The organism is Paraburkholderia sp. SECH2 (genome assembly GCF_030464795.1).
Taxonomy (GTDB): Bacteria; Pseudomonadota; Gammaproteobacteria; order Burkholderiales; family Burkholderiaceae; genus Paraburkholderia; species Paraburkholderia aspalathi.
The window spans coordinates 286,757-343,878 of record NZ_JALPRH010000003.1 but is presented as its reverse complement, the minus strand read 5'-3'; the positions used below and the strand labels follow the sequence as shown (position 1 = coordinate 343,878).

The window sequence follows — 57,122 nt, the reverse complement described above, 5'->3', positions numbered from 1 at the left end:
GTGGCCAATGCAGTTAACGTAGACGTCAATATCGGCACGCCTGCCCCCGTAGTGGTCGCCCAGGCACCAGTTGTCATTGGCTGGCATGGGGACAGATACTACGACGGTCATCGCTACTGGGAACGCCAGGAATGGGAGGAACATCACCACCACCATGGTGATCATGGCCACTGCCCTCCCGGACACGCTAAAAAGGGCGAGTGCTAACAGCATCGCATAGCAACCGAACTGTTGTTACGGGCCTCGCGGCCCGTTTTTTTTTGCGAAAACAGAAGGCAGCAGCAGATTGCCATCAGAAACGTGAGCGGTCGATTCAGTCCGCAATCTCCCGTTCAAAGCAATATCACGAAAGCCGGTCTATCCCGGGCGAATATTGCCAACGCCAGCCTGGCACGTAGAATGTGCATTGCCGTGTCCGTCGCCTGACCGCGATCCTTGCACGGTGCGCAACCGCGCGTCCCGACGGCAATCAAGTGAATGGTCTTATGAATCGTAGGCAAGCGTTGCTCACCTGCGCGTATGCCGGCCTGACCGGTGTGTCCGGCCGCGTTTTCGCCACAAAGCGCGCGCCGCGTGTGGTGTTCCTCAACCCCGGCGAGGCTGTGCAACGCGGTACGGGACAGCATTGGCAACTGGTCTCCCGATTCATGACAATGGCGGCGCACACCTTAGATATGCAACTGGAGGTGCTGTACGCGGAACGTGACCATCTACTGATGCAGCGCCAGGCAGAAGACGTTGCGCGACGCGCCGACGCACCGGACTACGTCGTCATCGTCAACGAAAAGATGGCCGCACAGCAGATGCTCAAAACACTGGCGCGCTCGCCGGCCAAGGTGCTGCTCATCCACAACGACCTGACGTCTGAGCAGCGCCACGCGGTCGGCAATGAACGGGAACTGATCCCGAACTGGATCGGCACGGTGACGGCAAACGCCGAGCGCGCCGGGTACCGGCTGATGCAATTTCTGTATCAACAACTGGGCCAGCACGGGGCGCAGGTGATCGGTATTACGGGAGACCCGAGCACGCCGGTCTCGCTGGAGCGCGCCGCCGGTGTTGACGACTTCCTGTTTCACGCTTCGAATGCGCACACCTGCCAACTGGTCTTCAGCGACTGGAGCTATGCCGACAGCGATCAGAAGGCACGCGTGCTTCTCGCCCGGTATCCGGATGCCAATGTGATCTGGGCCGCCAACGACGCGATGACGCTCGGGGCACTGGACGCCGTCAAAGCGCGCAATGCGCGCGTTCTGGTAGGCGGCATAGGTGCGTTGCAGGAGGCACTGGCCAGGGTGGCTGACGGCAGCCTCGCTGCCATGATGGCAGGCGACTACTTCCTCGGCGCCTGGGCGATGGTTCTGTTGCACGATCACAATCAGGGCAACGACTTTGCCACGAACGGAGGTCTGCGCCAGAAGCTCGACTTTCTGACCGTGATCCATCGCGAGAACGCCCCCCGCTATGCCGACCTTGTTTTCCGGAGCGGAGCGATACTCGACTTTGGCCAGTACTCGAAAACCCGGTCCCCGCGTCCAGGCCCCTACGATTTCAATCTCCAATATCTTCTGGACACGGCGTCCAGGGCTTCATGATGCGTCTGTCCCCACGGCTCACGCTACCCTCGCCCAGTTTGCACACCAAGCTGATGCTGGCGCTCGTCATACTTGTCGCGATCGTGGCCGGCACGTCGGCGTATGCGCTGGTCGCGCACGAACGGCAGCGCCGGCTCACTGCGCTGGAGGAGCGTGCCACCCGGATTGCCGACCTGTTCAGCCAATCGCTCGCGCAACCTTTGTGGAACATCGATCTGGGCGCGATCAACGGCCAGCTTGCCGCACTCGCTCCGAATCCCGAAGTGGCCCAATTCACCGTCACTGCAGTGGGCTACGGTACGGTGTCCACCGCGGGGAAAGCCGTTCAGCCGAAACCTGCCGACAGCGTGGTGCGTGTCAGGGCGATTGAATACACTCCACCCGGCAATGCGCCAAGGGAAAAGATCGGCGAGGTTCGTGTCGTCCTGACGAAGGCAGTGGCAGAACAGGCGATCAGCGACGCCCGCCGGGCGATTCTCGCCATGATCACGGCCGTCGTTGCCGTGCTCTACGCCGCGACCTTCCTGCTCCTCAAGCGCATGGTGCGCAGCCCGATCAATCGTCTTGAGGAAATGGTCGACCGTATCGCGAGCGGCGACCTTCGTGCGCGCTGCACAGTTGAGTCGGGCGATGAGTTAGGCCGGCTCGCCTTGCGCGTCAATGTCATGGCTGACCGCCTTCAGGAATCGACGGTAAGTCTGCGCGCCAGTGAACGGAAATACCGCAGCATCGTTGAGAATGCCCTCGAGGGTATCTTCCTGCTCGATCGAAACGGGCAACTGGATGAAGCCAATCCGGCAATGGCACAACTGCTCGGCTATCGTGACGTGCCCGACCTGATCGAGGCCGCCGCGAGCGCCGCCCACAAACAGCCGTTCTCGCCGGAGCAGATTGCAACCCTGTTCGAAATTCTGCGCACGCAGGGTGAGATCGTGGGGCTCGAACTGCAGTTACAGCGTCTCGACGGCACGCCCATCTGGGTTCAGCTAAACGCACGAGGCGCGACAGGCGACGACGGCAGCCTGAGGGGACTTGAAGGCCTGCTGACCGACATGACGGCCCGCAAGCATGCAGTGGAAAGCCTGCGACGCCATCGCGACCAGCTCGAACTCGAAGTCGTGGTGCGCAAGCGGACCGAGCTGGAACTGCTGGCGTCGCGCGAACAGCTGCAGCAGTTGTCCGCGCATCTGGAAGCCATTCGCGAGGAGGAAAGGAAGCACATCGCGATGGAAGTTCACGACGAACTCGGCCAGTTGCTGACCGCGTTGAAAATGGACCTGTCGTTGCTGAGGATGCAACTGACAACGGGTTCCGCCGCCATGCAAAAAGCCGAACAGATGCGCGATCTGGTTGAACAAACCATCAAGATCGTGCGCAATGTGGCCAGTCACCTTCGGCCGGTCGCACTGAATTTCGGCCTCGCCTCCGCGCTGGAATGGCTCGCGGAGGATTTCACCCGCCATACTCACATTCCCTGTCACTTCAACGTCACGGGTTCCGAACCGACTTTCTCGGATTTCCGCGCCACAGCGCTATTCCGTATCGTGCAGGAGTCGCTGACCAACGTGGCCCGTCATGCCGGTGCGTCGCGTGTCGATGTGACCCTGGTCAACAGCGAAGCGGGTGTCGAAGTGACCATCTGCGATGACGGCCGAGGCTTCGATATGGTTACCGCACGGGCCGGCTACTCGTACGGACTGCAGGGCATGGCCGAGCGCGCCAGGCTGATCGACGCGAAGCTGTTCATCGAGAGCACGCCCGATTCCGGTTCTGTCGTGCGGCTATTCGTTCGGGATGATGCCGTGATTGTCACGTAATCCGGACCAGCACACCTGTGGCGTGAAATGTCACGGGCAGCCGGGCTCGCCGCAGGCTGCTATCGCAGAGTTTTCGCTTCCCCTATTAAAACATCGCATGCGATTAAATCTTTTGCGATTGACATCCTCAAACCTTTCCCTCATCATGCGACGCATGCGATTTAAATCAGCTTGACACCCTTATTCTCAAAGGAATCCATCATGACCAAGATCGACCAAGTCCTCCACTCAGGCAACAGCCACGCCACGATCAATCGCGACCCCAATGTCCAACGCGGCGAGCTCGGCGTCCTCGACCTCAAGCTGTCAGCGCCTGACGGTGAAAGCCGCGAGTTCATCGCCACCGAGCTGCATCCGCGAGCCGAACAGTTGTTTTCGGGCGCGTGGTCGGCCTGTTATATCAGCGCGTTCGAGATTGCGGCCTCGCTGAAGAAAGTCACGCTGCCGTCCGACTACTCCGTGGACATCCAGGTCAGCATCGGGTCGGTCGGCGCCGGTCATTGCCTCGGCGCCCAGTTCACTATCCGCGCGCCGGGTTTGGCGACGGAAGCCGTCGAGGCAGTCGCGCACCTGGCGCATCAGATCTGTCCGTACTCGAAGGCCGTGCACGGCAACATCGAGGTCGGCCTGAATGTCATCACGGCGTGACCGGACAAGGCACACGAACCCCACCAGTTCCCGCCTCATATTGATCGTATGCGATTATATCGCATACATATTAAATACGCTTAACACCCATATTCACCAAGGAATCCATCATGGAAAAGATCGAAAAAGTCCTCGCCTCAGGCAACAGCCACGCCACGGTCAATCGCGACCCCAATCTCCAGCGCGGCGAGTTTGGCGTGTTCGACCTCAAGCTGACGGCGCCCGGCCTTGAAAACCTCGAGTTCATCGCCACCGAGCCGCACCCGAGAGCCGAGCAGTTGTTTGCGGGCGCGTGGTCGGCCTGTTACACCACCGTGTTCGGCATTGCGGCCCAGTTGAAGAAGGTCACGCTGCCGTCCGACTATTCCGTGGACATCCAGGTAAACGTTGGGCAGACCGGTCCCGCATGGTTCCTCGGCGCCGAGTTCACAATCCGCGTGCCGGGTCTGGACAAGGAAGTCGTCGAGTCAGTCGCGCGCCTCGCCCATCACATCTGCCCGTATTCGAAGTCTGTGCACGGCAACATCGAAATCGTGACAAACATCGTCACCGCGTAATCCACCAAGGCACGTGCAATTCGCTCACGCACGTGCCTTCACTGAACATCTTGTTAGGGAATTCTCATCATGAAGACCAAGCTCATCGTTGCACTGCTCGTCGCCGTTTCGGCATTCGCCACCGCACCCGCGTTCGCCAGCGGCTATGGACCAGCCCCGTTCTACAAGCCCTCGGTTGGCGCACCGGCGTCGCAAAGCGGTCAGACCACGCGAACCGTCGCTACCGAACGCGACGACGTAACTGGCTCGCAAGAGGCATATGGCGGCGTAGTCGCCGGACTCTCGCAGGCGGGCAGCCATATCAGCGTGACGCCGCACGACAGCCTGTACGCGCATCGCTAGATCGCGTGCCCTCTCGCCGCAGGGCCGTCGCGCATTTCCGTTGCTCATGCGCGGCGACCACAGCGCCAGGGAGGGGGCCGCCGCAAGACCTCTACGATGCGAAATAGCGGGCCGGTGAAGTTGACCACCAGTTGCACGCTTTAAGGCAGCAGTCCGACTTTCACCACATAGCGATATAATCGCATACGATACATATCGCTTCGTACGTCTTGTGAAACATCAGGCTCCAGCCAAAGAGGATACAGATGAAATCCATCGATCAACCTGAACCCGCAAATCGAATGCTCTCCGACTATCTGTGCTTTGCGATCTACTCCGCGAACCTGGCGTTCGGCAAGGCGTACAAGCCGATACTCGAGGAACTCGGGCTCACTTACACGCAATACATCACGATCATTGCGCTGTGGGAGACAGACCATCAGACCGTCGGCGGACTGGGCGAGAAACTGTTTCTCGAATCCAACACGCTTACGCCGATCCTGAAGAAGCTTGAGGTAATGGGTTATCTGGAAAGGCTGCGCGATCCAGAAGACGAACGTCAGGTACGTGTCAGTCTGACGAAAAGCGGACGACGCTTGCGCGAAAAGGCCCTGAAAATGGACCTCGTCGAAGCAACGGGCCTCGCGCCCGACGAGTTCGAGAAGATGCAGAAGGCGATCGTTACCTTACGAAACAATCTGATCAAGTCAGTCCAGGACGACGAATGAGCGCTCGTGCGTGACTAGTTTGCGTGGGTCGTGGGATCTTCGAACGCGGAGACGATGCCGTCAATCATGGCTGCGATGCGCGCGGTATGCCGAAGGTCCTGATGCGTAACGAGCCAGGTTTCATAGACCGCCCCACGTGTGGGTTCCGGCCATAGCTGCACGAGGCCGTCGCGTTCAGCCAGATGGATCGGAAGCTCACCGATGCCGATGCCGGCCTTTACCGCGGTACGCAGCATAAGACTGGAATTGAAGGTCGATACGATGCGCCCAGCGTGAACCGGTTCGCCTGCAAGAGTTGGCGATCGATTACCGGTCCAGCTTCCCTGATAGACGACAAGATCGTGGCCCTCGAATGCGGAGCCTGGAACGGGCCTGCCGTGCTGCTCGAGATACGCGTTCGATGCAAAGAGCGCCATAGGCCAGCGCGCCAGGCGTCGCGCGACAAGATCGGGATTGTCGGGCCTGACTGACCGGACCGCGATATCCGCTTCACGCTTTGCCAGATTCAGCATGCGCGTCGACGTGTCCAGCAGGACCCGCACTTCGGGATGCGCAGCATGCAGGCGTTCGATGGCGGGCAGCAGAAAATCGAGCGCGATCGAGTCCGTGCTGGTGACTCTTACGTCCCCCGCAAGCCGTGTATCCGTGCCCTGAGTTCGTCTGACGAATTCGTGCGCGGAGTGTTCCATTTTCTCCGCTGATCTCAGCGCGGCCTCCCCTGCCGCAGTCAACGCGTAACCCTCAGAGGTGCGCAGGAAGAGCATTGCCCGCAGGGCGTGCTCCAGCGCCGCAATCCGCCTGCCGACCGTCGCCTGATCGAGATTGAGCGTTCTGGCCGCTCCGCGGAGCGTTTTTTCGCGCTCCACCGCGAGAAACACTCGCGCGTCGTCCCAGTTCATCGTGCCACCCTCCTGATGCAAATTTGCATCTCACTACATGAATAATGCTGCGTTTATTCATCAATGTCGATGCCTATACTGAACTCAAGAGTTCCTCGCCAAGTGATCCGACCGGATCAATCGAGCCTCATCAAACGAAGGAGTGGTATCCATGTCTGCTTCAACTTATCGTGTGCCGTCGACCATGACGGCGATTGAAATCAAACAGCCCGGCGGTCCTGAGGTCCTGGTGCCGACCACGCGCCCGGTGCCGGTGCCGGACGCCGATCAGGTTCTGATTCGCATCCACGCGGCTGCCGTGAATGGCCCAGACGTTTTCCAGCGCAAAGGGCTGTATGATCCGCCCCCCGGCGCGTCGGACATTCCGGGGCTGGAAGTGGCAGGTCAAGTGGTCGCCGTCGGCGCCGACGTGTCCCAATTCCAGATCGGCGACCTGGTGTGCGCATTGATCCCCGGCGGTGGCTACGCGGAATATGCCGTCGCGCACGCCTGCAACACGATGCATATCCCCAAAGGCCTGACGTTGGTGGAAGCGGGCGCCATGCCCGAAACGTTCATGACGGTATGGCTGAATCTGTTCCAGCGCGGCAAGCTGGTTGCCGGCGAATCGGTGTTGATCCACGGCGGCGCGTCAGGCATCGGTACCACGGCGACCATGCTGGCGAAGGCATTCGGTGCGGCAAAAATCATCACGACCGTGGGCTCGCAGGCACATCGGGAGGCCAGTCTGGCGCTCGGCGCAGACCTCGCGATCGAATACCGCGAGGAAGATTTCGTCGCCGAAACAAAGCGGTTTACCGATGAAAGAGGGGTCGACGTGATCCTCGACATCATTGCCGGCGACTACGTGGCGAGAAACTATGAGGCCGCAGCCATGGACGGACGGATCCTCCAGGTGGGCGTGATCAAGGGACCGGCGAAGGATCTTAACCTCGTGCCGATGCTGACGAAACGTCTGACGCATATGGGCTCGACATTGCGATCGCGCACCTCCGCGGACAAGGCGGCTATCGTCAATGAACTCGAGCAGCATGTCTGGCCGCACTTCGAGAGTGGCAAGATCAAACCGGTTGTCTACAAGACCTTCGCACTGGCCGACGCTCGCGGCGCTCACGAGCTGATCGACTCCGGCACCCACTTTGGAAAGATTGTCTTGACGACAGGTGCCGATCTTATTGGCTGAAGATTGCGTGGTGCAGTAAATGCCGGGCGCTTCCACGCACTGACAGGTGACTTTAAGCGCTCGGCAAAGCACAACCCGCAAATCCGCTTACTGCTCTACAACGCCGAGCAGCGCCTGCTTGCCTCCGACGTATTTGTAGAGCGAAATTACGCCGTGCTTCAGATCGCCCTTCGCATCGAACTGTGTTTCTCCGAGCACGCCCTGATGATCGGTCGCCGGCATGGCAGCAAGGATTTTTGCCGGCTCGGTTGATTGCGCGCGCTTCATCGCATCAATGATGACACCCACCGCGTCGTACGCAAACGGCGAGTTCAGAACCGGCGCGTAACCGAAGCGCTTCTTGTAGCGCTCGACGAACGCCGGCCCACCGCTCATCTTCAACAGCGGCGCGCCGGCGATCGAGCAAATTACGTTGTCGGCCGCATCGCCCGCAAGTTTCACGAGATCGTCGGCGCACAAGCCGTCGCCGGCCAGCACTTTCATCGTCATGCCCAACTGCTTCGCCTGTTTCGCGAACGGACCGCCCGTACCATCGAGGCCGCCATACATGATCGCGTCCGGCTTTTCGCCCTTGATCTTGGTGAGAATCGCGCGGAAATCGACAGCCTTGTCAGTGCTCGCGTCGTGCGACAGCACCGTAATGCCGTTGGCTTTCGCCTGCTTTTCGAATTCCACGGCTAGACCCTGGCCGTATGCGGTCGAGTCATCGACGATGGCGACCGTTTTGACTTTCAGCGTTTTCGCCGCATAGTCGGCGAGCGTTGGCCCTTGCTGGGCATCGGTCGCGACCACGCGATACGCCGTCTTGAAGCCCTGCTGCGTATAGGCGGGATTCGTCGCGGACGGCGACACCTGCGCGATGCCTGCATCGCTATAGATCTTCGAGGCCGGAATCGTCGAGCCGGACTGCATGTGGCCGACCACCGCGACGACCTTGTCGTCCACCAGCTTCTGTGCGACCTGGGTGGCCTGACGCGGGTCGCCCGCATCGTCCTGCGCATCGAACACCAGCGTCACCTTCTTTCCACCGATCACGAGGCCCGTCTGGTTGATCTCCTCGATCGCGAGCCGCGCGCCGTTCTCGGTGTCCTTGCCAAGATACGAGGCCGGCCCCGTCACGGGTGCGGCCTCGCCGATCTTCACCATCTCGTCGGCACGGGCGACGCCCACTGCAGCGGCCGCCGATACTCCCAGAATGCAGACGGTCGCCATACCGCGACCCAAGACTGTGCTTGTGCTCATGCTTCACCCGAAAAGAAGTTGTAATGGTCGGAACGGACGCTAACGGCCGCCCGCCGATCGGAAACACGCGGCCGTTTGTGCCAGCAATGCGGACGGTGTGCCTGCCTTCGCCGGATCGTTCGCACCCCACAGTGCGGCGTCGTTCGTTAGCGGGTTTGAATTTATGCAGCCACAATGCGCCCGGATTGCATTGATCTGCCGGAAAATAGAAGAATTGCGGCAAGGCCGCCTCGGACTGATTCGCCGGGCGTCGCCGTATAATTTGGGCGATCCGCCCTCGAGTTCGCGCATGACCACTGCCGACAATTCAAGTCAGGTAACCCAGACTGCTCACCAACTGGTCGAACAACTGGACGCGCTGCCGCGTACGCTTCAGGCGCGCCCGAGCCGTTCAGGCGCAGAACTGAGCGTCGGCATTTTGTTGTGGCCGCGCTTTCCGATGCTTTCGCTGGGCGGCCTGTGTGATGCGCTGCGTCACGCAGCGGACCGCGGCGACCAGAGCCGTCAGCTACGCTGCTTGTGGACCATCGTCGGCGCCCAAGGCGAATCGGTCGAAGCGAGTTGCGGCATTCCAGTGCAGGCGCAGTCCACGTTTCCAGACGTCACGCAATTCGACTATCTCGTCGTGATCGGCGGCCTGCTTCCCCATCTCGATCAAGTCGACCGGCGCTACTGGGACTATCTGAAACAGGCTGCCGAGGCGGGCATTCCGCTCATCGGCATGTGCACGGGCAGCTTCGTTCTGGCGCGTGCCGGCCTGATGGAAGACCATGTTGCCTGCGTGCACAGCTTTCACCTCGACGATTACCGGCGCATGTTCCCGGCGCTGCGCGTCGTGACCCACGCCGACTACCTGATCGACGGCACGCGCATCACCTGTGCGGGCGGCATTTCCGTGGTCGAGATGGCCGCGCGCCTGATCAGCCTGCACTGCGGACCGGACCGTGCGTCAAAAGTGATCCATCAGATGACGGTTAGCCGCCAGGGCGGCTCCTCGTTCGTCGAACGGCGCGCGGCGCTCGGCTACCTGTCGGTGGAAGATGCAACCGTGCGTCACGCGGTGCTGCTGATGGAAGAGAACCTCGAAGCACCGCTGAACATCGTGGTCATTGCGAAGATGATCGGCACCAGTGTGCGCAATCTCGAGCGCGCGTTTGCGACCGAGATGAACTCATCGCCAAACGAGTTTTACCGGCGGATGCGACTGCGTTACGCGCGCTGGATGCTGGTCAATACGGCGCGCAAGATCACCGATATCGCCTACGAATGCGGCTTCGCGGACTCTGCGCATTTCATCCGCGTGTTTCGCGAGGCGTATGGCGTGACACCTGGCAAGCTGCGCGCATCGCGTGGCGCGGCCGCCGCCTGATCCATCCCGCCGCCCTGCTACCCGCAAGCCTGTCGCGATTCTTCTACTTTCCGGCAGATCAATGCAATTCGGCGCATCGGTGGCGCCGTACAGTCCAGTCAAAGGGCTGACGACGCACCCGCGGCACATGGCCTCCCTGCAAACACACGAAAAAGCGAGTGCAGCTGTATGCGGATATTGATCCTCGGTGCGGGCGTCATTGGCTTGTCGAGTGCGTATTACCTGAGCCGCGCCGGCCACGACGTAACCGTCGCGGATCGGCATCCGGACGTAGCGAGCGAAACCAGTTCTGGCAACGGCGGCCAGTTGTCGTATAGCTATGTCGCGCCGCTCGCCGGCCCCGGTGTCGTCTCGAAGCTGCCACACTGGCTCACGCGCGGTAATTCACCGGTGCGTTTCCGCCCAAAGCTGAGCACCGAACAGTGGCGCTGGTGCTTCGAATTTCTGTCGGCATGCACGCGTGAACAAAGCGAATTCACGACACGCAAACTGCTGTCGCTGTCGTTCCTGAGCCGGACGCTGATCCACGAACTGATCGCCGCCGAACCGGCGCTCGACTTCGACTTCGTCCGTTCGGGCAAGCTCGTGCTGCATCGTGACTCGAGCGAGATGCAGAGCGCGATCAAGCTGCTTGAATTCCAGCGCACGCTCGGCTGCGAACAAAAGGCGCTGAGCGCCGACGCGTGCGTCGAACTCGAACCGACGCTCGCGCATCTGCGTCCATTTCTCGCGGGCGGCATCCATACGCCGAGCGAAGACACGGCTGATTGCGAACGCTTCTGCAAGAGCCTCGAAGCATTGCTGCGCGCTCGCGGCGTGCACTTCCTGATGAACACATCGATCGATTGTCTGAGGCTTACGGCAAGCGGTAGCGTTGAAGCCTGGAGCAACGGTGCGCCGCTCGCGGCCGACCATGTCGTCGTCGCATTAGGCTCGGCTGCGGCATGGCTACTGAAGCCGATCGGCATCCGTGTGCCGATCTATCCGCTCAAAGGCTACAGCCTGACGTTCGACCTGCAAGCACAGACGGCCGCGCCCCATGTGAGCATCACCGACTTTAGCCGCAAGGTGGTTTATGCCCGGCTCGGCGAGCGGCTACGCGTTGCGGGCATTGCCGATATCGACGGCTATTCGCTCGAACCTGATCGCTCACGTCTTGCAACGCTGCGAGCGGAGGCGGCTGCCATGTATCCCGACGTCGCCAGATCTTCCGCGGGTAGTGAATGGATCGGCTTGCGCCCCGCAACGCCACGCGGCACGCCGATCGTCGGGCCGACGCGCTATCGCAATCTGTGGCTCAACGTCGGCCATGGTGCGCTCGGTTTCACACTTGCGACGGGTTCGGCGGCGCTGCTGGCGCAGTGGCTGGCAGGCAGCAACGGCCAGGAACTGCGCAGCGCATTTGCCCTTTCGCATTGATGCCGCTCCCCCTTCAAAACATCATCGACTTCGCATGACAGAAAAGGCCAACATCGTCGTTATCGGTACAGGTGGCACCATTGCCGGCCAGGGCAAAGCCGCCATCAACACATCGGCCTACCTATGCTCAGTACTCGGTATCGATGAGATTCTCCGCACGATTCCGCATGCATCCGAGCTGGCGAATTTGCGCGCCGAGCAGTTGCTGCAAACCGGCTCCGAGAATTTCAACAACGAGCATCTGCTTGCAATCGGCAGGCGCGTTTCCAGTTTGCTCGCGCAGGACGACGTTGATGGCGTGGTGATCACGCACGGTACCGATACGATCGAGGAAACCGCGTACTTTCTCCATCTCACGCTCAAGAGTGCGAAGCCCGTAGTCGTGGTCGGCTCGATGCGGCCGCCGTCGGCAATGAGTTCCGACGCGGCGTTGAATCTCTACGATGCGATAGCGGTAGCTGCGCATCCATCCTCGCGCGGCATCGGCACACTAGTCGTCGCCAATGACGAGATCCACACTGCCCGGGACGTCGTAAAGAGCAACAGCATCAAGCTCGAGGCGTTTCGTTCACCTTACGGCGCGCTTGGCCATGTGATCGAAGGCCGGCCGCGCTACTATCGTCGCCCATGGCGTGCCCATACGCTCGACACGCCGTGGTCGATCGATACGCTTGGGGCATTGCCCAAAGTAGACATCGTCTATGCGTACGGCGCGCTCGCCCCCGACGCAGTGGAGGCAATCGCCGCGCACGCGCGAGGGCTGATCTATGTGGGCACCGGCAACGGCAACGTCGCGGAGCATCTCATCGAGCCGCTGCGCAACGCTGCCCGACACGGGGTTCACGTGGTGCGCGCATCGCGTACCGGCAATGGAATCGTGCTACGCAATGGCGCACAACCCGACGACGAATACGGCTGGCTCACCGTCGAAGATCAGATCCCTCCAAAAGCCCGCATCCTTCTGACGCTCGCACTCACCCAAACGGACGACATGCAAGCGTTGCAAGTCGCCTTCGAGCGCTACTGAAGCGCATCCTCCTGCTCTCCACTGCCTTCAGGCGAATGAGGGAATAACTGGCACACGCGTGCAGTCTTGCAAGGTGAGCACGCTCAAAGCGCGCGAGCTTCGAGCGCAGCGGAACGCATCTGCCACGGACAACACGGCTCAGTGAACGTCCGTCATTCTTTCGCCCGCAAGGCACAAGGAGTACCAACATGAAATCGGATTCGTCGAATCGGCGTACTGCCTCGCCATTACTCAGCTTCGTGATGGCAGGAGCCGTGCTGATGGCAAGTTCAGCGAGCGTCTTTGCGCAAGCCATGCCGGAGCCCGCACCCCATCAAGTCACGCGTGCGGAAGTTATGCATGAACTCGAAGAGCTGGAGGCCGCGGGTTACGACCCATCCCAGGGTGACGACGGTTCGTACCCTGCCGATATACAGGCTGCGCAAGAGAAGGTTGCCGCCAAACACCGGGCGGAAAGAGACGCGATGATGAACGCAGGCCAAAATGGGCAGGCAAAGCCCACGCCGTAAGGTGCGGGTGCTGTCTGCATATTTTCAAATTGACGTCAACGAAGTAGCACGTTGAAAGGACGACTATTTCCGAGCGAAAACTTTCCGCGCCTTACCGATAGCCGAGATGGCGGGTGAATCCACCCCTTACCAGGCATTTGGAAGTGTTGTCATCGCTTACTCTAAATGCTCAACTCGTAAGGAGGTCAAACATCATGAGCATACAAAGTGTAAGTGGTTCACAAACCGGCACGAGCCTGCTTTCTGTCGGCGCCACTCGTCGCTCGGCCGGCGGCGGCGGCTGCGAAACGGGGTCGTCCTCCTCGTCTTCATCGACCAGTTCGACGGACTCGAATCCGCTGTTGTCGGCACTCGAGGCGGCGTTGTCGGCGCTTGGCATTGGCAGCACGGGCAGCACGTCGTCGACCACGGCTACTTCGGGCACGTCGAGTACGACGGCTTCTTCGAACTCGTCCACCACCGCAGCCTCTTCCACCTCCTCGGCGAGCGATTCGTCGTCAACGAGCACAATTTCCGGCGCGCTGCAGGCCTTTCTCGGTGCGTTGTTTCAGGCACTAGGATCGCTTCAGCAAACGGGCAACGGTGATAGCTCCACGTCTGATAGCACGAGCGGCTCGACGAGTTCGATCGCGAGTTCTTCCTATGGGGATATTGGCGGCGCGCTGAATGCGCTCGCCCAGGAGCTCGGGTCCAGCAGTACGACGAGCTCAGGTACCGCGTCCAGTACTTCGGATGCAAGCAGCGATTCTTCTTCGTCTTCTTCGCAGGCGTCGACGCTACAGACGGATTTTCAGTCTCTGTTGAGCTCACTCGGCGATAGCAACTCGGGCACGTCGTTGCAGTCGTTTGTGCAGACGCTCGCGGATAACCTCAAGGGACATTCGCATATGCAAACGGTTGGGAGCCTGGTGTCGACTACGGCTTAGGGTAACGAAATGACGGGTGGTCTTTCGGGTCCGCCCAAGTCGAGACCCTTTGCGCATTAGAGGAACGGCGAAATGTTCTCCATCGCGCGCGTCACGTAGACCTCCTTCTCCCCCACCGGCGCCACATAGTGAATCGCGCTACGTGCAGCCTCGACACCTTCCAGACGCGCGATGAACCAGGCTGCCAGATACTGTGACGACAGACACCCGCCGGCTGTCGCGACGTTTCCCTTCGCCACGAACGGCTGATTGAGCACGGCCACACCCGCCTCCTCGACCCAAGGTTTGGTGGTCAGGTCCGTGCAGGCCGGAACGTCGTCCAGCAGGCCCAGCCTGGCAAGTATCAGCGTTCCCGAGCATTGCGCGCCCAGCAACTGGCGCGTCGGGTCGAACTTCAGTTGCGACATCAACGCGCCATCAGCGACGACATCCCGGGTCAGCCTCCCACTCCCCACCAGCACTGCGTCCGCGTCGCATGCGTCCTTCAGCGATGCTTGTGCCTCGATCACCACACCGTTCATCGAACGAACCTTGTCCGTCGGACTGGCGATCGAAACGCGCCAGCCCGGCCGCTTGACCCGGTTGAGAATGCCGAGCGCGATCAGCGAGTCGAGTTCGTTGAAACCTTCAAAGGTCAGGATAGCGATGTGCATGGGGGCCTCGTGCGAGTGGAGACGTTGTATTGCGCCATCGTAGAACCGATAATCAATACATTCAAATAATTGTCATGGATACGCTCAGGCATGCCTCAGCCCCGTTACAAGCAACTGGTTGACCGTCTCGCGGCCGATATCCGCGCGGGGCGGCTGCGTCCCGGCACGCGGCTGCCAACGCACCGCGATCTCGCGGCTCGAGAAGGACTGGCGCTGGTCACGGCCACGCGCGTCTACGCCGAGCTGCAAGCGATGGGCCTGGTAAGCGGCGAAACCGGTCGCGGCACGTTCGTCAAGGAGGCGCTCCCGCGCGGTCAAGGTATTGATCTGCAAGCCTGGAGCGCTGACACAGTGGATCTGAGTTTCAACAATCCCTCGTTGCCGGATCAGGGAGACCTTCTGCGCGCGGCGTTGCGCCAGCTCGCCGCTGCAGGCGACCTGGAGACGCTGCTTCGATACCAGCCTCATGGCGGGCGAGAGCACGAGCGGGCGACCGTGGCGCGCCACCTGACCAGCCGGGGACTGGCGGTACCGGCTGAAACCGTATTGCTCGTGAGCGGCGCACAGCACGGGCTGACAACAATCGCCATGGCCTTGCTCGAGCCCGGCGACGTGGTGGCCGTAGATGCTTTGACGTACCCGGGATTCAAGCTCGCCGCCGAGGTCAACCGGCTGGAACTCGCCCCCATTCCTGCCGCCGGGAACGGCCCGGATCTGGATGCATTGGCGGCACTATGCAAGCGGCGGCGAGTACGCGCCGTGTACGCGATGCCGACGCTCCATAACCCGCTCGGCTGGGTGATGAGCGCAACGCGGCGTCGCGAGCTGGTCACCATCGCCCGGCAGCATGGGCTGATGCTCATCGAGGACGCCGCCTACGCGTTCCTGGCGGAAGGCGCCCCGCCGCCTTTGGCAGCGCTTGCTCCGGAGACGACAGTCTATGTATCGAGCTTGTCGAAGAGTGTCGCGACCGGGCTGCGCGTCGGCTTCGTCTGTGCCCCGCGCGAATGGGTTCCCAGGCTCGAACGGGCCATCCGAGCGACGACCTGGAACACCCCCGCGACCATGACGGCTATCGCCTGCGGCTGGATCGAGGACGGCACCGTAGCCAGGCTTGAGGCCGACAAACGGCGGGATGCCGCACAGCGCCAAAGCATTGCCGCTGAAGTCCTGCGCGGGCTGAAACGGATCAGCCATCCCGCGTCGTACTTCGTCTGGCTTCCTCTGCCGCAGGAGGTTCGGGCAGACGCGATCGCAATGGCGTTGATGCGCGAACACATCTCCGTGTCGACGGCCCATCCGTTCGCGACGTCAGCGCATGTGCCTCATGCCATCCGGTTGGCTCTCGGCTCCGTCAGCCTGTCCACGTTAAAGCAGTCACTGGAGACGGTGGCTCGTGTCGTTGCCGACCAGACCTACTGATGCACGGATGCGGCGGTGCAATCCGACAGACAGGAGTCGCTGGTCAAAGGGCTCAATGATCGATATAAAGGAGAACGTGTAAATGGAGGCAGTCGCATTGAGAACGGCTAATAGGCGGCGTCAATCATGAATCCAGAAATCGTGCCGGCGCAAACCGCGCTTGTCGTCATGCATTATCAGACTGACATTCTCGGGCTCTTTCCATCGGTCGCGCCGGTCTTGCTCGCCAATACGCGCAAGCTATGCGACGCGGCGCGGGCCAAAGGCGTCAGTGTCTGTTTCGCCAATCTCCGCTTCAGTCAGGGCTATCCGGAGGTCAGCCCATTGAACAAGAATGGGCAGGGAATCAAGCAACTCGGCTTATTCGTCGACGACCGGCCTTCGCCGGAGTTAGGCCAGCAGGCCAGTGAACCCGTCATCATCGCGCATCGCGCCAGCGTGTTCTTCGGCACCGGTCTGCAGGCACGACTTCTCGCACAAGGTGTCGATACGCTGATTATGGTCGGCATTGCATCGACTGGTGTCGTGCTCTCGTCGGTCGCGTATGCGAGCGACGCGGACTTCCGCCTGTACACGGTCAAGGATTGCTGTTACGACCCGGATCAGGTGGTACATGAACACCTGTTCTCTACCGCATTCGATTCGCGCACCACGGTGCTGTCGCTTGCGGATGCGTTACTGCTGCTCGCCTAGACGTTCGACGTCCGCGCCGGCTTCAACCGTGCTCGATGCCAAGCAGCCGCGCGTCCAGCCGACGCGCTAGCGCCGCGCCGCCTTCGCGCATCACTGCATCGTGATTCCATTGGAAAACCGGTCGCAACAACGGTGCCAATGCGTTCATCCATGCGCGGGTGGTACGCACGCGCCAGTCATAGCGGACCACGGTCAGGTTGCGTCCGTCGGTTGAAAAGCTCCACCGGCCGGCGCCTTCGACGTCGCCGCTGGCCTCCCCCTCCAGCGCGACCAACGGGTCGACGCGCGTTACTCGCATGTCGAACACGAGGCGATAGGGCAGCCGGCCTTTCCACGTATAGCGTTGTACGACGCCCACGCCCTGATCTGAACCGGCCTCCAACTGATCCACGCGCTCAACGTTGTTCCACCACTCGGGCCAGCGCGCCGAATCCTGGATTGCCGCCCAAACTTCCTGCACTGGCGCATCGATGCGCCAAATGGTGGAAAAGCGGTATTCGGCCGTCCGCAAGTTATTGAAGACGCGGCAGGCGCACCGCGAACGCGGTTTCTGCCTCGTCGGAGCGTGCCTCGATCTCGCCGCCATGGGCCTTGGCAATCTCGCGCGCGATATACAGTCCGAGCCCCAGGTTGCCGTCGGCGTTATATGAGTCTTCGTGATGCAGGCCGCGCTGGAGCGGGTCGAAGATCCGATGCAGCGTCGTTTGATCGATGACAGGTCCCTGGTTCCTCACCTCGAAACGTACGTTCTGCTCTTCGCCGATCACGACCACTCGCACGGGCGCGTCCGACGCGCCGTATTTGATCGCATTCAACACCAGATTGCCGAGCAACTGCTGCAGACGGCGGCCGTCCCAAACACCCCGACAGTCCCCCTGCACTTCCAGATCGATCTGACGGTCCGGGTGCGCTGCCCGCAACGTGTCGAGTTCGTCGGCAAGCAGGTTCTCCAGATCGGCATCAGTCGGCGCGATATTGATCCCCAAACCCAGCCGGGTTCGATTGAAATCAAGCATATCGTTCAGAAGCGCCTGCATGCGGGCGCCGCTTCTGATCAAACGGGACGCCGCTACGGATACCTGCTCCCCGGCGTTCAGTGCCGCCAGATATTGGGCCGTCATCAGGATGGTCTGAAGTGGGCTGCGCATATCGTGCCCGAGCATGCCAAGCAAAAGATTGCGAGCCTGATCGACTTGGGCGCTGAAATACCCGACCGATTCGGCAAGCGCCTGATCGATGGCCTCGTTGAACCGGATCACATCATCCGGATGTGGCGCTTCGGGCTGGCATTCGTCCATCCAGAGGCGCAGGACGCTCGCGCGCAAGGCGCGATACTCAGCAGCCAACTGGTTAATGTCGAACCCGCCTCGCGCCCGCAGAAGGGCGTGCGTCTGCGCACCTGTCTCTGGCGCCCCGATCAGTATGGGGGCCCGCCCCATCGACTTTTCGGCTTGCGCTTCCCGGGTCTGGGCCGTCGACAGATCCTTCGCGACGGCTTGCAGAATCTGTTGCGCGTGGTCTCGCAGGGCGAGCGATTTCATGTCCACGGCTGCCGGCAACAGCGTGGCGGCGAACGTCTCCCACTGCACCAGAATCGTTTCCATGTCGCGCAGGATGAAGTCAGCCAATCGCATGTTTGCCCTCAAAGAAGCCGAAAGAGACAGTATGGCGCATCCGCTGAACTTATATTACGCACAAATAGCTGCTTTGACTCTATCAGGCCCCTAAACGCCCTGCAGACGGACGAGGAAGCCCTCAAGCGCCCGATTGAACGCGCCATTGTCCTCGACATGAGGTATATGCCCAATTCCCGGCAACACGTTCATGCGTGCGTCGGGCAACAGTCGCGACAGGCGCAATCCTTCGCTAACGGGCGTTACACCATCGGTCCTCCCCCAGATCACCTCGACCGGCATGCTCAGTGACGCGTAGTCCGGCGAGCGACTGCTTCTACTGAGCCCTGGATCATTGACGAATGCATCCAGCCAGTAGCCATACGCCTGCGTTGTTCCCACCACAGAAAGCGGTCGCTGATAGACGGCAATCCGGTCAGCCGTCAGCGCGTCATGACGTGAGGTGAATTTCCGCAGAAACCACCCGGTGAGCCACGGATTGGTCGCCGTCGCGGCAATCACGGGCCGCGCCACGGCCGGTACCTCAATCAGGCTGCCGAGCAAGCCACGTTCGGCTGGCGGCGGATCGATAGCGAGCGCAACGTCCACCAATACCGCCGCTTTAAATCGCTTGGGTTCGGCCATCAATGCTTCGACCGTAGCCCGTCCTCCGAACGAATGACCCACGAGAATTACCCGCGAAAGCTTCAGCGTGTCGAGCATCCCGAGAATACGCAAGGCCTGGTGGCCTGTGTCGTATGTGTTGTCCGCGGGCCGGCTGGTGTACCCAAACGGCGGCAGATCCACCGCGATGCAGTGATAGCCGGCTTGAGCGAGATAATCCATGGTCGGAAGCCATGTCGAGCTCCAGGCGCCCACGCCTGAAATGAAAACGATCGGCGGGCCACTAGCGGGACCACGCTCCTGTATCAGCATGTCCACGTCCGCGGCACGCACGAAGCGCGATCCGGCCGGCGCCGCGCTCCGCGCGATGTCCCGCTCGCGGCTATGGGCGATCAGATCCGCGCCGCCTAATACGGCAACCAGCGCGATGATCGGCACAACAACCAGTGCGACCGCGACTTTATAAAGTTTCATGGCGTTCAACGTATTCTTTTTATGCTTGATGGGTTCGGCGGCACACTTATTCTGGCCGATGATTATGTACAGTTATGCTCAGCCAATTTTCTCAAGATTGAGATCGACCGATAATATCAAGTCCGCTTAAACTTGCGTTCCGAATGAAACGTTTTGATGGCTTCAGGAATCACCAATTGACTTCCGGGAATAGGCAAAAATAAAAAATGCTATTAACCACCCTCACCCCCGCTTTCTTTTTGAGCCGCGGTCGTATTACCCGCAGCGAATGGCTGACCCGAATCATCATTGCCGCATTCGTATGCGCCGCCTTCGGCAGTCTTGCCGGTTCCTGGTTTGGCGAGATCGGTGCGGCCGTCTTCGCGATCGTTTTTCTCTGGAGCGCGGTTGCGCTCTCCACCCAGCGCCTGCACGACACCGGACGGTGCGGATGGTCGTTGCTGACCGCCATCGTCCCGGTGTTCGGGCCGATCTGGGTACTAATCCACGTGCTGCGCCGCGGCGTCGATCACGAGAACCGCTTTGGCCCCGATCCGGCAACTCGCGCGGATTACCTCAAAGTCAACATCGGGGAGTGATGCAGATATGGCAACGGTCAACGACGTCACTCAGCTGAACCGGATTCCTGTATTTTCAATCGCTACGCCCACCTCCACGCAGGAAGTCGTCGAGGCGCTCACCCAGACCAATCTGCCGGTGTCGGTAGGCGGCGGCCACTTCAGCATGGGCGGACACACCGCGAGTCCGGGCACTCTGCATCTCGATATGCGCAAGATGAACCGTGTACTCCGGTTCGAGCCGCACACGTCGGTGATTCGTGTGCAAGCCGGTATCCGCTGGTGCGATATCCAGCGGTTTATCGATCCGCACGGTCTGTCGGTCAAGATCATGCAGACCTATGCGAACTTCACGGTGGGCGGCGCGCTGTCGGTGAACGCCCACGGACGATACATGGGATTGGGGCCGGTCGTGCTGTCGGTACGGGCGATTACGCTCGTGCTCGCCAACGGCGAAGCAGTCAACGCCACCCCCACTGAGAACAGCGTGTTGTTCAACGCGGCGATCGGCGGATATGGCGGCGTAGGCATCATCACGGAAGCGGAGCTCGACCTTGTGCCCAATACGCGGGTCAAGCGCAGCGATCGCAAGATGCGCACTGCCGACTACAAGGCATGGTTCGATACCACCGTGCGCAGCCATCAAGACGTGATCTTTCACAATTTCGATCTTTATCCGCCGCGCTACACACGCGGCAGGGCGATCAGCTGGACCGTCACCGATGAGCCGGCCACGTCAGCGCGATTGCAGCCGCTCAGCCGCGGCTTTCTTGCCGCGAAATACTTTCTATGGGCAATCACTGAAACGCCGCTCGGCAAGTTTCGTCGCGAGTATCTGTACGACCCGCTGCTGCATTTCGGCAAGAAGGTGCACTGGCGCAATTACGAAGCCGGGTACGACGTCGCGGAACTCGAGCCAGTCGGGCGACGCCAGCGCACATATGTGCTGCAGGAGTACTTCGTGCCTGTAGACGCCGTCACGCGATTCGCCGAGGCGCTATCGGTGATTCTCTCGCGGCATCGGGTGAACGCGGTCAACATTTCGATCCGCCATGCGCTCGCCGACAACCGCACCGTCATGGCATGGGCGCGCGGCGAGACGTTTGCCTTCGTGCTCTACTACAAGCAGCGTACTCGCGAGAATGCCAAAGAGCGCGTTGCGGTATGGACGCGCGAACTGATCGACGCCGTGCTCGCCGTGGGTGGCACGTACTATCTGCCTTACCAGCTGCACGCAACGCGCGAACAGTTCCATCGTGCGTATCCGCGAGCGCGCGAGATGTTTGCGCTCAAGCGGGAGCTCGATCCGCAATACCGTCTGCGTGGCGCGCTGTGGGATCGCTACTATGCGCCTGAGCGAAGCACGCTCGACGCGATACCTGAAGTGACGGCGGCACAAGAGGACAGCAACAGCAACGGCACCCTGTTCGCCACGATCTATCGTAACGAGCGCGAAGCCGATCGTTTCTATGCATTCCTGCAGAATATTTTTAATGTGCTGCCCGAAGACCGTCTGCATACGTTGATCAAAACTTCGACAGCCGAACATACGGGCGACGAACGTATCTACCGCGCGATCCAGGCGGGGCTCAAACCGATCACGCCGCGCCTCGCGATGCTTACGCATGCGCTGCCGTCCCTCTCGATGCAGAAGGCTGAAATGGGCCGGCAAGCCGCCATGCTGCTGGGCGACTCACCGTTGCAGGACTATGTCGAGATTGGCACGACAGGGCGCTACGTTCGCGCCATGAAGAAGTATCTGCGGCTCAAAGGCAAGGTGACCCTGGTTCATGACGTGCGGCCGGGAATGAGCCCGGTCGATATTGTCGAGCGTGGGCAGATCGGCTCGATCGGCGAGTTCCAGCCGCTGAACGACTACGCGCCCATCGCGCTGCCTGCCGCTAGCGCGGACCTGGTGAGTTGCTTTGTCGGCTTGCACCACATGGCGCCGGCGAAGCTCGCGCCGTTTCTCGACTCGATTGCGAGAATCGTCCGCCCCGGTGGCTATTTCGTGGTCCGCGATCACGATGTCACGACGCCGACAATGGATGCATTCGTTTCACTTGCCCATACGGTTTTCAACGCGGGCCTCGGCGAAACGTGGGAAACCAACCGGTCGGAGTTGCGTCATTTCGCCGGCGTGGACGACTGGATTGCGCGCGTCGAAGCGGCAGGTTTTCGCCATACCGGCATGCGCCTGACCCAACAAGGCGATCCGTCGGACAACATCCTGATGGCATTCGTGCGCCATGGAGAGGCGGCATGATGCGGCCGTTGCGCAAGGCGCTTCTTACCGTCACCGTCACCGTCGGCGTCGCGCTCACACTCGCGATGCCGGTTGCGCATGCTGCAGCGTCCTCCGCGACGCCTGAGACACCAGCAGCCTCATACCAAAGCCCTGTGCCGACAGCGGATCGCCGCGGCACTGAGCAGACGCTGCTGACTTTTCCGGAGTGGTATCTCGTGCACAGCCCGGCGGAATACGCGCGAATCGTGCAACACGAACCGTCGCACGATTTTCCGTTTCTGGATCAGATCGCCCAACTCTGGTCGAGTTATGCGACCGTCACGCGTGAGCAGATGCATGACAACTATCCGCTCAATCCCGGTTACCACGTGATGATCTGGGTGATCGCATCGAGTACGACCGTGGAGTATGCGCTGCGCTCCCTCTATGAAAATACCGTGGGTCGCGCGAGCTGGCTGCTCGGTGGGAAAAAGCTGACCGATGAAGACCGCTATGGCGCCCAAGCGGCTCAGGAGTACGTGGACTTCATCCGTCAGGAGCCCTGGTACCTGTTCGATTTCGGCGCCCGCCTTCGCCATCTCTGGAGCGATGTCCCGATGTGGGGACCGGATCTCACACGCAAATGGGAACGCCGCTACGCGCTGACCACCGAATACGCGATCAAGGCCGTGTACGGAAAACTGATCGAGAAGGCGACGCGGGCCACCTACACACCGACCCTGATGACGACCGACGTGGTCGTCGACCGCCTGCCCGATGGGTGGTCGGCGCCGGCTCACGTCAGCGTGCTTGCCCGTCTGCCGGACGGTCGGGCGTTACTTGCGTTGCCGCGCTATTTCGACTTCAGGCTTGCGGCGACAGCGCTTGCGCAACAGGGCATTCATCTCACCGACATCGCCGGCAACACATCAGTCATTCTGGTCACGGTGTGGGCGAAAGACGACGCCCCGTTGCCCGCCGGTAGCGGTCGCGTATTGTTCGAGCAACCGCTGACCATGCCGGCCCATACCCGACGCGTGGCGTTGTTGATGCCGGTTCGCGACCTGTCCGATTTTCTGGCGGCAGCCGAAAAGAACGGACTGGTGACGGAGCACGTGTACGACTATTGAATCGGCAGAGGGTGCCGAGCGGCGGCTGGAAGCGGGCAAGCCTGACCGACGCTCTATAGCGCACACGATGCAAAGGACCTTCTGTTAATCCGCCGTCCCAAGATAAGCGGCCTTCAGGGCTGCCGCGTCGAACTTCACCATTTTCATCATCGCCTGAGCGACACGCCCTGCCTTTACCGGATCGGGGTCAGCCATCATCCTGATGAGTTCGCCTGGAACGATCTGCCACGAGACGCCGAAGCGGTCTTTCAGCCAGCCGCACGCCTCGGGCGAACCACCGCCCTCGAGAAAAGCATTCCAGTAGCGATCAACTTCTGCCTGATCGGCACAGTCGACCATAAGGGATATCGCGTGGTTGAACGGGTCGCCCCCGCCTGAGTTCATCGCAATGAAGGGTTGCCCAAAGAGAACAAATTCGACCATCTTCGTGGAACCGGCGGCCGGTACCGGTGTAACCCGATTGACGCGTGAGTCCGGAAAAATACTCGCATAGAAAGCAGCGGCCTCCTCAGCCTGATCGGAATACCAAAGAAAAGGCGTGATCTTTTGAATCGTCATGGCAAATCTCCTGTCAGTGGTGGCTGAATGCGGAGCTAAGCCGCATGCTGCCATTGAGACGACGAAGGAAGGCTATCAAAATCGACACGACGCGAAGAAAAATTTCACTTTCTACCCGCTGCGATCACAGCAACGGCAGCGTCAGCCTGATGTGCTCCGCGAATACCGTAATCAGATGGGCGGGACGCTCCCGCTCGAACTTCAGCGTAATGCCAACGGTGGGCAGGGACGGAAGCGCCGGATCTCCATTGAGTATGCAGAGATCCGGGGGAACTGCCGTCTGTGTGATAACGGCAACGGCCTGCCCCGAGCGGACCAGGGCCGTCAAACCGGCAAGACTGCTGCTCGCATAGGCGATGCGGTAAGCCCTGCCCGCGCGTTGCAGCGCTTTGCAGGCCGCCAGATGATCGAGCGTGTCGGGATCGGAAACCGCCAGCGGCAAAGGGTCGAAGTGCGCGGAATCCAGTCCCGGATAGCCCACCCAGACCAGCGGTTCGCGACGAATGATGTCGTCATTCGCCGCGTCGTCCGGCAGCGAGATCATGGCAAGGTCCAGCGCATGCATCTCCAGTTGTTCGAGCAATCGGGGAGTCGGGGCGCACATGACCTCCACCAGGGCATGCGGGTGCTGGCTCGAGAACTGGCGCAGCAAATGCGGCAGGAAAACGGCGGCGTAGTCGTCCGGGCAGCCGAAGCGGATCGTCCCCGACAGCCCTTTACCGGAAAGATCGGCCATCGCCTCGTCATGCAGGCGCAGGATGCGTTGGGCGTGGATCAACAGGCGTTCGCCGGGATTGGTCAGCACTACCCCTCGCCCCGTGCGCTGGAATAGCGGCTGATCGACGATTTCTTCGAGGCGCTTCATCTGCTGACTCAGCGCCGACTGTGTCCGGCCAATCCGGTTGGCCGCGCGACTGAGCGCCCGGACTTCGGCAATGACGATAAATGAACGCAGCAGATCAATTTCCAGGGAAAGACTCAAGGTATAAGCCCCGCTTCTATCTTCGATAAGAACTATTCGATTCTATGAAAGCAGAGAGCCATCTAGACTGCAAGTTATTCTCGCCACCCGCCCAGGAGAAACAAGGTGTCCCTGAACAACGATGCAAATTTCTGGCGCAATGCCAGGCAGCACCTCATCCGCTACGGCGGCACCTTCGAGCCGATGATCATCGAGCGCGCCCAGGGCAGCTTCGTCTATGACGCGGACGGCCGCGCGATTCTGGATTTCACTTCGGGGCAGATGAGCGCGGTACTTGGGCACAGCCATCCGGAGATCGTGTCGGTTATCAACGAATATGCCGGCAAGCTCGACCATCTTTTCAGCGGGATGCTGTCGCGGCCGGTGGTCGATCTGGCGACCCGGCTGGCCGAAATTACGCCTGACGGGCTCGACCGGGCGCTGTTACTCAGTACGGGCGCGGAGTCGAACGAGGCCGCCATTCGCATGGCGAAGCTCGTCACCGGTAAATATGAAATCGTCGGCTTTGCGCAGTCCTGGCACGGCATGACGGGGAACGCGGCATCCGCGACTTACAGCGCCGGTCGCAAGGGCGTCGGTCCGGCAGCGGTCGGCTCCTATGCGATCCCCGCCCCGTTCCCGTACCGGCCGCGTTTCGAACGAAATGGCGAATACGATTACCTGGCGGAGCTGGACTACGCCTTCGATCTCATCGATCGCCAGTCCAGTGGCAATCTCGCCGCCTTCATCGCGGAACCGATCCTCAGTTCCGGCGGCATCATCGAACTGCCGGTCGGCTACATGGCCGCACTAAAGCGCAAATGCGAGGAGCGCGGCATGCTGCTGATCCTCGATGAAGCGCAAACAGGTGTCGGGCGCACGGGCACGATGTTCGCCTGTCAGCGCGACGGCGTCACGCCAGACATTCTCACCTTGTCGAAGACGCTGGGCGCAGGTCTACCGCTCGCCGCCGTCGTGACCTCCGCACAGATCGAGGAGCGGGCCCATGAATTGGGTTACCTGTTCTATACGACCCATGTGTCCGATCCGCTTCCCGCCGCCGTCGGTCTGCGTGTGCTGGATGTGGTGGAGCGCGAGGGGCTGGTTGCGCGTGCGAACGTAATGGGCGAGCGACTCAGGCGCGGCCTGCTCGATTTGATGGAACGCTTCGAGTGCATCGGCGACATTCGTGGACGAGGGCTGCTTCTGGGGATGGAGATCGTCAAGGACCGCCGCACGAAGGAGCCGGCGGATGGGCTCGGCGCGAAGATCACCCGAGAGTGCATGAACCTGGGGCTCAGTATGAATATCGTGCAGTTGCCAGGTATGGGCGGTGTCTTCCGGATCGCGCCTCCGTTGACCGTGTTAGAGAGTGAGATCGACCTGGGTTTGGATCTGCTTGGGCAGGCGATCGAGCGCTCGCTGTAATCGCTTCGGTGTTCATAACAAACGGCCGGAAACGACATGTAATGCTCACACTTTCAAGTCACCCTGCCACAACCTTGATGAACTCTTCCAGCACAGGATTGACCGTGTCGGTTCGCCAGACAAACTCGACTGGATAAGATAGGGTTAGGTCCGCATGATCCATCAGAACAACCTGATTCGGGCAACTATATATGGACGCCTCAGGAACGATCGCGTACCCCATGCCCGCTGCCACCAGGCCGAGTATCGTCGATACGTCGCCACCGATAGGCACGATATGCGGCGAAAACCCGGCAAGCTGGCATTGATGAATCAGAAAATCGTAGTACGCCGGCGCCACTTCCCTTGCGAACCACATGCATGGCTCGTCCTTGAGGTCGGCTAACCGTTCCGGTATGGCGGGCGCAGACCCGTCGCCAGGGCGCGGCATCGCGAGCTTGAGACGGCAGTCGAACAGATGACACGCGGAGAAAGTCGGATCGCGCGCGTCGCGCCACGCGAGAAATCCGCCGTCGAGGCTGCCATCCGAAATCCGCGCCAACTGCTTCGCTGCCAGCGCCGGTTCGAGCATGATCGTGACATCGGGATGAGTGATCTTGAAGTCACGAACCGGCTTCAGCGTCGCGGGATGCCAACTGTAGTTCGGCGCAAGTCCGATTCTCAACGCACCCGATTGGCCTCTCGCAATGCGCACGAATAAGTCGCGCGCCGCTTCCACATCGTTCAGTACACGTCTCGCGTCGATGGCAAACTGCGCGCCCGGAGTGGTCAGTTGCACGCCCTTGGCGTTGCGATGAAACAGGTCGCTGCCCAGTTCCTCTTCGAGATCGCGGATCTGCCGACTCAATGCCGGCTGAACAATATGGAGTCGTCGCGCGGCCTCCGCTACGCTGCCGCAATCCGCTACGGCAAGAAAATATCGAAGGTGTCGGAGTTCCATGTCTTATCGGGTTGGGCATGCCTATGCTTCAAAAGTATAGCTGCCATTTTTGAAGAGTATGCGTGCCGCGGCACGCCTCGCGCTTAGTGTACTGACACGCATAACTACACGTGAGCAGACAAAATGGCGAGTGTGAAAGCGGTCGGTCATCGACCAGACAGGGTGGCGGTGCCCAGCCGACGCGCGGTTGCAGCGGCATCGGTGGGTAATGTTCTTGAGATTTACGATTTCATTGCCTATGGCATTTTCGCGGTGCCCATATCCAGGACGTTTTTCCCCGCCAGTTCCGACTTCGCCGCGCTGATCCTGACGTTCATCACCTTCGCGGTGGGCTTCCTCGTGCGGCCAGTGGGCGCGCTCGTACTAGGCCGATACGCGGACCGCGCGGGTCGCAAGAAGGCTTTGAGCCTCACGCTGCTGCTCATGGCTGCCGGTACCGTTGTGCCAGCCGTGTGCCCGTCGTTCGCGAGCATCGGCATTGCCGCGCCGCTTGTCATCGTGCTTGGCAGATTGATCCAGGGCTTTTCGGCCGGCGGCGAGATCGGCGGCACGGTAGCGATGCTGGTCGAGAACGCGCCACCGTCGCGTAAGGGGCTGTTCGGCTCCTTCCAGCAAATGTCTCAAGGCGGCGGCACGCTGATCGCCGGATTCGTCGGACTGGCGCTAACGAGCCTCTTTACCCAGGAGCAGATCTTCGGCGGCGCATGGCGCCTGGCGTTCGCCTTCGGCTTGTTGATCGGTCCGGTCGGCTGGTACATCCGGCGCTCTGTCGATGAAACACCGGTCTTCGAACAATCTCAGCGTTTGCCGCGCCGAGCCCTGTGGACGCAACTGGTCGAATACCGGAGCCAGGTGGCAACCGGTGTGGCAATCATGGTGTTCTGGACCATCGCCACCTACGTTTCGAATTACTTCACGACCTACGCTGTTCGCGAGGTTCATCTAAGCCTCTTTGACAGTTATGTCGGACAGGTCAGCTATGGCATGGCAATGATGACGATGTGTCCCATCATCGGTCATCTGTCGGACCGGATCGGCACCCGTACACCCATGCTGATCGGTGCCGCGCTCACTGCAATCGCCGCCTATCCGCTGTTCGTGCTGCTTTCCCATTACCCAGGACTCGCTACGCTCGTAGCGGTGCAGGTCACCATCGCGATCCTGCTTGCCTGCTACGCCGCTTGTGCATCGAGCGTGCTCGGTGAGGTCTTCCCGACGGAATTTCGCGCAACCGGCGTCGGTTTTGCTTATGCAATCGGCGTGACGGTGTTTGGCGGCTTTACGCCGGTCGCGGTGACTACGCTGATCGGTTTCACCGGCGATCGCCTTGTGATCGGGTACTACCTCGCGGCCGCGGCGTTGATCAGCTGCGTGCCGGTGCTGTTTATGAGCAAAGGCAAAGGCAACCCGGAACCGGACACTGCCCAGGCCCAGCTCGAGTAATTGCATCGCCCAGTCGCATGCCCTAAAAACAGATCTCATCAAAATTGAAAATGATTTACGACGAATCGATTATCGCCTTTGAACCCGAACTGATCCGTATCCGGCGACATCTCCATGCGAATCCCGAGCTCCGTTTCGAAGAACAGTGGACGTCCGACTATGTCGCCAGTCTTCTTGACGACTGGGGAATACCGGTCGTTCGAGGGATCGGCGGGCATGGACTTGTCGGTGTTCTGCGTCACGGAAAGAGCGAGCGCTCCGTTGGTTTGCGCGCTGACATGGATGCGCTGCCGATGCACGAAGCGAACACCTTCGCGCACGCGTCGCGTTACGCGGGCAAGATGCACGCGTGTGGCCACGATGGACATACCGCCATGCTGCTCGGCGCGGCGCGCTATCTTTCCCAGCATCGACAGTTCGACGGCACCGTAAACTTCATCTTTCAGCCTGCAGAGGAAGGCGGTGGCGGCGCGCGTCTGATGATCGAGGACGGCCTGTTCAACCGATGCCCAATGGACGCCGTGTTTGGCGTTCACAACTGGCCGGGCATGCCAGCGGGCAATTTCGGCATCCGTCCGGGTGCGTTGATGGCGTCGAGCAACACGTTCGAAGTGCGCATAAACGGACGCGGCTCGCATGCCGGGCAGCCACATCGTAGTGCGGATCCTGTCATGGTCGCTGTCCAGATCGCGCAAGCCTGGCAGACGATCGTGTCGCGCAACGTCGATCCAAACGAGTCGGCTGTGTTGTCAGTCACGCAAATTCACGCTGGCAGCGCGGTGAACGTCATCCCTGAGCAGGCTATGCTCAACGGCACCGTACGCAGTTTCAGCGCCGATGTGCTCGACATGATAGAAAGCCGCATGCGCACAGTGGCGGAAGGTATCGCCGTTGCATTCGATATCGAGCTCACGTTCAATTTCACGCGCATCTACCCAGCGCTTGTCAATCACGCGGCGGAAGCCGCGCTCGCTGGCAACATCATGCGCGACCTGGTAGGCGCCGCGAGCGTGGACGAAAACGTGGAACGCACCATGACGTCGGAGGACTTCGCGTTCTATCTGCTGCACAAACCCGGCGCCTATGCGTTCATCGGTAACGGCGACGGCTCGGCGCGCTTGCCCGGACAAGCGAGCGGCCTCTGCCAGTTGCACAGTGCGAGCTATGACTTCAACGACGCGCTGCTGCCTCTTGGCACGTCGTACTGGGTCGCGCTTGCGCACGCCTATCTCGGCCATCCGGGCGCAAAGGCAAAAGCAGGCTCAGCGGAAAATGAACTGTCGGCTTGACCCAACACACATGTGTTGACACGCGTTCCAATTGCAAAGAAACTTGACCCCATGCTGACGCTAAACCTCTTCTCCTTCGCGTTTCAATGCCACATGGCAGTCCGTTCGGGCATGCCATCGGAGGCCAACGCGCGTTAGATAAGCAGGAACGCAGCTCAAAGGCCTCGCCGACAATACGGTTGAGGCCTTTTTTGTTTGTGGCGTCTCCGTGATCGGCATCACCAGCGGAGATGAACATGGACGAAAGAAGCCCAAAGTTGGCCCCATCCGGCTTGCCTGCAATCGACGATTGCAGCAAAGACCGCGTCGCAAGTACTGCGATCTACCCAACCCGGGGCCCTACGTCGGCAACGCGTTGGGAAACGGCCGGCGAATGGCACGATAGCGGATGCGATGCACGTATTCGCTTCGCCCGGATGTTGTACCCGTACGAGTACTGGAATCTTCCGATGCAGGAAGGCCACTTCGGCCGGCCAGTCGTTTCGTTGATTTCAGAGGATGACCCACCGGCAACGACCGGGCCACCGTTCCTCGACATTCTTGCGACTGTGGGCCGTTTGTGGCGGCTGGCGACTCGCAGGGCACACGCCATCGGGAGAGCCACCTCTGCGCTCTTCGGCAAGCAGTCGCAGGATTGACTAACGTGTTGACGTTCCGCGCGACAGTGCTGCGCTGTCGCGCGGAACCTCATCCGCAAAGCTCAGTTGCCGTTTGATCCCTCGAACTCAACGATCTCGATCCAGTTCGCGCCCTTACCCACAGGGTACTGTCCAATCAAAGCCAGCGCGCCGGAGTCGCGATCAATGCGGTAAGCGCTCATGGTTGACGACAGCTGTCCGACTGCAAGCAGATACTTGCCCGACGGATCGATATTGAATCCGCGCGGCTGCTTTTCTGTCTGGTACGTGCCGATGCGCGTCAATTCACCTGATTTCGCGCTCACCCGATAAACAGCCAGCGTGTTGGACGTGCGTTCAGAGGCGTACAGGAAACGCCCGTCTGGCGTGACGTGCACGTCCGCACCCCACGGCTTGTCGCCGGAAAAATTGGGCGGCAGGATGGAAATGGTCTGAACGGGTTTGACCTTGTCATGCGTGCCATCGAAGGCGAGCACATGCAGTTTGCCGTCGAGCTCATCGATCAGATAGACAAAGCGATGATCCGGCGAGAACACAAAGTGACGCGGCCCCGACTTCGGAGGCAACGAATAGGCGGGCGCGGCGTCTTCGGTCAACTGACCGTTCGACGCATCGAATTTCAGACGCAACCAAGCATCCGAGCCGAGTACCGATGCGAAGACATAGCGATTGTCGGGCGCATTGCGGATGGCGTGAGCCATTGGGCCGGTTTTGACGGTTTGCTGAACATCACCCGCCACGCCATTTGCGGCGATACGGTTCACCGCCAGAAGGTTTCCGCCATACGATGCGGAAAAGAGGTAGCGGCCGCTCGCATCCGTCGATACGTAGGCCATGCTCTCCGCAAGCGGCGCCCTGCCCAGTTCGATCAGCCGGCCGTCGAGCGGATTGACCGCGAAGCTCACCACGCTATACGGCTTGGAGCGTAACCCTGCATAGAGCCGGAGATGGTCGGGCGAAAGCGCCATCGGCATGACGGTGCCACCAACCGGTACTGTCTCGACTGCGGCAAGTGAGCCGCTCGATTTGTCGAGGCTGAAGACAGAGATGTCCTGACTGTCCGCATTCGATACGTAGGCATACGTAGCAGCCTGCGATACGCCCGATCCCAAAGCACCCGCAAACAGAACTGCTGCGACCAGGGTGGCCCTAACGCTCATCGTGACACTCCGTTGAAATGGTTGAATATGAACATCCAGCATCGGCCGCCTCGTTTTTTCGAAAGAATCTCGACGGCCGGTGGCAGCGCGTTGCCGCCCCGGCACATGCGCGATCTATGCTTTTACTGGATATGGATGCGGGTCAAGCCCGATTGAGGCGGAATGCGGAAACAGCATCCGTCATCGCTTGCGCCTGCTGCTCAAGTGCGCTCGCGGCGGCGGCGGCCTCCTCGACTAGCGCGGCGTTCTGCTGCGTTACCCGGTCCATCTGGCTGACGGCCTGCCCGACCTGCTCGATGCCGGAGCTCTGCTCAACTGTCGCCGAGGTAATCTCGGCCATGATGGTGGCAACGCCTTGCACCGCGCCCACAATCTCACCCATGGTCTGCCCGGCCTGAACAACGAGTTCATTGCCATCGCGGATATCGTTGACGGACGCGGCGATCAGCGTTTTGATCTCCTGTGCCGCGGCAGCGCTGCGCTGCGCGAGCGTGCGCACCTCGCCGGCGACAACCGCAAAACCACGGCCCTGCTCCCCTGCTCGCGCGGATTCGACCGCCGCATTCAAGGCCAGAATGTTGGTTTGAAATGCGATGCTGTTGATCATGCCCGTGATCTCGGCAATCTTGTTCGAGCTGGCCGTGATTGCCGTCATCGTTTGCACAGCCTGCTGCACGACGTTGCCACCTCGCTGTGCGACGTCCGCCGCGTTGGCGGCGAGCTTGCTCGCCTGACGGGCATGGTCGGCGTTCTGTTTGACGGTCGAGGTCAGCTCTTCCATGCTGGCCGCCGTTTCTTCAAGCGATGCAGACTGCTGCTCGGTTCTACTCGACAAATCGAGGTTGCCGGCAGCGATCTCACGCGCACCACCGTGGATGGCTTCACAGTTCACGCGCACATTCGATACCGTCTTGGCCAGGCTCGTCTGCATCTGCGACATCGCCGTAAACAGCTGCCCCAACTCGCTCCTGCCTCCTTCCGGAATCGATACGGTCAGGTCGCTTCCTGCGATACGGTTGAGCAACTCAGAGGCAATCTGCAGCGGACGGACCACGATCTTGCGCAAAGCGAAATGCGCGGCGACGATCAATGCAAGGGCCAGCGCCACGCCCGCCGCCACCATCGTGACAACCCAGGTGTATTCACGATCACCTTGCGCGGCGGAATCCTGGGCAAGTGCTTCAGCGAGCTTCTGGAACTTCTCGACATTGGCCGAATAGGCGACGCCGGCCTGCGTGATGTCTTTGTCGTTGATCGATACGTATGCATTCGTATCGCCCCGCTGCAAGGCGTCGAACGCGGCATGCAGAATCGTGGCTAGAGCATTGGAAGAATCGAAAAGTTTCTGCTTCAGCTCGTCGTCCTGGCCCGCAAATTTATCGGCATCACGAAACATCTTGGTTTCGCGGTCCGCACGCTCCAACGTCGTGGCGGCACTTTTGAGCGCCGAGTCGCGGGTCGCTTCGTCATTGCGCTCTTTCAATGCGGAATACGCACGCGTCAGCGCGGCGCGGGTGCGTGTGGAGTCTTTATAGGCATCGTTGACCAGCACTTCCTGGCTGGCGATATCGTGCAGACGCCGAGCGTTGTCGTTAGAACGGCCAAGCGCCAGCACCCCCACTACGCCGCCGATCAGAATCATGCCCGCGAAAAGCACGAGAACGGCAAGGAGACTGTTTCTTATTGTGAGATTACGCATGCCTACCGATCCAGTTAACCATTGTTCGTTTGTTTACGACATAAACAACGCAAAACCTGAGCCTTCGACCTCGCAAGATTGCGGTACAGACCGCGGCGGGACATGGCGTCGTGCGGATCCATTTCGAAATACGTCATCATACAAGATGAATTGACCCTTTGTAGAAATTCTTTAATGCGTATTCACCCGAATTTTCCCCTTTCGCTAAATTTCAATTCCTTTCAGCGCGATAGCAGCCGAGATCCCATTTATAAGACGTCATATATCTATCAGGCCTCCCACGATCACCGATATCGCAAACGAAGCAACGCGCCCACGCACTCATTATCTTTACAGCCAAGACGCCGAAGCTGGTTGCACTGCTCAGCGCAGTCTGACGAACATTGACCGTCATCGACATGGTCTCGCCCAGCAAATTGCGTCGAAATGTTATATGATGGTCATCATGAAAACGCCGTCAATCAATCGGAAGGCTGTCAGCCGCAAAGAAATCACGCACGAGCGCATCGTCGAAGTTGCCGCGCGCGCAATCCGGCGCAGCGGGTACGACGGCACAGGCGTGGCCGACATCATGAAGGAGGCTGGCCTTACTCATGGCGGCTTCTATGCCCATTTCCCATCGCGCGAGGTGCTGCTTGCCGAAGCGGCTGACCGCGCCGGTGCTGAAGCCGTAGCCCTGTCGGAACATATCGCCGCCTCGGTCCCGCCTGAGGATGCATTGCCGTCGATGGTGCGCGCCTATCTGTCGAAGGAGCATTGCGAAGACATTGAGAATGGCTGCCCGGTCTCCGCCCTTGGTTCCGAGATGCCGCGCCAGGCGCCGGTCGTGCGGCGCGCAGCCACCCGCCGCATCAAGGAGATGATCGATGTCATTGCGCGCCAGTTGCCCGATTGGGGTCAGCCGGGCGCGCACGAGCAGGCGCTTGTCACGGCGGCCACCATGGTTGGCACCATGGTGCTGGCGCGCGCCGTCGACGACCCGAAGCTGTCGGAAGATTTTCTTGAAGCCGCATTGAAAAAACTCACGCCGACTGACGCGTAAATCCACCGGCCCGGTGTCGGTTTTTGTTGGATCGAGAATATGATGAACATCATATTTTAGCAAGATGAACACTCACGCAAGCACCTGAAGACAACCCTCAATATCGGAAGGACATCATGGAAACTGGAATAGCGCTCGTGACTGGCGCCTCGTCAGGAATCGGCGAAGCCACCGCCAAGCGGCTCGCGAAGGCTGGATACAAGGTCTACGGCACCAGCCGGCGCGGCGCACAGGCCGGCCAGCGGACGTTCGGGATGCTGCCACTGGACGTGACTAGCGATGAATCCGTCGAAGCTGCCGTCAAGGAAGTACTGCGCCTGCACGGCCGCATCGACCTGCTGGTGAACAACGCTGGTTTCGGCGTGGCGCCTGCCGCTGCGGAAGAGAGTTCGCTTGACCAGGCTCGTGCGATCTTCGATACGAACTTCTTCGGGATCGTCCGCATGACGCGCGCCGTGCTGCCCCATATGCGGCAACAAGGCAGCGGCCGCATCATCAATATTGGTTCGGTGCTGGGCTTCTTGCCGATGCCCTATATGGCGCTGTATTCCGCCACCAAGCATGCGGTCGCGGGCTATTCGGAATCGCTCGATCATGAGTTGCGCACGATGGGCATCCGGGTCTCCGTCATTGAGCCCGCCTACATCAAGACGCCTTTCGACGCGAACTTCATGGAGCCGGACGTTCCCCTCGACGACTACCTTGAGATACGCACGGCCATCGCGAGGCGTGTGAAAGAGGTTGTCGAGAGCGCTGACGGTCCGGAGGTTGTGGCCGAGACCGTACTGCGGGCCGCCATCGCGGCTCGCCCGAAACTTCGCTACACAGCCGGTGGACTCGCCGCCCGTCTGCGATTGCTGCGCAGGTTTGCGCCCGCCGGCCTTGTGGATGCAGGTATTCGCAAAGACCTGCGACTTCAAACTTGAACGGCATGACTGCGTTGCGATCGATCTGGAACGCTGCATCCCCTACTCCCCGCGAAGCACTCTGACTCAACGAGAAACGTACAAGGAAACATGATGAAAGCTTTTGTTGTCGATCGATACGGACGCAAGAATGACTTGCGAGCCGGCGAAATGCCGGTCCCGGAGCTGCGCGAGGACGACGTATTGATCCAGATCCACGCCGCGGGCGTGAATCCGCTCGATGCCAAAATCCGGGACGGCGAGTTCAAGCTTATTCTGCCTTATCGTTTGCCGCTGATTCTGGGTAACGATCTGTCCGGGGTGGTCGTCCGCGTTGGATCGCGCGTTCGGCAATTCAAGCCAGGCGATGAGGTCTATGCCCGACCGCACAAAGATCGCATCGGCACTTTCGCGGAATTCATTGCGGTCAAAGAAGACGGCGTGGCGTTGAAGCCCAAATCACTCGCCATGGAGGAAGCAGCCTCGATCCCGCTGGTAGGCTTGACCGCGTGGCAGGCGCTAATCGAAAAAGGACAACTCAAGAAAGGGCAGAAAGTGCTGATCCATGCAGGCTCCGGCGGCGTCGGCACATTTGCCATTCAACTGGCGAAACATGTCGGCGCGACCGTCGCAACGACAACGAGCGCGCGCAATGCTGAACTGGTGAAGCAACTCGGTGCGGATATCGTCATCGATTACAAAAAAGACGACTTTGCTGACATCCTGAATGGCTACGATCTCGTGCTCGACACGCAGGGCGGCGATACGCTCAAGAAGTCACTGCGCGTGCTCAAACCAGGTGGCAAACTCATCGGAATCGCGGGACCGCCCGATCCCGACTTTGCCAAAGAGATGGGCGCTTCGTGGTTCCTGAAAACGGTGATGCGTCTTTTGAGCTATCGCATCCGGAAAACCGCAAAACGTCATGACGTCAGCTATTCATTTGTGTTCATGCGCGCCAGCGGAGACCAACTGAGCCGGATCGCTGCACTGATCGATGCAGGGTCCATACGGCCAGTGATCGATCGAATCTTCCCGTTTGCGGCCACCAATGAGGCCTTGGCTTACGTCGAAACCGGGCGTGTAAAGGGTAAGGTTGTCATCAAGATCCAATAGAAGGCTTGGACCGGCCGCGGGCCATTGCCCGCGAGATGCTGGATAGACTGTTTTAAGAAGCTACAAGAAAAAAACGGCCCCGGAATCCCGAAACATCCTCCGCACGCCATCCAGTGGCATGATAGTGGCCTCGCTTCTCAATCCACCAGCTCTCTCCCGAACATGTCGAACCTGATCGTACATGGTGGTCTCCCGTTACGCGGCGAGATCGTGCCATCCGCCAACAAGAACGCCGTCCTGCCTATCCTTTGCGCCACGCTGCTGACCGACCAGCCACTGCGTCTCATCGGCGTACCCGAGATTACCGACGTCAAGAAGATCCTCGATATCTTTCGTACGCTCGGCAGCAATGTGTCGATGGACTTTGCCACCGGCATTCTCGATTTGCATCACCACGCCACGTCCTTCGATCCCGTCGCGCACAGGCTGCCGGAGGAGATGCGTTCTTCGATCATGCTGGTGCCGCCGTTGCTGGCGCGTTTCGGCGTCGCACGTCTGGAAAACGACGTGAAGGGCTGCACGTTGGGCGTACGTGAGATCGATCCGCACGTTGAGGTGTTCGAGCGCTTCGGCGCGGGCATTGAGCGCACCACCGACTCGCTGATCGTGCGCGCGGCCACTCAAATGGCGGCGAATCATCATTGGCTGGACTACGCGTCGGTCACCACCACGGAGAATTTCGTGCTTTGCGCGGCGTCGGCCAACGGTACGTCGACCTTGGTCAATGCAGCATCGGAACCGCATGTGCAGGAGTTTTGCCGTTTTCTGGCAATGCTGGGTGTGCCAATCGACGGTATTGGCACATCGCGCCTGAGCGTGGAAGGCGGCCATAAACTCGGCGGCGGCGAGTTCCGGTTCAGCGAGGATTTCCACGAAATCGCGACCTTTCTCGCGCTTGGCGCAATCACCGGGGGCGACATCAAGGTCAAAAACAGCGCGCCCGATCAGTTCCCGCTTATCGATCGAACCTTCGCGAAGTTCGGCGTACAGGTGGAACACCGCGATGGCTGGTCGCATGCCGTTCGGGAGGGTCCGTTACGAGTGCGCCGGCCTTTCACGCAGAACATCCTCACCAAGGTGGAAGCGGCGCCCTGGCCGTATCTGCCCGTCGATCTGCTCCCCATCTTCATCGCGCTTGGCGTGAAGGCGGAAGGCAGCGCGATGTTCTGGAACAAGGTCTATGACGGCGCGATGGGTTGGTCCGTTGAACTCTCCAAGTTCGGTGCGCACGTGTTTCTGTCGGACCCTCATCGTTTGATCACTTTCGGCGGACTTCAGTTAAGTCCCGCGAAGGTCGAGAGTCCGTACATCATTCGCGTGGCGATTGCGCTGCTCATGGTCGCCGCAAGTATCGAGGGGCGCTCGGAAATCACCAATGCGCTGCCAATCCGCCGTGCACACCCCAATTTTGTGGAAAACCTGCGCTCGGTGGGCGCGCGCGTGGAATGGACCAGCAGCGAATGATCGTCTAAGGCGATCCGCCAGAACCCGAACATCATGGAGCAAACCTTGCACGAACTTCGCCTCGAGACACTGCAGGTCGGTGCACTGCGCATGCGTGTGGCCAGCCAGGGCAGCGGCCCGCTGGTGCTGCTATGTCATGGATTTCCGGAATCCTGGTACGCCTGGCGGCACCAGTTGGCGGCGCTGTCAGCCGCCGGGTTCCGCGCCGTCGCACCTGACATGCGTGGCTATGGCGGCACCGATGCGCCGCCGGACGCGGAGTCATACACGATGCTGCATCTCGTCGGCGACATGGTCGAGCTCGTCAATGTTCTCGGCGAGAGTGAGGCGGTGATCGTCGGCCACGACTGGGGCGCGCCGGTGGCCTGGAACGCGGCGATGTTACGGCCCGATCTGTTCCGTGCCGTCGTTGGCATGAGCGTGCCGTTCCATCCGCCTGCGCGGGAGGACTTGCTCAGTGCGCTGGAGCGGCAAGGTGTGCAAACGTTCTACATGCAGTATTTCCAGACACCCGGCGTAGCTGAGCGCGAATTCGAGGCTGATCCCGAAGCCACAATTCGACGCGTCACGTTCAGCATGTCGGGCGATGGGCCCGACCACGTGGTGGCGGGCATACTCGCGCCCGGCACAAGTTTTCTCGACAACACAGTGGACCCCGAGACGCTGCCAGCCTGGCTAAGCAGTGAAGAAATCGCTTACGTGGCAGGCGAATTCGCGCGCACCGGTTTCCGAGGTGGGCTGAACTGGTACCGCAGCATTCGGCGCTCATCGGAACTCATGGCCGCTTGGCGAGGCTGCGTGATCCGGCAGCCATCGCTATTCGTGGCCGGCGCGGAAGATGACGTCCTTAAGTTTCCGGGCGCCCAGGCCCGTATCGCGAATCTGGCACGCGTACTGCCCGGACTGCGCGGATGCCATATTCTCGACGGCGCGGGTCATTGGATTCAGCGCGAGCGTTCGGCGGAAGTGAGCGAGTTGCTGGTTGCGTTCCTGAAGGGGCTGTAGGCAGCGCGCATCCCCTGCTCGATCGCGTGCAGCCTACAGCGATCAGAACCTCGCGAGGAATTCCGAAACCTTCGCCAGCCCCGTTTCAAGTACGTTCCGGTTGTTCGCATACCCGATACGCGATGATTCGTGACGCAGTGATTTATGGATGAAGCGGGTCCACCACGCCCTCTATCGGAATCGCTCGGGACGGAACGGATGGGGATCGGTAAAAGGCTCGCCCCCCGTCATCATTTCCGCCAGCAAACGCCCTGTCACCGGACCGAGCGTCAATCCGTGATGGTTATGCCCGAACGAGAACCACAGCCCTCGATGGCGAGGCGCGCGCCCAATGACAGGCCGCATGTCAGGCGTACACGGCCGCAACCCGAGCCATGGCGCGTCGTCGACGCGGCGGCCCAGTCCGAATATCGGCCGGGCCACGGCTTCCGCGCGGTCCAGTTGAACGCCCGTCGGCGGCGCATCGCGCCGGGCGATTTCCACGCCGGTAGTCAGCCGCAGGCGGCCTTGCATGGGCGCGACCACATACCCTTTTTCCGTGTCGACCAGCGGTACCGAGAGCATCGATTTCGTGGCCTCGTAGTGCATGTGATAGCCGCGCTTTGCCCGTAGCGGTATCCGATATCCGAGCGGTTCAAAAACCTTGTCGGACCAGGGGCCGAGCGCTACGACCACCTCTTTGGCACTGATCCTGCCTTGCGACGTCTGCACAGTCCATGCATCGGCTTCCTGACGTACCGTGACCGCCTCGCCAGTGAGCAGCGCGCCGCCGCCCTCCTCGAACAGCCGCGCATAGCCCTTCGTCAACGCACCCGGGTTGGAGATGCTCCTCGGGTCCTGCCAATGCAATGCACCGCAAAAACCCGGCGCGATACCGGGTTCGCGCGCCGCCAGTGCATCGGCATCGCACGGCACCACGCGCAGTCCGTATGTCCTCGCCGTGACTTCGGCGGCCGATGCCTGCCGTTCATACTCCGAGCGGGTGCGAAATGCCTCGATCCAGCCACCGTCGTGCGCGAGGCCTTGGAGGCCGGCACGCTCGATCAGCACATCGTGCTCGGCAACGCTTCGCCGGATCAAGGGCAGCATGTCGCGCGCGGCAGCTTCGAGCCGCTCAGGAGACGACTCCCACCAGAATCGCGCGAGCCACGTCGCGAAAGACGGCAGCGCCTTGTAGTCCCAGTAAAGATCGGTCGACTGATTGCGCAGGTAGCGCAGCAGCGTACCGAGATCGCGCGGAAAGCCGTAGGGAACCACCGACGAGCTTTCGATCAGTCCGGCATTGCCGAAACTGGTCTCTTCGCCGGGGCCGCGCCGATCGACGAGCCCCACGCGGCGACCGCGATCCTGCAGATGCAGCGCGGACGACACGCCGACAATCCCGGCTCCCAACACGATCACATCGAAATCCATAAGCTCGCTCGAATGATCATTTCGGATCCCGATGCGATTCGGCTTGCATCGGGTCATGAACCGGTTACTTCGCGATGATGTCGCGCTTGAAATACTTCTGCGACAGGTTGCTGAGCGTGCCGTCTTTCTTTAGCGCGGCGAGCGCGGCATCGATCTTTCCGGCCAACGCCTTGTCGCCCTTGCGCAAGCCAAAGCCCGTGCCTTCGCCAAGCGTTGCCGGATCGCTGAGCGGCTGGCCGACAATCGCATAGTCGTGACCCGACGGCTTGTTCAGGAAACCATCCTCAACAGTCTGCGCTTCCTGGACGGCGGCATCCAGGCGTCCGGCAACGAGGTCGGCGTACACCTGATCCTGGTCCTGATACGAAACGATCGATACACCGGCATTCGCCCAGTGGCGCTTAAGGAAATCTTCCTGCGACGATCCCTGCAGAACGCCGACGCGTTTGCCCTGCAGGCTCTTCACATCCGGCAACAAGGACGAACCACGCTTCGCCACCATCACGATAGGCACCACGTAGATCGGCGGCGTGAAATCGATGGACTGTTTGCGCTTGTCCGTAATGTTCATCGCGGAATTGATGACGTCGAATTTGCGCGCCTGTAGTGCCGGAATCAATCCGTCGAACGAATTCTCCACCCACTCGCATTTCACGCCCATCTTCGCGCAGACCGCGTTGCCGACGTCGACGTCGAATCCCTGCAATTGCCCCGTCGGCGACTTGCTTTCGAACGGCGGATACGCGGCCTCGATGCCGAAGCGCAAGGTGCTTTGAGTCTCGGCGCTGACAGTGCCAACCGAACCGATTAAAGCGGCAGCGACGAAAAGTGAGAGTGAAAGCTTCAGACGCATGGTGGTTCCCTATGAAATTGGGGTTCACAAAATTAGGGCACGGGGCGGTAACTGACGGCGCGACCTCGAGAAGATGCATGAGGTGCCAGAAAGGCCTGTTCTCACACTCGTTCTGGAATGACAGTCTATTCTGGACACTCACAAATGCAAGCGATTTTCAAAATAAAAGTCCAGACTGGACTTTTTGACTTTAGAATTGGGCTGACGCCGCTAGCCGGCAACGATGTGGAGAGCAGGCCCATGAGCAGCACAGACAAAGAATTCCCGTTGATCGTCCAGCAGGACGCGGTGCGTAAAGCACTGTCCCACCTCGACGTGCGCGGCGCGTTGACACGCATGTTTCTCTCGCTTGCCAACGACTCCGCGGTGCAGCCGCCCCAGACCTTCACCCCGTTTCCACAAGGGGCTGGCGATTTCATTACGTACTTAGGGGTCCTGGCGGACGCCAAGGTATTCGGAGCAAAGATGTCTCCGTACATCGTGACCGAAGCGAAACCGGTCATTACGGCATGGACCGCACTGATGTCCATGGAAACGGGGCAACCTTTGATGTGGTGCGATGCGGGTCTGCTCACCAACGAACGCACAGCCGGCGCAACGGCACTTGCGGTGGAACACCTTGCGGCGCCCGACGCACGCCGGCTCGCCATCGTCGGCGCGGGTGCCGTGGGGCAGGCGCATTTGCGTCACCTTGCACCGCTGCGAGCGTGGGCCTCGATCAATGTGTTTTCACCCGAGCTTGCGAGCAACGAGGCAAAGCGCGCGGAGGTCGCCGCCCTTGATGAACGCGTGCGGATTTGCACCCACCTCGATGAGTGTGTGCGCGATGCCGACGTGATCGCCTTGTGCACATCCTCAGGCACGCCTGTACTGTCGGACAACCTGCTGACTAAGCCAGCACTCATCACGTCGATCAGCACGAATGTCGCCAATGCGCATGAAATTCCACCGGCGTGGATTCAAGACATGGACGTCTATTGCGACTACCGGCGAACCACGCCCGCCAACGCAGGTGAAATGAAACTGGCGGCGCAACTGCATGACTGGTCACCAGAAAGCGTTCTGGGCGATTTGCCCGAACTCGTATCCGGCAGAGCCAGGAAACCCTCCTGGCGGCGGCACGTTTTCTTTCGCTCAATCGGACTCGGACTGGAAGATGTAGCGATCGCCTACGCGTTGTTCAGGCACGTGAGCGGGCAACCGATCGGTTGAACCAGACCGATGCGGCGGTGCGTGGGTTGCCGCAAACAGAGGTGAATATTGCCCGTGGCAAAATAGTGCATCGCACGAACATGCGTTGCACATTGACGCACACGCCGGCAGACTCGGCCAAACCGAAAAATCTCATGCTTCCCTATGCGAAAGACTAAGATCACACCCGCGCGCCGGCTTTTGCTGGATCGCTACGGCCGTGTCGCCGACGGTATTGCGCTGCTCTTCTTTCCGTACGTCGAGATCGTCATTCATGACCTGCATAGCCAGACGATCGCGTACATTGCAAACAACCTGTCAAAGCGTGAGCTGGGCGACGAATCGGCGCTGGAAGAGATTGATCATTCAGCGCAGTCAGGCACGATCGGTCCGTACGAAAAGATCAATTGGGATGGCAGACGAATGCGCTGTGTCAGCACGGTGCTCTTTGACGACGCAGGCGCGGCTGTCGGCGTGATGTGCGTCAATTACAACATCGCCGTCTTTGAGGACATGAAACATGTCATCGATCGCGTGGTGTCGGGCGCAGGTCTGGTGAAGCAGCCTGAGGAGCTGTTCAAGGACGACTGGCAGGAACGCATCAACACGTTTCTCCATGCATGGCTTCAGGAACGCCAGCTGGCACTCAACTCCCTGACCCGGGAACACCGTCGCGAACTTGTCGAGGCGCTGTGGGAAGAAGGAGCCTTCAAAGGAAAGAGCGCGGCTAACTATGTTGCCAACGTTCTGGGCATGGGCCGTGCGACTGTATATCAGCATATAAGGGATTTACGCGGCGCCGCAGCCTAGAGCGTGTTAGGCACCTTGTGTGAGACCTGGTATCCTGGCGGGATGAAAAGAGCAGACCGCAAAGGGTATCCGACCGATGTGTCGGACGAAGAATGGAGCTTCGCGGCACCCTATCTGACGCTGATGGACGTCACCGCGCCGCAGCGCAAATACGAACTGCGCGACATGTTCGATGCGTTGCGCTGGATGGCTCGGGCCGGCGCACCGTGGAGGATGCTGCCCAATGATTTCCCACCTTGGGAATTGGTGTATCAGCAGACCCAACGCTGGTTACAGGCAGGTTGTTTTGAGCACATGGTCAGCGACTTGCGCTCGGTGATACGCGTGGCACAGGGACGGCAAGGACAGCCCAGCGCGGTCATCCTGGATGGCCGCACGATACAGTCGACCTGCGAGAGCGGACCACGCGCGGGCTATGACGGTTATAAGCGAAAGCGCGGCAGCAAGGTCCATATTGCGGTGGACACCCTGGGACAGTTGCTGGCGGTACATGTGACACCGGCCAATGAGCAGGAGCGTGTGCAGGTAGCAGAGCTTGCGCGTCAGGTCCAGCAGGTAACGGGACACACGGTCAAGGTGGCATTTGCCGATCAGGGATACACGGGCAAAGAGCCAGCGCAGGCCGCACTCGATGAAGGCATCGAACTGCAGGTGATCAAACTGGAGGAAGCGAAAAAGGGCTTTGTACTGCTACCCCGGCGGTGGGTGGTCGAGCGCAGCTTTGGCTGGCTCAACCGTTTCCGCCGTCTCGCACGTGACTATGAACGTCTACCCGAAACGCTTGCCGGGTTGCATTTCGTGGTCTTCGCAATGCTCATGCTCGTTCACGCGGTGCCAGTACTTCCAAGTTCCTAACACGCTCTAGGCTGAATCGGATTTAACGGCTGGCGACCGCCGACTGCGGCCTCTGATATTTTCAGAAGACAACGGCACGATATATCAGGCGCTAATTGCACGACCGATATACCACCGATTCAAATCGCAGTCCGCTATACTTTCAATTGTCTTAAGGTAGTCCGCTACGCGGTATGTTTGGCCAAGCATAACCGCATGGTGTCGTGTCCGAGTCGGCTGATCCAAGCCTCAATCGCTCGGCAATACGAAAAACCACCGTAGTATTGCCGGAGACGGGCACATGAGCACGACAATTTCAATCGAAGAGCCGCCTCGCCTCATTGGGATCGTGACCAAAATCTACTCGGGTTTGCTGGTCATTGGCTTTGCGCTCCTTCCCGCCTACCTGATTGCCTATCTGGCTTTCTTTCAAGACCCAAGCCTGAAGTTCGAAAACCACGGCTTCCACGAAATCGCGATTGCAGCGGCAACGCTCGAGGGGCTGTTCGTCACCTATGTGACCTGGCGTTGTTATCTGTCGTCGGGTGAACCGCTGTTGCGGTGGCTGACTTTGGGTTTCCTGGGCTTTGTGCTGGTCTATGCGCTGCACGGCGCGTTCACCGGCATGGCTCACCACAATATCTGGCTATTCCTGCTCTACGGACCCGCATCGCGTCTGGTGATGTCGGTGCTGCTGCTGGTTGGGCTTCTCTCGTACCACCGCGCGCCGGACGCGCTCAAAGAGCGCTCGAATCCGCGCCCGTGGCTAACGTGGATCGCCGTGTTCGTCGTGATCGACCTGGTCGTCGGAGTCATTGCAAACTCGCCCATCGCGGGCAACCTCGCCGTGCGGCTATCCATGGAAGGCGGGGCGCTCGTCTTCTCGACGCTGAACGTCACGGTGCTGATGCTGCGTCGCATTCGCTCGCCGCTGATGGTGGTCTACGGCATCTCCATCACCTTCTTCGCGCTGGCGTCGCTCGCATTCATTCTCGGCAAGCCGTGGAATCATATGTGGTGGCTGGCACACGCGATCTTCGCCGCGGGCTTTTTCCTGCTGAGCTATGGCGTCGTTCAGGCGTTTCGCACGACGCGCTCCTTTTCGACGATCTACAGCCAGGAAGAACTGATGGCTCGCCTCGCCGAAGCGATGGCACGCACGGAAAGCGCGCTGCAGGAACTCCAACGCACCAATCACAAGCTCGAGCACCTCGCCGCGACCGATCCGCTGACGGGTGCCGCGAACCGGCGCGAGTTTATCCAGCGAGTGGAGGCCGAAATCGCACGCGCGAGGCGAGGTGGCGCACCGTTCTCGTTGCTGGCGCTGGATCTCGACCACTTCAAATTGATCAACGACAACTACGGTCATCAGGTGGGTGACGAGGTATTGCAGCGATTCGTGCAGAAATGCCTTGATGCCATTCGGCCCTATGACGGCGTGGCGCGAGTGGGTGGCGAAGAGTTTATGGTGCTGCTGCCTAGAGCCGCGCTGGACGTGGCACGTTCGATCGCCGAGCGCGTTCGGGGCGCCGTAGCGACCGAGGAGTTCTATACCGGAACCGGGCGGACCGTCGCCGTTACCGTCAGTGTCGGCGTCTCCGAGTTCGGCCGCGACGGCGACACGATCGACACCCTCTTACGCGTCGCCGATGAACGCCTTTACCGGGCCAAGCACGATGGCCGTAACCGTGTTGTGGCGGGATAGAAGCGATAACAGGTGATGCTCTTTGCCACCTACGGGTTTTTCCTGGTCTTACCCTATGTCGATACCGGCGTCGTCGGATCGTCGTAGGGGTATGTTCAACTTCTCCAGTGAAGGACCAGCACACCATGACTACCGGAACAATCCGTCTCCATCGCGTCTTGAACGCTACTCCCGAACGCATCTATCGGGCCTTCCTCGAACCCGATGCGATCGCTAAGTGGCTTCCTCCCTATGGGTTCACCTGTCAGGTCCACCACATGGATGCACGCGTGGGTGGCACTCACAAGATGTCCTTCCGTAACTTCGGCACCGGCAATGGTCACTCGTTCGGCGGCGAATACATCGAACTGGTGCCGTTCGAGAAGATCCGCTACTCGGACCGTTTCGACAACCCCAACCTGCCCGGCCAGATGGACGTCACTATTTCCTTGCGGGCGGTGTCCTGCGGAACCGAGCTCACGATTGTGCAGGAGGGTGTGCCCGAGGTCATTCCAGTGGAGATGTGCTACCTCGGCTGGCAGGAGTCGCTGGTTCAGTTGGCGAAGCTGGTCGAGCCGGTGATCCCTGACTAGCGTGTGAGGCTCAAGGCTTTGGTCCCTTGCCAAGGCCGAGCTTTTCCATTGCCTCATGGGCATCGATCACCAATGTGGCGATCTCGCTCACCGTGACCCGGAGACTTGTCGCTCTCGAGCGCATGTGCTCGTATGCGTTACTCTCGCTGAGCTGGTGCGCCTCCATGAGGATGCGGATGGCCTTCTCGATGTGGCGTCGCGCCTTGATCGCCTCCTCGAGCTTGGAGACCTTGCTGTGCAAGCGCTGCTGGTAGCCTGAAGACGCACGCGCGAGCACCAGGGTACTAAGAATGCCCGTAGACCGGTAGGGCTTGGTGATGACGCCATGCGCCTGCGTATCCACCAGCATTTTTAGCGCCGTCGGATTCTCGTAGTCGGATAACGCGATCAGCGTGGCTTCGGTATCGGCTGCGCACCAATTGCCCGCGCTGCGAGTTTCGAGGCCGACGAGAAAGAAAATCGCGTCGACATCGGCGGGCAGTTGCGAGGGAAACGGCCAGAGCACGCGCACCTGGCAGCCGATGCGGCGCAACTGCTCTTCCAGAACAATGCGATCCTCGCCCGGCGGATGAATCACGAGGACGCGCAGCGTGCGTAGATCGTCGAACAGACGACGGGCCCCCGTGCTCATGCCGATTCTCCGTCGAGCCAGAATTCCGCGAACCCGTACGTCGTCAGATAGGGATCGGGTTTGACCGGACCTCGGCCCTCCCAGACGATATCGAACGAGCCGTCCGGCCTGCACACGGCAATGCGCGGCGTCAGTATCGCGTGATTGTTCTCCGGATCGATTTTCAGCACTCCCTCTGGCGAATCGAATTCGACTTCGTGTACCGCCTCCACCAGTCTGGCCGTATCGAGACTTCCGGTACGGGCCAGCGCCAGCGCAAACAGATGCACCTGGTTATACGCCATCTCCGACCACATGCTGGCCGGTTGATCTCCGAATCGCGCATGCCATGATTTCAGAAAGCGCTGGTTACTCGCGAGGTTCAGCGTGTTGACGTAACTCGCCGAGACGATGTGGCTGCCACACAGTTCGGAGCCGATCATCCGCGTTTCGCCCTCGGTCATTGTCAAGCTTGCGATCGGAATCTGTGCGGGGTCGATACCGTGCTCGCGATACAGCCGATAAAAGTCGCGCGCACCTCGCCCGATCAGCGTGGAGAACACCACATCGGGCGCGATGTCCTTGATCTGCCGCACCACTTCTTCCAGCGCCGCTGGATCCGCATCGCTCGGCAGATAGAGTTCTTCCACGATTTCGCCGCCATGCTGCTCGACCATGTCGCGCATGATCCGATTCGATTCTCGCGGATAGATGTAGTCGGCGCCAACCAGAAAAAAACGGCGGCCGTGATTGCGCAGTAGATAAGCGGCCAGTTGCATGCTGTTCTGGTTCGGTACCCCGCCGGTGTAGATCACGTTCGGCGAATACTCAAACCCTTCATAGATCGAGCAGTACCAGAGCAATGCGTTGGTGCGTTCGATCACCGGCAAAACCGCCTTTCGGCTCGACGAAGTCGAACAGCCGAAAATCACGGTCACGTCGTCTTCCTGCAGCATCCGCGTGGCGAGCCGGCGATATTCGTCAGGATCGCTCTTCGGATCGTAAACAACCGGGTCGAGCAGGCGCCCGCCCACGCCGCCGGCCGCGTTGACTTCCTCGATCGCGAGCACGGTGCCGAAAAAATGCTCCGACCCGGTCGCTGAGGTCACGCCCGTGCGCGAGTACAACACGCCGATACGCCAACCATCGTCCGCGGGCGCCGGATTGGCCGGCTGTCGCGAGCTCGCCTCCATTTCGTCTCCTCCTTGCATCGCTTCCTCGTTGCTCAGGTCGCGGGAAAACGTTCCACTGCTGCCGCGATCGCCTGCTCGGCAAATGCGGCAGCGTCGAGGCATCGGGCATCGTCCCAAGGGCGGCAGATCACCTGCACACCGATCGGGGCGCCTCGCGCGCCCCTCAATCCCGGCACGTTCACACACGGGCAACCGAGCAAGGTCCAATTGCGATTGAACGCGGGGTCGCCCGTTGACGCGTGGCCCTCGGGCGCTTCGTCGGGCGCACTCGGTGTCAGCAAGCCGGTGATGCCGTCGAATAGTTCAGCAAGCCTCGCCTTCGCCTGTTCCGCGAGCACACATGCCTCGATGTAGGTTGCGGTATCGACCCTCGCTGCACGATCAAGAAAACCGGCGAGCATCGGCGATAGATCGGTACGATGATGATCGTACTCGAAGCCCAACGACTGATACGCCTCATAGCTCTGGATGGTGTTGTGCGCGGCGATCAGGTCGGCCATCCACGGCGCGAAACGCACACGCCGCACGCGCCCTCCCGCCTGCTCGATGGCGCGCACCGCTCTGTCGAGTACGTCACTCGCATTCGCTGACGGCGCGGTCCATGGGTAGCTGTCCGGCACGCCGAACACCGGGCCAGCCGTCACGCCGCTCAAGGCAAGCGACCGGCCCGACAGGGCCTGTGCGAAGTAAGCCACGTCACGCACACCGGCGCCGAACAAGCCGACCGTATCGAACGACCACGAGAAGCACTTCATGCCGACGGTCGGCAACATGCCGAGTGTGGGCTTGTAGCCGGCGATGCCGCAGAACGAAGCGGGCCGAATGGTCGAGCCGCCAGTCTGCGTGCCGATCGCGAAAGGCACGATGCCGGCTGCCACCGCGGCAGCCGACCCGGATGACGATCCGCCAGGGGTACGCGTCAGGTCGCACGGATTGCGCGTCACAGGCGGCGTCATATAGGCGAATTCACTGGTGACGGTCTTGCCGATGACAATGCCGCCGTTACGCCGCACCAACGTCACAATCGCGGCATCGGACTTCGGCTGATGGCCTGCGTAAATTGGCGAGCCGTAGCCGGTGACCAGGTCGCTCGTGTCGAAGATATCTTTCACCGCGATCGGTATGCCAGCCAACGGACCTGTTGCATCGGCGGCCGAGGTCAATGCCGTTTCCCGCTGCGCGACGGCCGTCATCGCCCTCACCTCGGGCTCGACTTCCTCGATGCGCGCAAACGACTCGAGAACGGCGCGTTCGCGCTCGCGCGGATCGCCGGCGGTTTGCTCGAGCAGGTCCAATCCTGAGCGGGGTCGATAAAAAGAGTTTGCGTTCGTCATATGCCGCCTATCGTCATGGTCATCCTGAATGTTGCTTACACACGCAGGTGTTCGAAGATCGATCCTACCGCTGCTTCATCTTTCGCGTTGCCATGCTCGAGGATCTCGCCTTGCTTGAGTACCGCGTAGCGGTCGGCAACCTTCAGCGCAAAAGGAACATTCTGCTCTACCAGCAGCAGCGTCGTGCCGTGCTGGCTGCGTTCCCATAGCAGTGCGTCGGCGAGACGGTCGATCACGGACGGTTGCAACCCTTCCGTAATTTCGTCGAGCAAAATGAGCGAAGGACGCATCATGAGCGCGCGCGCCACCAGCAGCATCTTCTGTTCGCCGCCGGAAAGCGTGCCGGCCAACTGCTTCAGGCGACTTGCGAATACCGGGAACACTGGCTCGATCGCGGCAAAGCGTTCGTCGAACGCCGACGCCTTCTGGAGCCCAAGACGCAGATTGTCGCGAATGGTGAGGTCCTGGAACAATGCATGTTCCTGCGGCGCGTAAGCAATGCCCTCGCGCGCGATCTGATGAGGCGCCATGCGCGTGATATCTTGCCCGCGCGCACGGATGGCGCCGGCTTTCTTCGGCAGATAGCCCATGATCGTCTTGAGCACCGTCGTCTTGCCCATGCCGTTCTTGCCGAGCAGCGCGACGGCCTCGCCGTCGGCAACGGTCATCGAGAGCTTGCGCAGCACGACCGAAGCCTTGTATCCGCTCGTCACGTCCTGCAACTCCAGCGCAATCTGGCTCATGACGCCTCCCGTTGTCCGACGTTTTCGCCTGCCGCGGCGCTTTGCGCAGTCCCGGCATAAATCGTTCTGACCAGCTCCGAGTTGACGACTTCGTCGAAGTTGCCTTGCATCACGATGCGCCCCTGATGCAGGACGACGATACGCGTGGCAATTTCGGCCACGAAGTCGAGGTCGTGCTCCACCAGCAGACAACAAAGCCGATACTGGTGAGCCAACGCGGCGAGCACATTGCCGATTTGCGTGCGCTCCGTTTTGGTCAAGCCTGCCGTGGGCTCGTCGAGCAGTACGATACGCGGCTCCAGTGCGAGCACCATCGCCAGTTCCAACGCCTGCTGTTGGCCATGCGAAAGATCCTTCGCGACAGCGCCCAGCCTCTGATCGAGATGGGTGGTACGCAGCACCTCCAGCGCATAGGGCGGCAGTGCAAGCGTCGCGGAGCGTCGCAGGAGCGATGGCCGCTCGATGATGGTGCCGGCGATTCTCAGGCACTCCGCAACGGTAAGCGTCTCGAAGATATTTGCGTTCTGGAACTTGCGCCCCAAGCCGAAATGCACACATCGGTCCGGCGGCAATTGCCGGACATCGTTGCCACACAGCGTGACCGTGCCGGCAGAACGTTCCGCGCCGTCGCTCATGCAGCGCATAAGCGTCGTTTTACCGGCGCCGTTCGGGCCGATGAGGCCAACCAGTTCACCGCCATCGGCGTTCAGATCGATGCCTTGCAACACTTTCAGGCTGCCGTAATGTTTGGCGACGCCGTTCATCTGCAGCGCTGGCACTGATAGCGCCCGTTCATGAGCTGCGCCGACGTCGCGCTCAACCAGCTTCGGTTCGGCGCCGTGACCCGCCAGATGGCGCAATGGCTTGAGCAACAGCGGCACCAAACCTTGCGGCAACAGCACAATCACAGCCACGAATGCAGCACCCAGAATCAGTTGCCACGCGAACGGCATGCTGCCGCTGAGATAGGCGGTCCCGACATTGATCAGAAGCGCGCCGATCACCGGTCCCCACAACGTTCCCCGACCGCCGAGCGCGACCCAGATAATCAGTTGGGTGCCAAGAACAAACCCGGCCAGCTCAGGCGCGACCACGCCGCTAAACGATCCGTAGCCAAATCCGGCAACGCCGGCGATGGCCGCGGTTGCAACCAGCAAGACGATCTTGACGAGCGACGTATTGATGCCGAGATATGCGCAGCGTGATTCGTTGTCGCGGATAGCAGCCAGCACGCGGCCGCCGTCGCTACGAACAAATAGCCACGCAATCGATGCAACAGCCAGCAGCGCAGCGCCGACGAGCCAGTACCAGGCCTGCAGCGAAAGATCGAAGGTCTCATAGCCGGTGAGTCCCGAACTCGAGCCCGTCCACGCGCCGCCGGAGAGCAGCAACTGGCTGAGAACGATCGGCAATACGAGCGACATCACCGTCGCGAAGAACGGCGACGCGCCGCGATAGAACGACAGCCAGCCGAGCAATGCGGCCACGGCCGCGGTCACCGCGATAGCCGCTCCCACGGCAAGCGCCACATAACCCGCCGAAAAGCCGCCGTGTGTAAAGACAAGACCCGCGGCATAGGCGCCCAGACCGAAGAACGCCGATTGCCCGAACGTCAGATACCCGGTGTACCCCCAAAGAATATCCACGGTCACGGCCACGATCGAAAAGAAGAAGGCCTGAATGAGGACGTTGAGCAGATACGAGCCGAAGACAAGCGGACCCGCGGCCAGCAGCACAACGGCCAGGCCGCCGGCCACGAGCAGACCGCGTCCGTGAATCGTTCGTCCGTTGCTTACCCGCTCATCGTTTTGTACAGCTTGATCTCCGGCTCCATGTGGCGATGCGTCGACTTTAGCCATGAGAGAACCCCTTGGGACGAATGCGCAGCGTGAGCGCCGCCAGCACCGCGATAGTCAATCCGCCCAGCACCGGACTAACGAACGTGCTGACCAGCACCTGGCAAGCGCCGAATACGAGGCACGTCACCAGCAGACTGAGCATCGAATGTCCTGAAACCATGACCAGCATGAACGCGCTCACCAGCCACGGCAGTCCCATATCAGGGTCGACGCTCGACAGCGGCGTAATGAGCGTGCCGGCGAGCGAACCGAGCGCAGCGCCCAGACTGAAGGTGATAAAACGGATGCGGCCGGAATGAATGCCGAGCCCTCGCGCCAGATCCTCATTCATGATCACCGCGCGCGTCTTGATGCCGAAGCGCGTTCCCGTGAGCAGCGCGGTCATGAGAATGCACAGACCGAGTGCGATCGGGATCAGCAGCAAACGATAGGCCGAGTAATCGGTCCCACCGATGGTGACGGCTCCTTTGAGCGGCGTCTCCACGAATTGCGCCTCGCGGCCGAAGGTCATCACGATGAGCTGCCCAATCACGATGCCGAGACCCCAGGTAGCAAGGATCGCGTCGAGTGGGCGTTTGTAGAGCGGGCGCACGATCACCTGCTCGACGAGCATGCCCACGACGGTACCCACCACGACCGCGAGCGGCAATCCGAGCCACGGACTCAGCTTGAGCTGCGTCACGACGAAGCTCGCGTATGCGCCTATTGTTAGTAGCGCACCGTGGGCGAAATTGACGATTTTCATCACGCCGAAAATCACCATCAACCCTGCGGTCACGATGAACAGCACCGCCGCGGTTGTGAAAATGTCGAGTGCCAGAACCATTGTCTTCTCCGGTCGCATCCGCCTGCGAATGTGCATCAGGCGGATGCTGTATTTCCAGTTGCGTCTACTTGATATTCGGGCACTGCGCGCCCGGATCCACGCTCGGGAAGGTCTGCAAGATCTTGATCGAGCCATCTGCCTGTATCTGGCCAAGGCGCATGGCGAGAGGCGTGTGGCGGCTCCTGTTCATGGCCACTGGTCCGCGTGGCCCGTCGAACGACACCTGGCCCAGCGCCTTGATCACCTTGTCAGCGTCGGTTGAGCCCGCCTTTTCAACCGCAGCCTTGTACAGGAAAAAGGCCTCGTACTGCGGCTCGGACAACTCGTTCGGCGTCTTCAGATCCTTGCCGAATTTCTTGTCCATGGCCGCGAGAAACTTCTTGTTGCCCGGCGTATCGATACCCGTCAGGTAGGAGCCCGACATATACATGCCCGTGGCGACGTCGCCCATACTCTTCGCCGTGCCTTCGTCGATCGCCAGGTTGCCATAAGGCAGCGTCATGCCGGAGCCCTTCAACTGTTTGGCGAGCGACACGTTAGGCGCGCCGCCGGCCGTCGCGCTGATCAACGCATCGGGATGAGCCGCGCGGATCTTGGAGAGAATCGGTGTCCAGTCGGTGCCATCGATCGGCAAGTACTCCTCGCCGACCACCTTGCCGCCGTGCTCCTCGATGTACTTTCTGGTGAATCCAAGCATACCGCGGCCAAAAACGTAGTCGTTGCCGACCAGATAGAAGGTCTTGGCGCCCTTGCTCTTCGCGAAGTAATCGACCACCGGCGCGACCTGCTGCTCAGGCACCCAGCCGTTGACATACATCCACGGACTGCACGAACGGCCCTCGTAAAACGACGTATATACGAACGGCTTCTTGCCACGCGCCACGATCGGCAGCGCGGCGTTACGCGCGGCGCTCGTTTCCATGGAAATGATCGCGTCGACGTTCTTCTGGAACACGAGCGTGTCGTACGCTTTCTGCGCGCCGACTGCACCGGACGCGTCGTCGGTGATGTCGAGCTGCAACTGGCGGCCCATGATCCCACCTGCTGCGTTGATTTCGTCGACAGCGAGTTGCGACGACTGCACGACGGCCGGCGCGACCACGCTATTTGCGCCAGAGAGCCCCACCGCTACGCCGATCCTGATCGGATCGGCAGCGAGCGCACTCATGCAGGTGCAGGCCGCGACGAGCGCCGCGGCGGCGCCAAGGATTTGTCTATTGAACGGAGTCATGGATTTTTCCTCACAGTGGTCGAATGAAATTCTTGTGTTTCATACGGGCGTGCCATCGGATGCCTCATGCGCGTGAGGTCGGCCAACCGGTGCCCAGCATCGGGTCGTACACGTCCGCGCGCCGATCGCTCAGCACGTGATTGAAGGCGTTCAGCGTGCGTTCCGAACGGGTGCGCGTCAGATCGATTGCGGCGTACAGGATTTCTTCGCGATCGACACTGGCCGGGCCCGCGACCGGCCACCCGTTGCCGCCCACAATCAGGCTCTGGCCGACGAACGGTTGACCACGCTCCGTGCCGATGCGATTTGCGCATGCGATCACCACGCCGTTGCTGTGCGCGGCCGCCATGGTGAGCGTCGTGGCCATGGCGGGTCGATCGTCCGGTTGCGCCGGCATCGGCACCCAGTTGGTGGGCACGCAGACGATGTCGGCACCTTGCATCGCGGCAAGCCGGTATGTTTCGGGAAACCAGCCGTCGTAGCAGATGGCGATGGCGATTCGTCCCAGCGGCGTGTCGAACACCGGCACGCCACGATCGCCCGGTTCGAAGAAGCGATGTTCGTTGTTCCAGAGATGCAGTTTGCGATAGACGCCGATGTGACCCGCCGGGCCAGTCAGGATCGCTGAGTTGTAGAGTTGCTTGCCCGCCCGCTCGGCAATACCCATCACGACATGGATGCCAAGGCGCTGCGTCGTTTCCGCAAGCAATTGCGCGGTTTCCCCTTCCGGCAGCGTTTCGGCCAGCGCGAACGCCTCATCGCGATCGTTGAACACGTAGCCGCTATTGGCCAGCTCCGGCAACACCACCAGAGACGCGCCGTGATGCGCCGCGGCTTCGAGGTGGCGGATGCATTGCGCCACGTTGTCGCGCTTACTGCCGACATGAGGTTCCATCTGAACGCACGCGACCACCATATCTGCGACACCACGTTCCGCGGGGTTGTACTGCAACGTCATCATTTCTTCTCCCAAAAGCAAAAAGCCCCCGAACCAGCGTTGGACGCAAGTTCGGGGGCTGCATAGCCATTCATATGTAGCACGGCATCGTTGCCGTGGAGCCGCCGGAAACAATGACGGCTCAGTCGAAGCGAATTTATGAAGCCAAATTCAGGATGTCAAGCGGTTTGACTGCGGCCAGGGTAATTCCTTGGGGACATGTTTCTGGTCAGTTCAAAATCTAGAATCCATAGCGAACCCCTTGATATGAGTCCCTTGCTGAACGATGAACGGAAAGTACCCGGCGACGCGGGATCTGCACACGTCACCGGGTGTGCCCGCGTTAGCTCGCCTGCGAAACGAGGCCTCGCAGAACGGTTTCCAGTTCCACCTCGCCCTTGACGATGTCGGCTTCATCGCCTTCGAAGGCGATGAAGCCTTCATTGAAGCCGTCGAGCATGCGCATGCGCGGCAACGGGTCCGTCGTGCCCTGGGAGCGGAACAGCTCGCCCCATGTTTCGCGCAGCACCACCTCCGCACGAACCGGACGACCGAGCACCTGGGCAAATGCCGCGGCCAGATCGTTCGGGCTCACACGTTGCGGTCCCTCCAGCTCGACGACACGCACGCCAAGCCAGGTTTGCTGAAGCAGTTGCGCGGCAACGCGACCCACGTCCGAGGTAGCGACCATCGGCACCGCCTTGTCGAGCGGCTGCAGAAAGCTGGGGATCACCCCTGTGTCGCGGGCCGGCGCCACGTCCCACGCGGCGTTTTCCATGAACCAGCCGGGACGCAGGAATGTCACCGGCATCGGCAAATCCTGAAGCGCCTGCTCCATCAGCGTACGTTGCGTGAGCAGATTGATCTCGGTGGCTTGCGCGCCGATCGTCGACAGGCAGACCACCTTGCCAGGCGCCGCGGACTGCAGCGCCCCACGCACAGCGTCAATGACTGCACGTGCTTCGGGAAAGCCCGGCGACGGATCGAACTCGGACGGCGGCAGGATGAAGACGCCTTGCGCGCCCTCGAAAGCGGCGGTTAGCGATGCCTCGTCGTCCATGTCGGCCGTCACCACTTCACAGCCGCGCTCAGCCCACGAACGTGCTCGAGCGGCATCGCGTACCACCGCGCGAACTGGCTGACCCGCTGCGAGCAACGTGCGCGCCACCGCGCCGCCGACCTTTCCTGTTATCCCTGTGATTGCATACATTGCAGTTTCTCCATGCGTAAATAGATGTGTCCCGAGTGCCGATCACTGACCAGTGCTCAGGCGTGTTGCAAGCCGTGATACAGACCCTGCTCGAACTGTCCATACAGATCCACCACGCGAGGGTCGTAGAACGGCAGGATCTGCGTGAACAGCGTGCCGGTCACCTTCCTGACAGGATCAACCCAGAAATAGCTATTCAGCAGTCCCGCCCAGCTAACGCTGCCCGCGCTGCGGCCATGCGGACCCGGCTGCGTGTTGATGTCGAAGGAAAGCCCCCACTTGTGCGGCATCCCAGGGAACTGATCGAAGCTGTTCGACCACGCCGGCTGTGCTGTCTTCATTTCGGTTACCTGAAGATCTCCAATGTGATTCTGGAACATCGTCGCAACGGTGTCGGCGCGCAGGACCCGCTCGCCGCGGTACGTCCCGCCGTTCACGAGCATCTGCAGGAGCGCCATGTAATCGCGCGGCGTGCTGAATGCCCCGCCGCCGCCCATAAAGAATTCGGGGCGCTGGTTGA

54 protein-coding genes (2 of these 54 running past the window's edge) are annotated in these 57,122 nt (G+C 60.6%); 31 read left to right on the top strand and 23 right to left on the bottom strand.

The window, feature by feature from the left end; translation table 11 throughout:
* The 7 genes from M0D66_RS08690 to M0D66_RS08660 all read left to right on the top strand — a co-directional run.
* On the top strand, positions 1–207 hold the 3' portion of the coding sequence (locus M0D66_RS08690; protein WP_093633142.1) for a hypothetical protein. The gene continues 57 nt to the left of window position 1, outside the view; 207 of the gene's 264 nt are visible here — the last part of the coding sequence; its start codon lies beyond the left edge, outside the window; it ends in the stop codon at positions 205–207.
* Between the two features lie 296 nt (positions 208–503).
* Positions 504–1,595, top strand: a complete 1,092-nt coding sequence (locus tag M0D66_RS08685) for an ABC transporter substrate-binding protein (RefSeq protein ID WP_266210577.1) — start codon at positions 504–506, stop codon at positions 1,593–1,595.
* Positions 1,592–3,412 (top strand): PAS domain S-box protein, encoded by a 1,821-nt coding sequence (locus tag M0D66_RS08680; RefSeq protein WP_266210576.1) that lies wholly within the window; start codon positions 1,592–1,594, stop codon positions 3,410–3,412. Before M0D66_RS08685 ends, M0D66_RS08680 begins: the two co-directional genes overlap by 4 nt.
* A gap of 201 nt (positions 3,413–3,613) precedes the next feature.
* Positions 3,614–4,060, top strand: a complete 447-nt coding sequence (locus M0D66_RS08675; protein ID WP_093633143.1) for an Ohr family peroxiredoxin — start codon at positions 3,614–3,616, stop codon at positions 4,058–4,060.
* A gap of 110 nt (positions 4,061–4,170) precedes the next feature.
* The gene (locus tag M0D66_RS08670) at positions 4,171–4,617 is read left to right on the top strand and encodes an OsmC family protein (RefSeq protein WP_266210575.1); all 447 of its coding nucleotides are present in this window, start codon (positions 4,171–4,173) and stop codon (positions 4,615–4,617) included.
* 69 nt (positions 4,618–4,686) lie between these two features.
* Complete coding sequence (locus M0D66_RS08665) at positions 4,687–4,959, top strand: hypothetical protein (RefSeq protein WP_266210574.1); 273 nt, start codon at positions 4,687–4,689, stop codon at positions 4,957–4,959.
* 245 nt (positions 4,960–5,204) lie between these two features.
* Complete coding sequence (locus M0D66_RS08660; RefSeq protein WP_093633146.1) at positions 5,205–5,666, top strand: MarR family winged helix-turn-helix transcriptional regulator; 462 nt, start codon at positions 5,205–5,207, stop codon at positions 5,664–5,666.
* Between the two features lie 14 nt (positions 5,667–5,680).
* Here M0D66_RS08660 and M0D66_RS08655 read toward each other — a convergent pair whose 3' ends face one another.
* Positions 5,681–6,565 (bottom strand): LysR family transcriptional regulator, encoded by an 885-nt coding sequence (locus M0D66_RS08655; RefSeq protein ID WP_266210573.1) that lies wholly within the window; start codon positions 6,563–6,565, stop codon positions 5,681–5,683.
* 151 nt (positions 6,566–6,716) lie between these two features.
* On the opposite strand from M0D66_RS08655, the gene M0D66_RS08650 reads away from it, so the two are divergent.
* Positions 6,717–7,748 carry an NAD(P)H-quinone oxidoreductase gene (locus M0D66_RS08650; RefSeq protein ID WP_211702642.1) on the top strand — a complete coding sequence of 344 codons (1,032 nt, stop codon included), beginning with the start codon at positions 6,717–6,719 and terminating at the stop codon, positions 7,746–7,748.
* An 87-nt stretch (positions 7,749–7,835) separates the two neighbouring features.
* Here M0D66_RS08650 and M0D66_RS08645 read toward each other — a convergent pair whose 3' ends face one another.
* Positions 7,836–8,960, bottom strand: a complete 1,125-nt coding sequence (locus M0D66_RS08645) for a branched-chain amino acid ABC transporter substrate-binding protein (RefSeq protein WP_266210634.1) — start codon at positions 8,958–8,960, stop codon at positions 7,836–7,838.
* A 319-nt stretch (positions 8,961–9,279) separates the two neighbouring features.
* Between M0D66_RS08645 and M0D66_RS08640 the strand changes: the two genes are divergently transcribed.
* The 5 genes from M0D66_RS08640 (at position 9,280) to M0D66_RS08620 (ending at position 14,240) form a co-directional block, all read left to right on the top strand.
* Complete coding sequence (locus M0D66_RS08640) at positions 9,280–10,359, top strand: GlxA family transcriptional regulator (RefSeq protein WP_266210572.1); 1,080 nt, start codon at positions 9,280–9,282, stop codon at positions 10,357–10,359.
* Positions 10,360–10,527: 168 nt separating this feature from the next.
* Entirely contained in the window at positions 10,528–11,778 is a 1,251-nt protein-coding gene (locus tag M0D66_RS08635; RefSeq protein ID WP_266210571.1) for a D-amino acid dehydrogenase, read from the top strand.
* A gap of 34 nt (positions 11,779–11,812) precedes the next feature.
* Entirely contained in the window at positions 11,813–12,805 is a 993-nt protein-coding gene (locus tag M0D66_RS08630; protein WP_266210570.1) for an asparaginase, read from the top strand.
* A gap of 188 nt (positions 12,806–12,993) precedes the next feature.
* Positions 12,994–13,314: a DUF4148 domain-containing protein gene (locus M0D66_RS08625; RefSeq protein ID WP_093633152.1), complete on the top strand. Its 321-nt coding sequence runs from the start codon at positions 12,994–12,996 to the stop codon at positions 13,312–13,314.
* Positions 13,315–13,508: 194 nt separating this feature from the next.
* A complete protein-coding gene (locus M0D66_RS08620; RefSeq protein ID WP_143131648.1) occupies positions 13,509–14,240 on the top strand; it encodes a hypothetical protein in 732 nt (243 codons plus the stop codon).
* 56 nt (positions 14,241–14,296) lie between these two features.
* On the opposite strand, the gene M0D66_RS08615 is transcribed toward M0D66_RS08620, so the two are convergent.
* Positions 14,297–14,893, bottom strand: a complete 597-nt coding sequence (locus M0D66_RS08615; protein ID WP_266210569.1) for a DJ-1/PfpI family protein — start codon at positions 14,891–14,893, stop codon at positions 14,297–14,299.
* A gap of 90 nt (positions 14,894–14,983) precedes the next feature.
* Here M0D66_RS08615 and M0D66_RS08610 point away from each other — a divergent pair, with 90 nt between their 5' ends.
* Positions 14,984–16,315, top strand: coding sequence for a PLP-dependent aminotransferase family protein (locus M0D66_RS08610; RefSeq protein WP_266210568.1), 1,332 nt, complete (start codon positions 14,984–14,986; stop codon positions 16,313–16,315).
* A gap of 126 nt (positions 16,316–16,441) precedes the next feature.
* Positions 16,442–17,008: an isochorismatase family cysteine hydrolase gene (locus M0D66_RS08605; protein ID WP_266210567.1), complete on the top strand. Its 567-nt coding sequence runs from the start codon at positions 16,442–16,444 to the stop codon at positions 17,006–17,008.
* Between the two features lie 22 nt (positions 17,009–17,030).
* Here M0D66_RS08605 and M0D66_RS08600 read toward each other — a convergent pair whose 3' ends face one another.
* From M0D66_RS08600 to M0D66_RS08590, 3 genes are all read right to left on the bottom strand, one after another.
* Positions 17,031–17,519: an SRPBCC family protein gene (locus M0D66_RS08600; protein WP_093633157.1), complete on the bottom strand. Its 489-nt coding sequence runs from the start codon at positions 17,517–17,519 to the stop codon at positions 17,031–17,033.
* Between the two features lies 1 nt (position 17,520).
* Positions 17,521–18,642, bottom strand: coding sequence for a sensor histidine kinase (locus tag M0D66_RS08595; RefSeq protein ID WP_200653656.1), 1,122 nt, complete (start codon positions 18,640–18,642; stop codon positions 17,521–17,523).
* Between the two features lie 90 nt (positions 18,643–18,732).
* On the bottom strand, positions 18,733–19,719 hold the full coding sequence (locus M0D66_RS08590) for an alpha/beta fold hydrolase (RefSeq protein ID WP_211706838.1): 987 nt from the start codon (positions 19,717–19,719) through the stop codon (positions 18,733–18,735).
* Between the two features lie 206 nt (positions 19,720–19,925).
* On the opposite strand from M0D66_RS08590, the gene M0D66_RS08585 reads away from it, so the two are divergent.
* The 3 genes from M0D66_RS08585 to M0D66_RS08575 are packed head-to-tail and all read left to right on the top strand — an operon-like array spanning position 19,926 to position 23,633.
* Positions 19,926–20,297 (top strand): DUF805 domain-containing protein, encoded by a 372-nt coding sequence (locus M0D66_RS08585; protein WP_154560212.1) that lies wholly within the window; start codon positions 19,926–19,928, stop codon positions 20,295–20,297.
* A 7-nt stretch (positions 20,298–20,304) separates the two neighbouring features.
* A complete protein-coding gene (locus M0D66_RS08580; protein ID WP_266210566.1) occupies positions 20,305–22,542 on the top strand; it encodes an FAD-binding protein in 2,238 nt (745 codons plus the stop codon).
* A complete protein-coding gene (locus M0D66_RS08575) occupies positions 22,539–23,633 on the top strand; it encodes a hypothetical protein (RefSeq protein WP_266210565.1) in 1,095 nt (364 codons plus the stop codon). Before M0D66_RS08580 ends, M0D66_RS08575 begins: the two co-directional genes overlap by 4 nt.
* An 84-nt stretch (positions 23,634–23,717) precedes the next feature.
* Here the strand turns inward: M0D66_RS08575 and M0D66_RS08570 are convergent, their stop codons facing one another.
* Entirely contained in the window at positions 23,718–24,191 is a 474-nt protein-coding gene (locus tag M0D66_RS08570) for a VOC family protein (RefSeq protein WP_266210564.1), read from the bottom strand.
* A 124-nt stretch (positions 24,192–24,315) separates the two neighbouring features.
* Positions 24,316–25,200, bottom strand: coding sequence for a LysR family transcriptional regulator (locus M0D66_RS08565; protein WP_200653665.1), 885 nt, complete (start codon positions 25,198–25,200; stop codon positions 24,316–24,318).
* 78 nt (positions 25,201–25,278) lie between these two features.
* Between M0D66_RS08565 and M0D66_RS08560 the strand changes: the two genes are divergently transcribed.
* Positions 25,279–26,580 (top strand): aspartate aminotransferase family protein, encoded by a 1,302-nt coding sequence (locus M0D66_RS08560; RefSeq protein WP_200564889.1) that lies wholly within the window; start codon positions 25,279–25,281, stop codon positions 26,578–26,580.
* A gap of 58 nt (positions 26,581–26,638) precedes the next feature.
* Here the strand turns inward: M0D66_RS08560 and M0D66_RS08555 are convergent, their stop codons facing one another.
* The gene (locus M0D66_RS08555; protein WP_266210563.1) at positions 26,639–27,520 is read right to left on the bottom strand and encodes a LysR family transcriptional regulator; all 882 of its coding nucleotides are present in this window, start codon (positions 27,518–27,520) and stop codon (positions 26,639–26,641) included.
* A gap of 123 nt (positions 27,521–27,643) precedes the next feature.
* Here M0D66_RS08555 and M0D66_RS08550 point away from each other — a divergent pair, with 123 nt between their 5' ends.
* Entirely contained in the window at positions 27,644–28,963 is a 1,320-nt protein-coding gene (locus tag M0D66_RS08550) for an MFS transporter (protein WP_054038300.1), read from the top strand.
* Between the two features lie 44 nt (positions 28,964–29,007).
* On the top strand, positions 29,008–30,252 hold the full coding sequence (locus tag M0D66_RS08545) for a M20 aminoacylase family protein (protein WP_200621782.1): 1,245 nt from the start codon (positions 29,008–29,010) through the stop codon (positions 30,250–30,252).
* Between the two features lie 700 nt (positions 30,253–30,952).
* On the opposite strand, the gene M0D66_RS08540 is transcribed toward M0D66_RS08545, so the two are convergent.
* On the bottom strand, positions 30,953–32,050 hold the full coding sequence (locus M0D66_RS08540) for a beta-propeller fold lactonase family protein (protein WP_266210562.1): 1,098 nt from the start codon (positions 32,048–32,050) through the stop codon (positions 30,953–30,955).
* Positions 32,051–32,192: 142 nt separating this feature from the next.
* On the bottom strand, positions 32,193–33,749 hold the full coding sequence (locus M0D66_RS08535; RefSeq protein ID WP_266210561.1) for a methyl-accepting chemotaxis protein: 1,557 nt from the start codon (positions 33,747–33,749) through the stop codon (positions 32,193–32,195).
* A 433-nt stretch (positions 33,750–34,182) separates the two neighbouring features.
* Here M0D66_RS08535 and M0D66_RS08530 point away from each other — a divergent pair, with 433 nt between their 5' ends.
* From M0D66_RS08530 to M0D66_RS08510, 5 genes are all read left to right on the top strand, one after another.
* Entirely contained in the window at positions 34,183–34,791 is a 609-nt protein-coding gene (locus M0D66_RS08530) for a TetR/AcrR family transcriptional regulator (protein ID WP_266210560.1), read from the top strand.
* A gap of 116 nt (positions 34,792–34,907) precedes the next feature.
* Positions 34,908–35,717 (top strand): oxidoreductase, encoded by an 810-nt coding sequence (locus M0D66_RS08525; RefSeq protein ID WP_266210559.1) that lies wholly within the window; start codon positions 34,908–34,910, stop codon positions 35,715–35,717.
* A gap of 93 nt (positions 35,718–35,810) precedes the next feature.
* Entirely contained in the window at positions 35,811–36,812 is a 1,002-nt protein-coding gene (locus M0D66_RS08520; protein ID WP_266210633.1) for an NADP-dependent oxidoreductase, read from the top strand.
* A gap of 162 nt (positions 36,813–36,974) precedes the next feature.
* Positions 36,975–38,276, top strand: a complete 1,302-nt coding sequence (locus M0D66_RS08515; RefSeq protein WP_266210558.1) for a UDP-N-acetylglucosamine 1-carboxyvinyltransferase — start codon at positions 36,975–36,977, stop codon at positions 38,274–38,276.
* Between the two features lie 45 nt (positions 38,277–38,321).
* The gene (locus tag M0D66_RS08510) at positions 38,322–39,281 is read left to right on the top strand and encodes an alpha/beta fold hydrolase (RefSeq protein ID WP_244179248.1); all 960 of its coding nucleotides are present in this window, start codon (positions 38,322–38,324) and stop codon (positions 39,279–39,281) included.
* Positions 39,282–39,452: 171 nt separating this feature from the next.
* On the opposite strand, the gene M0D66_RS08505 is transcribed toward M0D66_RS08510, so the two are convergent.
* Positions 39,453–40,694, bottom strand: coding sequence for an FAD-binding oxidoreductase (locus tag M0D66_RS08505; RefSeq protein WP_266210557.1), 1,242 nt, complete (start codon positions 40,692–40,694; stop codon positions 39,453–39,455).
* Between the two features lie 64 nt (positions 40,695–40,758).
* Positions 40,759–41,547: an ABC transporter substrate-binding protein gene (locus M0D66_RS08500; RefSeq protein ID WP_093633174.1), complete on the bottom strand. Its 789-nt coding sequence runs from the start codon at positions 41,545–41,547 to the stop codon at positions 40,759–40,761.
* Positions 41,548–41,787: 240 nt separating this feature from the next.
* Here M0D66_RS08500 and M0D66_RS08495 point away from each other — a divergent pair, with 240 nt between their 5' ends.
* From M0D66_RS08495 to M0D66_RS08475, 5 genes are all read left to right on the top strand, one after another.
* Positions 41,788–42,759: an ornithine cyclodeaminase family protein gene (locus tag M0D66_RS08495; RefSeq protein WP_200621779.1), complete on the top strand. Its 972-nt coding sequence runs from the start codon at positions 41,788–41,790 to the stop codon at positions 42,757–42,759.
* A gap of 144 nt (positions 42,760–42,903) precedes the next feature.
* Positions 42,904–43,548, top strand: a complete 645-nt coding sequence (locus M0D66_RS08490; protein ID WP_200653693.1) for a transcriptional regulator — start codon at positions 42,904–42,906, stop codon at positions 43,546–43,548.
* A 42-nt stretch (positions 43,549–43,590) separates the two neighbouring features.
* Positions 43,591–44,403 (top strand): IS5 family transposase, encoded by an 813-nt coding sequence (locus M0D66_RS08485; RefSeq protein WP_266210556.1) that lies wholly within the window; start codon positions 43,591–43,593, stop codon positions 44,401–44,403.
* 280 nt (positions 44,404–44,683) lie between these two features.
* On the top strand, positions 44,684–46,087 hold the full coding sequence (locus M0D66_RS08480; RefSeq protein ID WP_200621771.1) for a GGDEF domain-containing protein: 1,404 nt from the start codon (positions 44,684–44,686) through the stop codon (positions 46,085–46,087).
* Between the two features lie 125 nt (positions 46,088–46,212).
* A complete protein-coding gene (locus tag M0D66_RS08475) occupies positions 46,213–46,659 on the top strand; it encodes an SRPBCC family protein (RefSeq protein ID WP_093633177.1) in 447 nt (148 codons plus the stop codon).
* Positions 46,660–46,669: 10 nt separating this feature from the next.
* Here the strand turns inward: M0D66_RS08475 and M0D66_RS08470 are convergent, their stop codons facing one another.
* The 10 genes from M0D66_RS08470 to M0D66_RS08425 all read right to left on the bottom strand — a co-directional run.
* Positions 46,670–47,290, bottom strand: a complete 621-nt coding sequence (locus M0D66_RS08470; protein WP_266210555.1) for an ANTAR domain-containing response regulator — start codon at positions 47,288–47,290, stop codon at positions 46,670–46,672.
* Positions 47,287–48,462, bottom strand: coding sequence for a transporter substrate-binding domain-containing protein (locus tag M0D66_RS08465; RefSeq protein WP_093633179.1), 1,176 nt, complete (start codon positions 48,460–48,462; stop codon positions 47,287–47,289). Before M0D66_RS08465 ends, M0D66_RS08470 begins: the two co-directional genes overlap by 4 nt.
* A gap of 32 nt (positions 48,463–48,494) precedes the next feature.
* The gene (locus M0D66_RS08460) at positions 48,495–49,796 is read right to left on the bottom strand and encodes an amidase (RefSeq protein ID WP_266210554.1); all 1,302 of its coding nucleotides are present in this window, start codon (positions 49,794–49,796) and stop codon (positions 48,495–48,497) included.
* Between the two features lie 35 nt (positions 49,797–49,831).
* Positions 49,832–50,539, bottom strand: coding sequence for an ABC transporter ATP-binding protein (locus M0D66_RS08455; protein ID WP_093633181.1), 708 nt, complete (start codon positions 50,537–50,539; stop codon positions 49,832–49,834).
* A complete protein-coding gene (locus M0D66_RS08450) occupies positions 50,536–52,398 on the bottom strand; it encodes a branched-chain amino acid ABC transporter ATP-binding protein/permease (RefSeq protein WP_266210553.1) in 1,863 nt (620 codons plus the stop codon). The genes M0D66_RS08455 and M0D66_RS08450 overlap by 4 nt, the downstream gene beginning before the upstream one ends.
* Positions 52,391–53,224 (bottom strand): branched-chain amino acid ABC transporter permease, encoded by an 834-nt coding sequence (locus M0D66_RS08445; protein WP_200564904.1) that lies wholly within the window; start codon positions 53,222–53,224, stop codon positions 52,391–52,393. The genes M0D66_RS08450 and M0D66_RS08445 overlap by 8 nt, the downstream gene beginning before the upstream one ends.
* Before the next feature lie 64 nt (positions 53,225–53,288).
* Complete coding sequence (locus M0D66_RS08440; RefSeq protein ID WP_093633184.1) at positions 53,289–54,455, bottom strand: substrate-binding protein; 1,167 nt, start codon at positions 54,453–54,455, stop codon at positions 53,289–53,291.
* 64 nt (positions 54,456–54,519) lie between these two features.
* A complete protein-coding gene (locus M0D66_RS08435) occupies positions 54,520–55,416 on the bottom strand; it encodes a nitrilase family protein (RefSeq protein WP_093633185.1) in 897 nt (298 codons plus the stop codon).
* Positions 55,417–55,735: 319 nt separating this feature from the next.
* Positions 55,736–56,602, bottom strand: coding sequence for an NmrA family NAD(P)-binding protein (locus tag M0D66_RS08430; protein WP_093633186.1), 867 nt, complete (start codon positions 56,600–56,602; stop codon positions 55,736–55,738).
* A 56-nt stretch (positions 56,603–56,658) separates the two neighbouring features.
* A protein-coding gene (locus tag M0D66_RS08425; RefSeq protein WP_093633187.1) for a serine hydrolase crosses the window boundary here: on the bottom strand, positions 56,659–57,122 show its 3' portion. The gene runs 850 nt beyond the window's last position; only the last 464 of its 1,314 coding nucleotides appear in the window; its start codon lies beyond the right edge, outside the window; it ends in the stop codon at positions 56,659–56,661.

Bases quoted from the DNA above. Each gene is read 5' to 3' on its own strand.
- M0D66_RS08675 (WP_093633143.1), top strand. From the start codon at position 3,614: ATGACCAAGATCGACCAAGTCCTCCACTCAGGCAACAGCCACGCCACG.
- M0D66_RS08530 (WP_266210560.1), top strand. From the start codon at position 34,183: ATGATGGTCATCATGAAAACGCCGTCAATCAATCGGAAGGCTGTCAGC.
- M0D66_RS08665 (WP_266210574.1), top strand. From the start codon at position 4,687: ATGAAGACCAAGCTCATCGTTGCACTGCTCGTCGCCGTTTCGGCATTC.
- M0D66_RS08610 (WP_266210568.1), top strand. From the start codon at position 14,984: ATGCCTCAGCCCCGTTACAAGCAACTGGTTGACCGTCTCGCGGCCGAT.
- M0D66_RS08445 (WP_200564904.1), bottom strand. From the start codon at position 53,224: ATGGTTCTGGCACTCGACATTTTCACAACCGCGGCGGTGCTGTTCATC.
- M0D66_RS08435 (WP_093633185.1), bottom strand. From the start codon at position 55,416: ATGATGACGTTGCAGTACAACCCCGCGGAACGTGGTGTCGCAGATATG.
- M0D66_RS08520 (WP_266210633.1), top strand. From the start codon at position 35,811: ATGAAAGCTTTTGTTGTCGATCGATACGGACGCAAGAATGACTTGCGA.
- M0D66_RS08440 (WP_093633184.1), bottom strand. From the start codon at position 54,455: ATGACTCCGTTCAATAGACAAATCCTTGGCGCCGCCGCGGCGCTCGTC.
- M0D66_RS08470 (WP_266210555.1), bottom strand. From the start codon at position 47,290: ATGAGCACGGGGGCCCGTCGTCTGTTCGACGATCTACGCACGCTGCGC.
- M0D66_RS08450 (WP_266210553.1), bottom strand. From the start codon at position 52,398: ATGGCTAAAGTCGACGCATCGCCACATGGAGCCGGAGATCAAGCTGTA.
- M0D66_RS08615 (WP_266210569.1), bottom strand. From the start codon at position 14,893: ATGCACATCGCTATCCTGACCTTTGAAGGTTTCAACGAACTCGACTCG.
- M0D66_RS08465 (WP_093633179.1), bottom strand. From the start codon at position 48,462: ATGGAGGCGAGCTCGCGACAGCCGGCCAATCCGGCGCCCGCGGACGAT.
- M0D66_RS08540 (WP_266210562.1), bottom strand. From the start codon at position 32,050: ATGAGCGTTAGGGCCACCCTGGTCGCAGCAGTTCTGTTTGCGGGTGCT.
- M0D66_RS08645 (WP_266210634.1), bottom strand. From the start codon at position 8,960: ATGGCGACCGTCTGCATTCTGGGAGTATCGGCGGCCGCTGCAGTGGGC.
- M0D66_RS08660 (WP_093633146.1), top strand. From the start codon at position 5,205: ATGAAATCCATCGATCAACCTGAACCCGCAAATCGAATGCTCTCCGAC.
- M0D66_RS08620 (WP_143131648.1), top strand. From the start codon at position 13,509: ATGAGCATACAAAGTGTAAGTGGTTCACAAACCGGCACGAGCCTGCTT.
- M0D66_RS08555 (WP_266210563.1), bottom strand. From the start codon at position 27,520: ATGGAACTCCGACACCTTCGATATTTTCTTGCCGTAGCGGATTGCGGC.
- M0D66_RS08550 (WP_054038300.1), top strand. From the start codon at position 27,644: ATGGCGAGTGTGAAAGCGGTCGGTCATCGACCAGACAGGGTGGCGGTG.
- M0D66_RS08515 (WP_266210558.1), top strand. From the start codon at position 36,975: ATGTCGAACCTGATCGTACATGGTGGTCTCCCGTTACGCGGCGAGATC.
- M0D66_RS08630 (WP_266210570.1), top strand. From the start codon at position 11,813: ATGACAGAAAAGGCCAACATCGTCGTTATCGGTACAGGTGGCACCATT.
- M0D66_RS08535 (WP_266210561.1), bottom strand. From the start codon at position 33,749: ATGCGTAATCTCACAATAAGAAACAGTCTCCTTGCCGTTCTCGTGCTT.
- M0D66_RS08505 (WP_266210557.1), bottom strand. From the start codon at position 40,694: ATGGATTTCGATGTGATCGTGTTGGGAGCCGGGATTGTCGGCGTGTCG.
- M0D66_RS08680 (WP_266210576.1), top strand. From the start codon at position 1,592: ATGATGCGTCTGTCCCCACGGCTCACGCTACCCTCGCCCAGTTTGCAC.
- M0D66_RS08430 (WP_093633186.1), bottom strand. From the start codon at position 56,602: ATGTATGCAATCACAGGGATAACAGGAAAGGTCGGCGGCGCGGTGGCG.
- M0D66_RS08500 (WP_093633174.1), bottom strand. From the start codon at position 41,547: ATGCGTCTGAAGCTTTCACTCTCACTTTTCGTCGCTGCCGCTTTAATC.
- M0D66_RS08670 (WP_266210575.1), top strand. From the start codon at position 4,171: ATGGAAAAGATCGAAAAAGTCCTCGCCTCAGGCAACAGCCACGCCACG.
- M0D66_RS08495 (WP_200621779.1), top strand. From the start codon at position 41,788: ATGAGCAGCACAGACAAAGAATTCCCGTTGATCGTCCAGCAGGACGCG.
- M0D66_RS08525 (WP_266210559.1), top strand. From the start codon at position 34,908: ATGGAAACTGGAATAGCGCTCGTGACTGGCGCCTCGTCAGGAATCGGC.
- M0D66_RS08625 (WP_093633152.1), top strand. From the start codon at position 12,994: ATGAAATCGGATTCGTCGAATCGGCGTACTGCCTCGCCATTACTCAGC.
- M0D66_RS08485 (WP_266210556.1), top strand. From the start codon at position 43,591: ATGAAAAGAGCAGACCGCAAAGGGTATCCGACCGATGTGTCGGACGAA.
- M0D66_RS08570 (WP_266210564.1), bottom strand. From the start codon at position 24,191: ATGACGATTCAAAAGATCACGCCTTTTCTTTGGTATTCCGATCAGGCT.
- M0D66_RS08640 (WP_266210572.1), top strand. From the start codon at position 9,280: ATGACCACTGCCGACAATTCAAGTCAGGTAACCCAGACTGCTCACCAA.
- M0D66_RS08585 (WP_154560212.1), top strand. From the start codon at position 19,926: ATGCTATTAACCACCCTCACCCCCGCTTTCTTTTTGAGCCGCGGTCGT.
- M0D66_RS08575 (WP_266210565.1), top strand. From the start codon at position 22,539: ATGATGCGGCCGTTGCGCAAGGCGCTTCTTACCGTCACCGTCACCGTC.
- M0D66_RS08605 (WP_266210567.1), top strand. From the start codon at position 16,442: ATGAATCCAGAAATCGTGCCGGCGCAAACCGCGCTTGTCGTCATGCAT.
- M0D66_RS08595 (WP_200653656.1), bottom strand. From the start codon at position 18,642: ATGCGATTGGCTGACTTCATCCTGCGCGACATGGAAACGATTCTGGTG.
- M0D66_RS08460 (WP_266210554.1), bottom strand. From the start codon at position 49,796: ATGACGAACGCAAACTCTTTTTATCGACCCCGCTCAGGATTGGACCTG.
- M0D66_RS08455 (WP_093633181.1), bottom strand. From the start codon at position 50,539: ATGAGCCAGATTGCGCTGGAGTTGCAGGACGTGACGAGCGGATACAAG.
- M0D66_RS08475 (WP_093633177.1), top strand. From the start codon at position 46,213: ATGACTACCGGAACAATCCGTCTCCATCGCGTCTTGAACGCTACTCCC.
- M0D66_RS08580 (WP_266210566.1), top strand. From the start codon at position 20,305: ATGGCAACGGTCAACGACGTCACTCAGCTGAACCGGATTCCTGTATTT.
- M0D66_RS08655 (WP_266210573.1), bottom strand. From the start codon at position 6,565: ATGAACTGGGACGACGCGCGAGTGTTTCTCGCGGTGGAGCGCGAAAAA.
- M0D66_RS08480 (WP_200621771.1), top strand. From the start codon at position 44,684: ATGAGCACGACAATTTCAATCGAAGAGCCGCCTCGCCTCATTGGGATC.
- M0D66_RS08635 (WP_266210571.1), top strand. From the start codon at position 10,528: ATGCGGATATTGATCCTCGGTGCGGGCGTCATTGGCTTGTCGAGTGCG.
- M0D66_RS08650 (WP_211702642.1), top strand. From the start codon at position 6,717: ATGTCTGCTTCAACTTATCGTGTGCCGTCGACCATGACGGCGATTGAA.
- M0D66_RS08590 (WP_211706838.1), bottom strand. From the start codon at position 19,719: ATGAAACTTTATAAAGTCGCGGTCGCACTGGTTGTTGTGCCGATCATC.
- M0D66_RS08490 (WP_200653693.1), top strand. From the start codon at position 42,904: ATGCGAAAGACTAAGATCACACCCGCGCGCCGGCTTTTGCTGGATCGC.